Consider the following 55,340-nt stretch of genomic DNA (forward strand, 5'->3'; position numbering starts at 1 on the left):
GCGCGGTCGCGGCGCTCTGCTACGCCGAGATGGCGGCGATGGTGCCGGTCTCCGGCTCCGCCTATACCTACAGCTATGCCGTGATGGGCGAGCTGGTCGCCTGGATGGTCGGCTGGGCGCTGATCCTCGAATATGCGATCGCCGCCGGCGCGGTGTCGGTCGGCTGGTCGGGCTATTTCATCGGCTGGCTCAACTCGAGCTTCCATATCACCATACCGCTCGACCTGGTCCGCGGTCCGTTCGACGGCGGCATCATCAACCTGCCCGCGATGCTTATCGCGGCGCTGGTGACCGCGCTGCTCGTCAAGGGCACCAAGGAAAGCGCGACCGTCAACGCCGTGCTCGTCGGCGTCAAGATCATCGCGCTGACGATGTTCGTCGCGCTCACCATTCCGGTGATCCGCACGGGGCAGTTCACTCCGTTCGCGCCGCTCGGCTTCGCCGGCATCTCGGGCGCAGCCGCGTCGATCTTCTTCGCCTATGTCGGCTTCGACGCGGTCTCGACGGCCGCCGAAGAGACCAAGAACCCCCAGCGCAACATGCCGATCGGCCTGATCGGCTCGCTCGCGATCTGCACGATCTTCTACCTGCTCGTCGCGTCGGGCGTGATCGGCACCGTCGGCGGCCAGCCGATGTTCGGCCCGGGCGGCGAACATCTCTCGCCGGGCACGCCGGGCCTGTCGCAGGCCTGCCAGGCGATCCACGACAACGCCGTGGTCTGCTCGAAGGAGGCGCTGGCCTGGACGCTCAAGCAGATCGGCCATCCCTTCGTCGGCTGGCTGGTCGGCGCCGCGGCGATCATCGCGCTGCCTTCGGTCATCCTGATGATGATGTTCGGGCAGACCCGCATCTTCTTCGTGATGAGCCGTGACGGCCTGCTGCCCGAGTTCTTCTCGCGCGTGCATCCGCGCTTCCACACCCCGCACGTCATCACCATCCTGACCGGCATCTTCGTGACGCTGTTCGCGGCGTTCTTCCCGGTCGGGCTGCTCGCCGACGTCTCGAACGCGGGCACGCTGTTCGCCTTCGCGGCGGTGTCGATCGCGGTGCTAGTGCTGCGCTACACCGACAAGAACCGCCACCGCCCGTTCCGCACGCCGCTGATCTGGGTCACGGCGCTGCTGTCGATCGTCGGCTGCATCTACCTGTTCTACAGCCTCGACATGAAGACCAAGTCGATCTTCCTGATCTGGGCGGGGATCGGCCTGGTGGTCTATTTCGGCTACAGCCGCGCGCGCAGCCATGTCGGCCTCGGCCGGGACGAAGTGCACGAGCCGGAAGCCTATGAGGAGCTGAAGCCGGAGGTCCCCGGCACCCATTGAGGGCGCCGGTTTCCGAACAAGAGAAAAGGGCCGGAGGAGCGATCCTCCGGCCCTTTTCTATTTAGATTCCTACCCCAGAAAGCTGGGGGAGGAATTAATGGCTTAGCCCAGCTTCGCCTCGGCCAGTGCCTTGAGGTCGACCTCGGCACGGGCGCCATAGTGCTGGATGATCTCGGCGGCGGCGATCGCGCCCAGGCGCAGCGAGTCCGCTACCGAGCGGCCCTGGGCCTGGCCGTGGAGGAAGCCCGCCGCGAACATGTCGCCCGCGCCGGTGGTGTCGACCAGCTTCGCGATCGGCTCGGCCGGAACCTCGACGCGGTCGCTGCCGACCAGCGCCATCGCACCCTTCTCGCTGCGGGTGACGACCAGCACCGGCACCTTGCCGTGGATGTGCTGCACCGCCGCCTCGAACTCCTCATGCTCGCACAGCGCGAGCAGCTCGTTCTCGTTGGCGAACAGGATATCGATCAGCCCGTCCTCGATCAGCTTGCGGAAATCGTCGCCGTGGCGCGAGATGCAGAAGACGTCGGACAAAGTGAAGGCGACCTTGCGGCCGTTGCTGCGGGCGATCTCGATCGCCTTGCGCATCGCGGCGCGCGGCTCCTCGGGATCCCACAGATAGCCCTCGAGATAGAGGATCGCGCCATTGGCGATCACGCTCTCGTCGAGCGCCGCCTCGGGCAGGAACTGCGAGGCGCCGAGGAAGGTGTTCATCGTGCGCTGGCCGTCCGGCGTCACGAAGATCAGGCAGCGCGCGGTGGTCGGCTGGCCGGGGCGGACCGCGGTGTCGAAATCGACGCCGGCGGCGCGGATGTCGTGCGCGAAGACCTGGCCGAGCTGGTCGTCGGCGACCTGGCCGATGAACGCGGTCTTGCCGCCCAATGCGGCGATGCCGGCCACGGTGTTCGCCGCCGAACCGCCCGAGATCTCACGGCCCGGGCCCATCTTGGCATAGAGCGCGTCCGCCTCTTCGGGCGAGAACATCAGCTGCATCGAGCCCTTGGCGACGCCGATCTCCTCGATGAAGCTGTCCTCGGCCTGGGCAAGGATATCGACGATCGCATTGCCGATGGCGACGACGTCATAGGTCGGGCTGGTCAAACTGGTGCTCCAAAAAGATTGCGCGGCTGCCCTAGTCGCGGGCAAAGGATAGCGCAATGATCCAGGCCTTCTTCCTCTCGCTCGGCCAGTTGTTCGACCGCCCGATCCTTGCGGTCTTCGTCAAATCGATCCTGCTCACCCTGATGCTGTTCGTCGCGGTGAGCGTGGGACTGTGGTTCGGCATGCACGCACTGGCTGACGGGATCGCAGCCTGGCTCGGCGGCTGGAGCGGATCGGATACCTTTGCCGACATCACCACGATCGTGCTCGTCATCTTCGCGCACTGGCTGATGTTCCGCGCGATCGCGGTCGCGGTGATCGGCATCTTCGCCGACGAGGTGGTCGCCGCGGTCGAGCGCAGATATTATCCCGACGCGCATGCCCAGGCGCGCGACGTGCCGTTCGCCCGGTCGCTGGCGATGGGCCTGGGCTCGGCCGTGCGGCTGATCGCGATCAACCTGCTGTTCTCGCCGCTTTATCTTATCCTGCTGGTCACCGGCGTGGGCACCGCGGTGGCGTTCTTCCTGGTCAATTCGTGGCTACTGGGACGCGACCTGGGCGACATGGTCGCGGCGCGGCACATGGGCAGCAACGCGCTGCCCAAATGGCGCCGGCGCACCAGCATCAGCCGCTTCGCGCTGGGCGCGGTGGGCACCGGGCTTCTGCTCGTCCCGATCCTGAACCTGATCGCCCCGGTGCTGGGAGCCGCGATGGCCACGCACGCATTTCACCGCGGGAGGCGGACTTCTTGAAGAAACTGATCCTGATCGGCGCGCTGGCGCTCGGCGCGTGTGGCGAAGGCGCGATCCCGCCGCCGCGCGCCGGCTATGTGCCGCTGCCCAGTGCCGCGGCGACCGCGCAGATGCCCGCCAACCTTGCGGCGATCCACGGTGCCACCGCCCCGCGGCTGATCGCCCGGCTCGGCAAGCCGCAGCTCGACATGACCGAGGGCAGCGCGCGCAAGCTTCAGTTCGCCGGGCCGATCTGCGTGCTCGACACCTATCTCTATCCGCAGGGCCGCGGCGAGGCAGTGGTGACGCATGTCGATGCCCGCCAGCGCGACGGCAGGCCGATCGACGAGGCGAGTTGCGTCGCCGCGCTCAGCGCCCGGCCGGCGCGCTAACGTCTTAAGCCCCTCCCCCTCGGGGGAGGGGTTTTGGGGTGGGGCAGAGTCTCACCGAGACCTTCCCCTGCGGATAGGCCCCACCCCAACCCCTCCCCTGAAGGGGAGGGGCTTAGTTTCTCCAGCGCCCAGCCCGCCGCCTCGCGGATCGTCTCGTCCGGATCGTCGAGCAGGGCCCGCACCGGCGCGACTAGGGCGGCGCTGCCGCTGTTCCCCGCCGCGATCAGGCAGTTGCGCACCATCCGGTCGCGCCCGATCCGCTTGATCGGCGAGCCCGAGAACACTTCGCGGAACGCCGCATCGTCCAGCGCGAGCAGGTCCGCCAGCGCCGGCGCGGTCAGCTCGGCGCGCGGGGCGAAGGCGAGGTTTGCCTGCGCCGCATGCGCGAACTTGTTCCACGGGCACACCGCCAGGCAGTCGTCGCAGCCATAGATGCGGTTGCCGATGCCTTCGCGGAATTCGTGCGGGATCGGCCCCTTGTGCTCGATCGTCAGATACGAGATGCAGCGCCGCGCATCGAGCCGATAGGGCGCGGGAAAGGCGTCGGTCGGGCAGGCGGTCTGGCAGGCGTCGCAGCTGCCGCAGGTCGAGCGCTGCCGCGCGTCGGGTTCCAACTCTAGCGTCGTGTAGATCGCGCCGAGGAACAGCCAGCTGCCATGCGTGCGGCTCACCAGATTGGTGTGCTTGCCCTGCCAGCCCAGCCCTGCCGCCTCGGCGAGCGGCTTTTCCATGACCGGCGCGGTATCGACGAAGACCTTGAGTTCGCCCGGCGCGACCGAGACCAGCCAGCGCCCGAGCTCCTTCAGCCGGCGCTTGATCACGTCGTGATAGTCGGCGCCCTGCGCATAGGTGGAGATGCGCCCGATCTCGCCCTGCCCGGCCAGCGCCAGCGGATCGGTGCGCGGCGCATAGCTCATGCCGAGCGAGATCACCGAGCGCACCTCCGGCCAGAGCCCGGCGGGGCTCTCGCGGTGGTGGGCGCGCTCCTCCATCCAGATCATCGAGCCGTGGCGCCCTTCCTCGAGCCATTGCCGCAGCCGCTCGGCGGACTTGGGCGCGGCATCGGCGCGCGCGATCCCGCAATCGGCGAACCCGATTTCGGTCGCTTTGGCCCTTATTAGGGCTTCCAATGCCTTGTGCTGCGTCACGCGGACCCGCTACCACGGTTGCGACAACGGAGGGATTCCATTTTGACGAGCGAATTGGCCGTAAGCGCCCGGGGGCTGGTCAAATATTTCGGGGACCGGCGCGTGGTCGACGGCGTCGACATCGCGGTGCCCAAGGGGCTGATCTACGGCGTGCTCGGCCCCAACGGCGCCGGCAAGACCACGACGCTGCGCATGCTGCTCGGCATCATCGAGCCCGACGAAGGCACGCGCACGATGCTCGGCCGCGCCCATCCGCGCGAAGCGAGCGACGTCACCGGCTATCTGCCCGAGGAGCGCGGCCTCTATCCCAACATGAAGTGCCGCGAGGCGATCGCGTTCATGGGCGCGCTGCGCGGCCTGCCCTGGGCGGTCGGCCGCAAGCGCGCCGATACGCTGCTGGAGAATGCCGGCCTCGGCCATGCCAAGGACGAGAAGATCCGCAAGCTCTCCAAGGGCATGGCGCAGCTCGTCCAGCTGCTCGGCTCGGTGGTGCACGAGCCCGAGTTGCTGGTGCTCGACGAGCCCTTCTCCGGCCTCGACCCGGTCAACCAGGAGAAGCTGGAGAAGCTGATCCTCGGCGAGCGCGACCGCGGCGCGACGATCCTGTTCTCGACCCATGTCATGGCGCATGCCGAGCGGCTGTGCGAGCGGCTGTCTATCATCGCCGGCGGCAAGGTGCGCTTCGAAGGCACCGTCGCCGATGCCCGCGCGTTGCTGCCGATGAAGGCGCACTATACGCCGCACCACAATGTCGACGGCGCCGGCGCGCTGCTTCCGCGCGATGCCGAGCGCGAGAATGGCAGCTGGCGCTTCACCGTGCCGCCCGACGGGATCGAATCGCTGATGGTCAGGCTGATCGATGGTGGCTTCGGCGTCTCCGGCCTGTCGATCGAGCGGCCCGGGCTGCACGACGCGTTCGTGAAGATCGTCGGTGCCGATGCACTCAAGGATCAGGAGGAAGCGGCATGAGCAATTTCTCGCGCACGCTCCGCCAGGCGCTCACCGTCGCGCGCCGCGACTTCACCGCCACGGTGTTCACCCCGACCTTCCTGCTCTTCCTGCTCGCCCCGGTGCTGATGATCGCGTTCGGCACGGTCGGCGGGATCGGTGCGCAGTCGATCGTCGGCGACGACTCAGGCATGAAGATGGTGGTGATCGCGCCGCCCGAGCAGGCCCCCGTGCTGCTCGCCACCGACAAGCAGCTGCGCACGCTCTTCCCCAAGAAGGGCGACCTGACGCCGCCGCCGCTCACCATCGAAGCGCCGCAGGGCGACCCCGCCGCGCAGGCGCGCGCCTTCTTCGACAATGACAAGTTCGATGCCGCCGCCGTGCTCTACGGTCCGCTCGACAAGCCCGACGTGCTCTATGCCCGGCGCGGGTGGAGCGAGGCGCAGTTCCTCTCCCAGCTCGCCGAGCAGAGTCTGCGCGCGCAGAAGCTGGGCAGCGCCGAGCCGGTGAGCACCGTCACTCAGACCGTGGTCCAGCGCGGCCACGCCTCGCCGGGCGGGCGCGGGCAGGCCGCCTCGATCGGCGTGTTCGCGATGTTCTTCATCACGCTGTTCCTCTCGGGCCAGGCGGTCGGCACCATGGCCGAGGAGCGATCGAACAAGGTGATCGAGATCCTCGCCGCCGCCGTCCCGCTCGAAAGCGTGTTCTTCGGCAAGCTCATCGGCATGTTCGGCGCCGCGGTGCTGTTCGTGCTGTTCTGGGCGACGATCATCATCAATGCGACCAAGCTGCTGCCGCCCGAGATCGCCGGCAGCTTTCCCAGCCTGGTCGCGGCGATCGGCGCGCCGGTCTATGCGCTGCTCTTCATCGGCTATTTCACCATGGCCTATATGCTGCTCGGCGCGATGTTCCTCAGCATCGGCGCGCAGACTTCCACCCAGCGCGAGCTGCAGATGCTCTCGCTGCCGATCACCATCTTCCAGATGATGATGTTCGGCCTGGCGCTGGGCGCGGCGACGCGGCCGGACAGCTGGATCGCGATCGCAGCGCGCGTCTTCCCGTTCAGCTCGCCTTTCGCGATGATCGGCATGGCAGGCAGTTCGCCGGCGATCTGGCCGCACCTGCTGGCGCTCGCCTGGCAGATATTGTGGGTGGCGATCATCATCACGCTCGGCGCCCGCTGGTTCCGCCGCGGCGTGCTCAAGTCGGGCAGCCCGAAGCGCAAGGCGAAGATCGGGGCGTTGGCGGCCTGAGCCTTCTAAATTCCTCCCCGAGCAAGCTCGGGGAGGAATGAGCTCCACTATTGACACCACTGTCAACTAAGCGTTTCCTGCACCGAAAGGCAGGAGAGGCAGCATGGCGACGCTTGCGACCGAGACCGAGACGAGCGCGGATCCGCTCGACGTCAGCCGACCCGAGCTCTACCGCGACGACACTTGGCATGCGCCCTTCCGCGAGCTGCGCGCCAGGGGCGGCGTCCATTACACCGCAAACAGCGCCTTCGGGCCGTTCTGGTCGATCTCCACCTACAAGCCGATCGTCCAGGTGGAATCGCTGCCCGAGATCTTCTCCTCGCAGGCCGGCGGCATCACCATCGCCGACCTGCAGGAAGGCGACATCAAGATGCCGATGTTCATCGCGATGGACCGGCCCAAGCACACCGGCCAGCGCCGCACCGTCGCCCCCGCCTTCACGCCGAGCGAGATGGTGCGGATGACCGAGAATATCCGCGCGCGCACGATCGAGATCCTCGATTCGCTGCCCGTCGGCCAGGAATTCGACTGGGTCGACCAGGTCTCGATCGAGCTGACCACGCAGATGCTCGCGATCCTGTTCGACTTCCCCTGGGAGGATCGCCGCAAGCTCACCTACTGGTCCGACTGGGCCGGCGACATCGAGATCGCCAAGGATCCGGTGCGCAAGCAGCAGCGCCGCGAGATCCTGTTCGAATGCGCCGCCTATTTCGGCGAGCTTTGGAAGGGCAAGCTCGGCAAAGAAGCGACGCCCGACCTGATCTCGATGATGATCCATTCGGACGCGATGGCCGAGATGGACCAGATGGAGTTTCTGGGGAACCTGATCCTGCTGATCGTCGGCGGCAACGATACCACGCGCAACTCGATGAGCGCCTTTGCCTGGGGGCTCGAGCAGTTCCCCGACGAGCGCGCCAGGCTCGAGGCCGATCCCGGGCTGATCCACAATGCCTGCCAGGAGATCGTCCGCTGGCAAACCCCGCTCTCCCATATGCGCCGCACCGCGACGCAGGATACCGAGCTGGAAGGCCACAGGATCCGCGAGGGCGACAAGCTGGCGCTCTGGTATCTCTCAGCCAATCGCGACGAGAGCGTGTTCGAGAATGCCGACAAGATCATCGTCGACCGCGAGAATGCCCGGCGGCACCTGGCGTTCGGCCACGGCATCCACCGCTGCGTCGGGGCGCGGCTGGCCGAGCTGCAGATCGGCGTGCTGATGGAGGAAATGGCCAAGCGCCGGCTGCGGGTGAACGTGGTCCGCGAGCCCGAGCGCGTCGCGGCGTGCTTCGTCCATGGCTACAAGAAGATGCCGGCGGAGCTGAGTCACTATTGAGCCGGCCGCGCGTTATACCCACATGGGCCCCATGAACAGCAATCGCCGCACCTTCCTCACCGTCGCCGGCATTGGCGCACTCACCGCCGCATGCGGTGGCGCGCCGGCCGAGGCCGCGCAGAAATTCCCCTTCACGCTCAGCGATGCCGAGTGGCGGAAGCGGCTGAGCCCGCAGGCCTATCGCGTGCTCCGCCAGGGCGAGACCGAATATGCCTTCTCCAGCCCGCTCAACAAGGAGCACCGCGCCGGCACCTTCACCTGCGCCGGCTGCGCGCTGCCGCTGTTCAGCTCGACCACCAAGTTCGACAGCGGCACCGGCTGGCCGAGCTTCTGGCAGCCGCTGCCCAACGCCGTGGCCTCCCGGGGCGACGATTCGCTCGGCATGAGCCGCACCGAAGTGCTGTGCCGGCGCTGCGGCGGGCATCTCGGCCATGTCTTCGACGACGGGCCGCGGCCTACCGGCAAGCGCTACTGCATGAACGGCGTGGCGCTGGCGTTCGTGGCGAAGGGCTGAGGCCTCAATTCCCCTCCCTGCAAGGAAGGGGAGCTAAAATGAAAAAGCCCGGACAAAGCCGGGCCCTTCCAAACATCGCTATCGCCGGAGCGATCAACCCGCGTCGGGGGTCTCGTTCTTGGCCGCGGCGATCAGGTCGCTCATGTCGAGGTCGAGCGACGGCTTGATGTCGTCGTCATTGTCGAAGTCGCGCGGTGCGCTGCCCGAATAGATGAAGCCGTTGACCGGATAGACCGAGGTGCCGAGGCCGCCGGTCGGCGCGAACCACACCTTCACTTCGCTCCAGTCGCCAGCGGCCGACACGTCGACGGCGCGGACATTGCGCTCGATGCCACCGGCACGCGACCAGTTGGCATGGGTGAGGAGCACTTCGCGATCGCTGATCACCTGGCTGACCATGGCGACATGGCCGAGCGGCATCTTGGCGGTGCGCTGGAACGACATCACTGCGCCGATCTTGGGGGCTTCGCCGCGCTGGTAGCGACCGGCGGCCTGGTTCCACCAGGTCCAGGCATTGCCATGGATGTCCACGCCCGAGACTTCGCGGGCGAACGGGGCACACTGCCAGAAGGTACGGCCCTTGGCCGACGCCGCCTGCGGCGCGGCCGTCATCAGGATGCAAGCAGCCATCAGCGCGAAACGCGCTGCGAGAACACGAAAATTCATGGACCCCCCGGTCAGGAAGCAATCAGGTGTTGAGTGCGAATGACCAAACTATAGGACCGAAGTACACCCCTGCGGCCGGTCGATGGGACGAACCGTTGCGACGAGCCGATGACCTGCAAAAATCCCCCCGAACCAGGGAACCTTTGCCCGAGACGCTCGTGCATGCGGCCCGGAATGCGCCTCCGCGGCATCCGTGCGAACCCGGATACGCCCCCGTTACGATCTGCAATTTCCTTGCGTATTCCTTCTATTTACCTGTGGTTTTCCACAAGCGGCACCTCAATTCGTCGCATCCATGTTGCGCCGCGGAATCACATGCGTTCCTATAATGAACGGGGAACGACGAACGGTTCAGCGGCTCGTTAACCATATTGCCGCAGTATCGCTCTCGGAGGGTCATTGTCTGGGGTGGGAGTATTGAGCATGGGAGCAAGGGCAAAGCCGGCCGAAGGTGCGATGACGCTGGCGGAAATGAAGGAATTCGCAGGCTTCAGCGCAGCGACGCAGCGCTATATCCGACGCGCGCTCGATATCGGCCTGGAACGCGAGGACGCGATGATCCGCTGGTCGCGCGACGTCGTCGAAGCCGCCAGCATCCGCGCCCAGTCGCGCATCTATGACCGCCTCCACGAAGTGCGCGCGCTGATGCCCGACGACAGCGACCTCGATTCGATCGAGCCGTTCCTGGCGCCGCTCGTCGCCATAGCCGCCTTCGATCTCGGCCAGGGCCGCCTCACCAGCTTCTCCGCCTTCCGCTTCCTCTACGAGCGGCTGGTCGGCGCCGAAGTGCGCCCCTGGCTCCCCTCGGCCTTCTGCGCCGCGGCGGCGCTGCCGCACCTCCACCCGGACCTGCGCCGCAAGCTGCTCCAGTCGATCAGCGAAGCCGCGGCGACCGCCTCGGGCTGGTCGAACCGCCAGCCGAGCTTCTACCCGGCCTGGGTGGAAAAGGTCGACACGGCGTCGTTGTCGCACTGAGTTCCTGCGCGGGCTTGCCTAGTGGCAGGCCCGCCACCCCATCTCCCCCCGCTCCGCCTCGTCGAGGTGCAGGTGATCGCGGTGCGCCGCGTTGTAGTCGGGGGACAATACAGTCGAGAACAGCTTGCACGCGCCGGTGCGCACCTCGCGCAGGAACGCGGCCTTCTCCCCGCCTTCGCTCCAATCCCCGATCACGCTGATCCGGGTTCCGTCCGCGAGGCGGAACGCCGCGATGTCGACCGCGTCGGCGGTGGCGTGCTCGCTCCAATCGCCGGCGCTGCGGCCGTACATGCGGCGGCAGGAATAGCTGCCGAGATGCTCGATCTGGACGATATCCTGCCCGAAATGCTTCTGTGCGGCGGGCTGGAGGATCTCCCACTCCCACAAGGACAGCGCCGCCGCCACCGGGCAGGACGTGCCGAGATTGGCCGGACGATAGGCGATCCCGCGCGATCCGCCGGGGGCGAAGCGGATGCCGTCCGCATAGCCGCATTGCGGCTCGCTCCCCGCCACCTTGGGCAGCACGGTGTAGCGCACTCCGGCCGAACGCAGCAGCACCCGGCACTCGGCGAAATCGTCGGTCAGCCCGGCGAGCTTGCGGCCGGTGAACACCCCGATCGGCTGGCTGAGGTCGAGCCGCGTCCAGGGCAGGTCCTGCGGGCGGTTGCGCAGCGCCGCATAGCCGAGGAACAACCCGCCCAGCAGCACCATGACGAGGATCAGCACCGATATCGCCCGGCGCAGGCGCCTCATGCGCGGATCGCCTCGTCGAGCCGCTGTGAAGTGACGGGGTAGCCGAGATCGTCGGGGATGCAGAGATGCTGCTCGCCGCCGCGCGCCTCGACCCAGGGGGTGATCGCTCGCACCGGATGCGCGCGGGCATCGGCCACCGCATCGTCGAAGCGGGCGAACAGCGCCAGCCGCTCGAGGTTGCGCCGCGTCGGGAAGATCAGGTGCGCCTCGCCACGCTCGGCCATCGCCAGCACCGCGCGGGCGCTCGCCCAGAAGACGCGGACATTCTCGTTGCCGTCGACAAGCGGCTCGGCATTGTCCGGCGCGCGGGCGAGGTAGAAGCGCGTGTCGAAGATCCGGTGCTTCATGCCGAGCGGCAGCCAGCGCGCAAAGGGCACCAGCGCGTCGAGAGCCAGCGCGGCGCCGGCTTCCTTGAGCAATTCGCCCAGCGGCTCGCCGGCATAGAGCCGCTCGCGCAGCGCCAGCATCCGGCCCGCCGGTGCCAGGCCGATCACGACCCCCGCTTCCTCCAGCGTCTCGCGGATCGCGGCAATGCGGGCAGCGTTCTCCTGCGGATCACCGGGCTGAAGCCCGGCCAGCGCGACATCGCCCGGATCGACCCGGCCGCCCGGAAACACCAGCGCCCCGCCCGCGAACGCCATCGCCGCCACACGCTCGACCATCAGCAATTCGGGCACGCCGCCGCGCTCGCGCATCACGATCACGGTCGCCGCGGGAATCGCTTCTTCGTCTGCCATGTGTCCGGTGTAGGGCCGCCGGGTGTCGCTTACCAGCCGGATGCCTTCAGCCGCACCCTCATCACGCTGTCCGACGAGGTGATGAACAGCGTCTTCCCGTCCTCGCCGAAGCAGCAGTTCGCCGCCGCCTTGCCGGTGGAGATCAGGCCCAGCTTCCTGCCGTCCGGCGCGATGACGTAGATCCCGCCCGGGCCGCTGGCGAACAGATGCCCGCTCTTCGCCACCTTCATCCCGTCGGGCAGGCCGGGCAGTTGCTTCGCCACTTCCGCCGAGAAATCGACGAACGGCACCAGCTCGGTGCTCGCCGAGCCGTCCAGGGCCAGTTCGCAAGTGAAGATCTTCGCAGCGTCGGGATCGGACTGGCTGACATAGAGCCGGTCGAGCGCCGGCGAGACGCCGATGCCGTTGGGGCGCTTGAGCTTGCCGTCGATCAGCGCGACGTCGCTGCCGTCCGCATTCACCCGGTAGACGCCGTTGAAGGCGAGCTGCTTGAGCGGCGAGGTGTCGCCTTCGGCCAGGCCATAGGGCGGATCGGTGAAGTAGATGATCCCGTCGCGACCGATCGCCACGTCGTTGCAGCTGTTGAACTTCTTGCCCTCGAAGCTGCCGACGACGATGGCTTTCCGCTTCGTCGCCAGGTCCACCCGAGCGATCGCGCGCGTGCCCGAATCGGCCATCAGCAGCGCGCCGCTCGCATCGACCGTCATGCCGTTCGATCCCGCCTCGCGGATGCCCGCGGGGATCGGCCCGGCCAGGCCCGAAGGCGAGAGGAACGGCTTCGCCCCCTCCCCCGCCTTCCAGCGCCAGGCGACATTCGCCGGCACGTCGGAGAAGAGCAGATAGCCGCCCTTCCTCACCCAGGTCGGTCCCTCCGCCCATTTGAAGCCGGTCGCGATCACGTCGATCGGGCTCTTGGTGTCGATCAGCGCATCGAGCGCCGGGTCGAAGCGGGTGATCCCGCCCACCGTCTCGCCCAGCGCGACGCCGGGGAAGAAGGGCAAGGCCGCCATGCCGGCCAGCAGGCCGCGGCGCGTCGTCTCCATCATGTGTCTCTCCGTCATGCGAGCGTGATCGCCCGCCCTTCGCGCGCCGATCGGTATATCGCCTCGATCAGCCGCATGTCGCGCAATCCTTCCTCGCCCGATGCGCGCAGCGGCATGCCGGTCAGCACGCTTTCCGCCAGATGGTCGAGCTGGCCGACGAACTGGTTCTTGGCCGGCGGCAGCAGCTCGACCGCGCTGGTCTGCCCATTCGCCCGCGTCCACATCTTGTGCCCCTCATAAGGCGTGGCCGGCTCCATCCCCACCCAGCCCTTGGTCCCGGTCACCCGGTACGCGTTGTGGCCGGAGGAGTAACTCGACACGCAATTGGCGATCAACCCGGAGGGGAAGCGCATTTGCCAGTCGATCCGGTCCTCGACCGTCTCGAAGCGCGGATCGCGCTTGTCGGTCGATTCCATCGCGCTGATCTGGACCGGCTCCTCGCCCGCCAGATAGCGCGCGGCGTTGAGGCTGTAGATGCCGATGTCCATCAGCGAGCCGCCGCCCGAAAAGGGCCGGCTGAGCCGCCACTGGCCGGCCTGGGCGTAGAAGCCATGCTCGGCAGTGATCAGCGTCGGACGGCCGACAAAGCCGGACTTCACCAGATCGACCGCGTGGAGATTGTACGGCTCGAAATGGCAGCGATAGCCGATCATCAGCTTGCGGTTCGCCTTCCGGGCGGCGGCGATCATCGCCTCGCATTCGGCCGCGGAGACCGCCATCGGCTTCTCGCACAGCACATGCTTGCCCGCCTGGCTGGCGCGGATCGAATATTCGGCATGCATGCTGTTGGGCAGCACGACATAGACCAGGTCGATATCCGGGTTGTCGCGGATCCGGTCATAATCCTGGTAGCTGTAGCGGTGCGTTTTCGGGATGCCATATTGCCCGCCGAACTGCTCGAGCTTGGCAGGGGTGCCGCTCACCAGCGCGCGCAACTCGGCGAATTCGCAGTCCTTGATGCGCGGCATGATCTGGTTGGTCGCATAATTGCCCAGCCCGACGATCGCGTAACCGAGCTTGCGCCTGCCCTGCGCCCAGGCCGGCAAGGCACTCGCCGCCAGCCCTGCGCCAATGCCGCCCAGCACCGCGCGCCGCGTTCCCATGATCTCCATCGGCCCCTCTCCGCCTAGCGAAACCCCAAGCCCGTCGCCGGCAGGTGCCCACCGGTCGACCTAGGTTAGCGCTATCATGGATGGCTGGGGGCGACTAGACTTCTACGACCTTAGTCGAACTGGCTCGCTGATTCCCCTCCCCGAAAGGGAGGGGCTAGGGTTGGGTTAGAAAAGATCGGGCTCGATGCCCGAGCTTTTCTGTTTCGGCTGCCGACTGGCTGGGCGCCCCCGGCCTTCGCCAGGGTCGCAACCACCCCCCTCCCTTTCAGGGAGGAGAGTTATGCGATTTACCCGAACTGCCCCCGGAACCGCGCCTGGAGCCGGGCATGGGTCTCGCCGGCGCGCGCGAGCAGCGCCGGGTCGGCATCGGCCTGGCGGGGTGCGGCCGCGCGCAGTGCCGCCGGGTCGATCGGCGCCTCGACCGTGACGGCCAGGCGCGGCGCATAGGCGCCCGGCTCGGCGCACAGCGCGTCGTAGTCGACGAAGAACTGGCGATCGCGCACGCGCGGCGGCTGGGCGAGCAGCGCGCGGTGGACGCTGTCCCACAGCTTCAGCCAGTAGTCGACATGGCCCGCATCCTCGCCGCGTGTCGGCGCGCCATCGAACAGGAAGGGCCGGTGGTCGGCGCCGAACTCGTGATGGCCGAGCCAGCGCATGTAGCGGCCGCGGAACGGGTCCTCCGCGGCGAGCGCGAGCGCGCGGCGATGCTGGGCGAGCAGCGACAGCGCCTGCTGGAGCGGATCGCGGAACGGATGGAGCATGATCGCGTCCGGGAAGGTGCCGCACAGCCCGGCGAGGCGCAGGACATTGTTGTTGTTCTTGGACAAATAGCGCCCGCCGCCGTGGCGCAGCAGCACCAGCCGCACATAGTCGCGAAAGGCCGCGAGCGTATCGGGTTCGGGCGCGACCGGCTCGAGGCCCTCGCGGCCGAGATACCAATGGCCTTCGCGCACCCGCCAGAAGACTTCCTCGATTGCCTCCGGGCTGTCGAGATCGTGCGTCAGCCCGTCGCCATGGCCGCGCTCCTGCGCCTCGACATGGCGCCGCCCGCCCAGCTTCGCCCAGCCATTGGGCGCGAGCGGAAACGGCATGTCGCGATAGGAGGGCGCGGCGAAGCCACCGCCGGCATGCAGCAATCGCGTGAGGATCGACGTGCCGGCCCGGGCGAGCCCGGCGATGAACACCGGCCGCTCGATCGCGATGCCGGCCATCTTCGCGCGAAACGCAGCCCGCTCGATATCGAACGTGGCTTCGAGCAGCGCGGGGGTTCCGAGGGCGATGCGGTGGAGGAGCTTGTCAGCGGCGCTGTACACGCCGCACCTGCCAGCGGAGCGCGGCGTACCCGAGCGTGAAGGGCACCAGCCACAGCCGGCTGGTCCAGTCGTCGGCATGCATGCCGATCAGCTCGGGCCAGCGCGCGGCGAAGGTGAGCACGATCAGCAGCGGCGCGGCAGTGGCGAGCAGCAGGCTGCCAGCGCGGACCGAGCGCGCGAACATCCGGGCCGAGAGGATCCGCATCGCGCGCTCCTTGCCCCATTCGGACACGCCGCGTCGCGCCATCAGCCGCATTGCGTGTTGGCCGCAGGCGGAAAGCTCGCGAAAGGCCGGGATCAGCGGCAGGGCGCGGGCCAGCTCGAGCACCGCGATGATGGCGAGGAAAAAGGGGATCACCGGGCGCGTCCGCGCAGGCGGCGGACCAGCCGCTTCACCGGGTACCAGACGACCGAGAGGATCGCGAGCAGGATCGATCCGACCAGCCCGAGCGCGACGCCGATCGCGCCGAGCCCGAGCCCGGGGCCGGTATAGGCCTGGGCGGCGAGCGGCGCGCCCAGGGCGAGCGCGACCGAGAGGGTGCGGAGAAGGATCACGAGCATTTTGCGTTCACCGTAGCTTGAATGGCCGGGCCATCGGTGGCGGGATCGAGATAGCGCGCCCAGGAAAGGGCCATGCGCCGCTCGGCGGAATCGGCGGAGATGTAGCGCCAGCGCAGCGCCCCGTCGGGCGCCATGCGGACGAGGCGGCCCTGTTCGGTCTCCTCGATCATCGCATCGCCGTTCGGCAGCGGCGTGCCGCGGCCCTGGGCGCGGGTGGCGATCTTGTTGAGCGCGAGTCCCTGCTCCCAGGGCGAGCTGGCGGCGCCGGTGGCGAGATCATAGACGAGCAGCCGGTTGTGGCCGTTCACCCGCTCGTTCGGATAGCCCATCAGCGTGTTGTTATCGAACACCGAGATGCGGTGATCGTCGAGGATGTTCACATCGTGCTGGAAGCGCCAGGGGCCGCTCTTCCACCACAGGATCTTGCCGGTGGACGGCCGATAGAGCGCGATCAGCGAGAGGTTGCGCAGGCTGAGGAACAGATCGCCCTTCTGCCAGAACTTGCCGTCCGCCATCGCCGGCTGAATGTCGTTCAGGTGGAAGGGATCCTGGAGATAGGGCCGCCCGCGCCACAGCCGGGCGAGGCCGTTGCGCTCGAGGATCTCGGCGACCCGGTCGAGCTTGATCAGCTGCCCCGCGGGCGAGACCTGGGCGACGGCGTCATCCCAGAAATCGGCCTTCACGCCGGGCTCGCGCGGCACCGGATAGCGATACGGCACCCACAGGCTGCCGTCCGGCCCCTGCTCGGTCGAGTGGCTGAAAATGCCGTCGATACTCCACAGCAGCTTGCCGCACGCGTCATAGCGGGCAAGCGGCGAGCTGTCGTGCAGCACCAGGCTGCCGTCGGCGAGCAGCAGCGGGTGCATCAGCCGGTTGAGCGCCGCGCTCTTGTCGCGCCGGATGTCGGTGAGCGCCGAGCGGAAGCGCGAGGCGGCGTTGGACGCCGCGATATCGGGCACCGTCTCGTGCAGCGTCGCGCCGTCGGAGAGCCGCATCAGCCGCACCACCGATCGTCCACGCTTGGGATCGAAGGGCGAGATCAGCGCGTAGCCGGGGTCGGTGAAGCTCGCCTCGAGGGTAAAGCCGCCGGGCAGCTTCTCGGCCTTGCCACCATAATAGGGCGCCGGGCCCTTGAACATGTGGGTGATCGTGTCCGGCACGCGGGCCAGCGCGATCGCGGCGCGGCCGACCGCGCCGGACTTCTCCCAGCCATCGACGATCGCGCCGGTGCCGATAGCGGCGACGGGGACGAGCAGCAGCGAAAGGACGAGGCTCCACAGCGGCACGGGGCGCGAGAGCAGGCGATCGAACCCGGCGCGCGGCGCCGGTGCGGACGGCACCGAACTGCCCCCGCCTTCCTGCTTCTCCTGAAACCCCTGATCCTGCCGCATCGCACCTCACTGCTTGTGCAGCGTTCGGCGGGAGGGGTGTCTGGGCGATTTCGATTCGTCGCTGGGACGTTTCTGTATTGTGGCTGTTTACTTTGCTGAGGACGCCAGCAACTTGCCGGCAGGCACTAGACCGGCAGCGTGACCAGCGCCGAGATGCCGCCGCCGTCGCGGTTGCGGATCGTCACGTCGCCGCCATGCGCACGGGCAACGGCGCGGGCGCTGGCGAGACCGAGGCCAATGCCGCCGGTATCGCGGTTGCGCGAGCGCTCGCCGCGGAAGAAGGGCTCGAACACGCGGTCGATGTCCTCGGGGGCGATGCCGGGGCCGTCGTCGCGCACTTCGATCATCGCCTGCCCCTCGGCTTCGACCAACGAGACATCGGCGCTGCCGGCATATTTGAGCGCGTTGAGGATCAGATTGTTGAGCATCGCCTTGAGCGCCGGCGAATTGCCCTCGATCACCACGGGCTCGCCGGGCGCGAGCGTCACCGGCTCGCCGCGGTCACCGAGATCGTCGGTCACCGTCTCGGCAAGCGAGCGCAGGTCGAGCGGCTTGCGCGCTCCCTGCTTGCTGGTGTCGCGCAGATAGGAAAGCGTCGCGGAGATCATCGCCTCCATGTCGCGGATATCGCCCTCGCAGGCCTGGCGCAGCGCGTCCGGCGCCGCCTCAAGCCGCAGGCCCAGCCGCATCAGCGGGGTGCGCAGGTCATGCGCGACCGCGCCGACCACCGTGGCGCGGTCGTCGACATAGCGATTGAGGCGCGCCTGCATCCGGTTGAACGCGGCCGCGGCCTCGGCGATCTCGGGCGGCCCGCCGATCGCGATCGGCGCGGCGCGCGGGTCGCGGCCCAGCCGCTCGGCCGCTTCGGCGAAGGTGCCGATCGGCTTGGCGAGCCGGTGCGCCAAAGCCCAGGCGAAGGGCGCGACTGCGGCTGCCGAGAGGATCAGCCACCACAGCACGAACCAGCGCCACGGCTCGAAGATACTGCTGGTGGTGACGGTCTCCCACTGCCCGTCCGCGGTGCGGAACGACGCGGTGAAATCGCCGGTGATGATCACGTCGCGCGCGGCCTGTATGCTGGGCGGCGCCACCGGGCGGGGCACGCTGGCGCGATCATAGATCTTCTCGCGCGTCAGCATCGGCGTGGGGAAGCTGATCAGCACGCGCTCGACCGGCACGCCCAGCGCCTTGGCCATCGCGACTTCGGTACGCTCGCCGCGCGGCGTCCAGTGCGGCTCGTCGACATGCGCGGCCTTGGAGACCGAGAAGTCGTCGTCGCTCGGCTTGCCCTGCAGCGCATCGATCGCCTGGCCGACGGTGTAGAGCTTGGCGGTGGGCGTCTGCACCGCGATCAGCAGGCCGAAGTTCATCAGCTGCGTCACTGCGACGCAGACGACCATCAGCGCGAACACGCGCAGGAACAACGGGGAGCCCGCGCCCCTGCGCCGGAATGTCACGCGCGCACCACCTTGGGGACGAAGAGATAGCCTTCGTTGCGCACGGTGCGGATGATCTCGTCCCCGCCCGAGCGCAGCTTGCGGCGCAGTCGGCTGACCTGGACGTCGATCGCGCGGTCATAGGCGTCCGAATCCGGCCCGCGCGCCGCGGCGAGCAGCGCCTCGCGGCTGAGCACGCGGCGCGGACGCTCGATGAACACACGGAGCACCGCGAACTCGCCATCGGTGAGGCCGACGAGCACGCCGCTCGGATCGAACAGCTCGTGGCTGCCCAGATCGATGCGCCAGCCCTCGAAGGTGTAGACGTCGCCGCTCTCGGCAGTGGCGACCGCGCCGCGCTTGCGCAGCGCCGCGCGCACCGTGGCGAGGATCTCGCGCGGGCTGCACGGCTTGGGGAGGTAGTGGCCGGCGCCGACCTCGAGGCCGAGGATCCGGTCCTGCTCCTCGCCGAGCGCGCTTAGGAAGATGACCTCGGGCCCGTCGGTGCGGGCGATGCGGCGGCAGGCGGAAAGCCCGTCCTCGCCCGGCATCATGATATCCATGATGACGAGATCGACAGGAGTCCGCGCCAGGATCTGGTCCATGTCGCGCGTCGAGGACGCGGTTTCGACGCGGTAGCCGCGCGAGCCAAGGCTGTTCGCCAGCAGCATGCGGATGTCGCGATCGTCATCCACGACCAGAAGGGTCGCGGAATCGTCCTGTTGAGTCGTGGTAGCTAGCATGTTTCAGCTTTTACTGGAAAATGCGTCTGCCGTGTTGCTTTAAGTTGTAACAAAACTCACCCGAGGCGAGTCTCGATCGGAACCCCGCGTTTCAGGGTGAGCGTCACCGGCGTCTTCTCGGCGATTTCGGCGAGGCGGGCATTCTGCTCGGGGCTGGTGCCGGCGATCTTGAGCACCCGCTCGATCGACAGCGTCTCGCCCTGGCCGTGGAGGAACAGCGACACTTCGATATGCTCGACCTGCCACTGCTTGTGCTCGGCATACATGCGCAGCGTGATCGCGGTGCACGCGCCGAGCGAGGCGAGCAGCAGCTCATAGGGCGCCGGCCCGGCATCGCCGCCGCCGCGCTCGGCGGGCTCGTCGGCGACGAGCCCGCGGGTGCCGAAGTCGATCCTGGTGGCGAAGGGCGCGTCGCGCCCGATCGTGGCGATGGCATGAGTCATGCGAGCGAGCCTAGCGTGCCCGCCGGGCGTCGCACAGTGCCCATCTGGGTGATGCCCTTGCTCCCCTCCCCGAAGGGAGGGGAAGCGGGATCACCCCTTCTGCCAGCCGCCGCCCAGCGCGCGGAACAGGTCCACCTGGGTATCGGCGATGAACGCGTCCGCCTGGGCCAGGTCGGCCTCGGCATCGGCGAAGGTGCGCTCGGCATCGAGCAGCGCCAGCGAGTCGATATCGCCTTCGCGCTGGCGGGCGCGGGCGATGTTGACCGCCGCTTCCGCCTCGTTGCGCGCCGCCTGGAGCGCGGTGCGCCGATCGAGCGCATGCCCATAGGCGGAGAGCGCGGTCTCGGTTTCCTGCAGCGCGCCGAGCACGGTGCCGTCGAAGCTGGCGAGCGCTTCCTTGGTATCCGCCTGCGCCGCGGCGACGCGGGCGCGCGCCGGGCCCGGGTTGATCGCCCAGTTGAGCAGCCCGCCGGCGAGCCAGCGCAGCGGCCCTGCCCCGAACACGTCGCCGAAATCGGTGCCGGTCGAGCCCGCCGACGCGCCGAAGGTGATGCGCGGATAGAGGTCCGCGGTCGCCACGCCGATCCGCGCGGTCGAGGCCGCGAGGCGGCGCTCGGCGGCGCGGATGTCCGGCCGGCGGGCGAGCAGCGCGGCGCCGTCGCCGACCGGGATCGGGTCGCTCAGCCGCAGCGTCGTGCTGCGTGCGCCCGCCACCGAAGGCAGGTCCGCGGGGGTGCGGCCGGTCAGCGTGGCGAGGCGGAACAGCGCCGCATCGCGCTCGGCCTTGAGCGCCGGCACCTGCGCCTGGCGCTGGTTGCGCAGCGCGCCGATCCGGGCCGTGTCGAGGCGGGTGGCAAGGCCGACGCCGCGGCGGCGCTCGGTCAGCGTGATCGACTGGTCGAGCAGCTGGACGATATGCTCGGCGACCCCCAGCCGTTCGGCGGCGGAGGAGGCGTCGGCATAGGCGCGCGCGGTCTCGGCGGCGACGATCACGCGGACGGCATCGGCATCCGCCTCCGCAGCCCCGACATCGCCACGCGCGGCTGCGGTGCCGCGGCTGAGCCGGCCGAACAGGTCGGCCTCATAGCTGACGCTCAGCCCGGCATCGACCTGCCAGTCCTCGCGCGGCGCGCCGGGGGCACGCTGGCTCTCGGGCAGGCGGCCGTAATTGGCGCCGGCGCCCAGGCTCGCCTGGGGCAGCTGGTCGGCCCTGGCGCCGCGCAGCGCCGCGCGCGCCTTCTCGATCCGCGCCACGGCGACGCGGATATCAGTGTTGGCAGCCAGCGCGTCGGTGACGAGCTGGTCGAGCACCGGATCCTTGTAGAGCCGCCACCAGTCGCCCTGGACCGGGTCGGTGGTCACCGCGGGATTGGCGGCGACGAAGTTGCCGGCCGCGGTCTGGGGCGGCGTCGGCGCGACATAGTTGGGACCGGCGGCGCAGGCGGCAAGCGCCAGGGCCGAAGCGGTTGCGAGGAAGATACGCATCTTGTGCATTCCTTTCTGACGACCCTCACCCTTCCCACCGCCTGTGGCGGCGGGCCCCTTCCCTCTCGCGTCGGGAGAGGGAGGGAGGCGCCGAAGGCGCCGGAAGGGTGAGGGCGACGTCATTGGTTATTCCGCCGGCTGCAGCGCGCCCGCATGACCCTCGTCGGTCGCCTTCCGCGAACGGAGGCGCGCGATGCGGTCTCCCAACCCGCGGCAGACGACGTAGAAGGTCGGCGTGAACAGCAGGCCGAAGGCAGTCACGCCCATCATCCCGAAGAACACCGCGGTGCCGAGCGCCTGGCGGAGCTCCGCACCCGCGCCGCTCGCGATCAGCAGCGGCACGGCGCCGAGGATGAAGGCGAACGAGGTCATCAGGATCGGCCGCAGGCGGTCGCGCGCGGCACGTACCGCGGCTTCCACCGGCGACAGGCCGTCACGGTCTTCCGCCTGCTTGGCGAACTCGACCACGAGGATCGCGTTCTTCGCAGCGAGCGCGATCAGCACGACCAGGCCGATCTGGGTGAGGACGTTGTTGTCCATGCCCCGCAAATTCACCCCGGCCATGGCCGCGAGCAGACACATCGGCACGATCAGGATGATCGCCAGCGGCATGGTCAGGCTCTCATATTGCGCCGCCAGCACTAGGAAGACGAACACCACCGCCAGCGCGAAGACCAGCCCGGCCGTGCTGCCGGCCGCCTTTTGCTGATAGGCGATGCCGGTCCACTCGCCGGCGTACCCGGCAGGCAGCTTGCTCGCGAGCGCTTCCATCGTGTCGAGCGAGGCACCCGAGCTGTAGCCGGGGGCAGTGTCGCCATCGACTTCCACCGCCGGGAACAGATTGTAGCGCGTCACGCGGTACGGGCCGGTCTTGTTCTCGAAGGTCGAGACCGAGCCGATCGGCACCATTGCGCCGCTGTTCGAGCGGGTCTTGAGGTTGGCGATGTCCGCCTCCGTGGCGCGGAACGGCGCGTCAGCCTGCGCGGTCACCCGGTAGGTGCGGCCGAGCATGTTGAAGTCGTTCACGAAGGCCGAGCCGAGATAGACGTTGAGCGCCTCGAAAACCCGCTCCGGCGGCACGCCGAGCATGTCAGCCTTGCGGCGGTCGATATCGGCGAAGACGCGCGGCGTGGCGGTGTTGAAGAAGGTGTAGATCTGCTTCAGCCCCGGGGTCTGGTTGGCTTGGCCGATCAGCCCGAACGCGGTCTTGCCGAGCTCGTCATAGCCATGTTCGCCGCGGTCCTCGACCATCATCCGGTAGCCACCGGCCGAGCCGATACCCTGGATGACGGGCGGCGGCACCACGAGCAGCATAGCCTCGTTGATGTCGGCGGTGCGCTTGCGGGCCTCGTTCATGATATCGCCAATGCTGACGCCGAGCTTGGCACGCTCCTCGAACGAGAGCAGCGGCACATAGGCGGCGGCCGAGTTCGGGGCGAGCGTCTGCGACGGGCCGTCGAAGCCAGCGAGCATCACCGAGCCCTTCACGCCCGGGATCGGCAGGATACGGGCAACGACCTTGCGCATCACCTCGTCCGTCCGCTCGAGCGACGAGCCCGGCGGCAGCTGGATGACGGTGAGGAAATAGCCCTGGTCCTGCTGCGGGATGAAGCCGACCGGCGTGACCCAGAACATGCCCACCGTCGCGGCGATCAGGCCGACATAGGTGACCATCATCCGCTTCGGCCGGGTGACCAGCACGCGGGTGAGCTTGGCATAACCGACGCTCAGCCGCTCGAAGCCGTTGTTGAACGCATCGGCGCCGCGGCGGACGAGCCGGCCGACAGGCCCCTTGGGCTCGCCCTCATGATGCTGGAGCAGCAGCGCGGCCATGGCGGGCGACAGCGTCAGCGAGACGAGCAGCGAGATCGCCGTCGCCGCCGAGATCGTCACGGCGAACTGCTTGTAGAAGGCGCCCGACAGGCCGTTGAGGAACAAGGTCGGCAGGAACACCGCGAGCAGCACCAGCACGATCGCCATCAGCGCGCCCGACACTTCGTCCATCGAGGTCTTGGCCGCCTCCAGCGGGGTCATCCCCCGCGCGAGGTTGCGCTCGACATTCTCGACCACGACGATCGCGTCGTCGACGACGATGCCGATCGCCAGCACCAGGCCGAACAGCGAGAGGTTGTTGAGCGAATAGCCGAGCGGCAGCAGCACCGCCATCGTGCCGATCAGCGAGACGGGGATGGCGAGCACCGGGATGATCGCCGCGCGCCACTTCTGGAGGAAGACGATGACGACGAGCACGACGAGCAGGATCGCCTCGCCCAGCGTGTGATAGACCGCGTCGATCGACTGGGCGATGAACTCGGTCGGGTTATAGATGACGCGATATTCCAGGCCCTTGGGGAAGTTCTTGGACATCGCCTTGAGCTGGTCCTGCACCGCATTGGCAGCGGCGAGCGCGTTCGAGCCCGGGCGCTGGAAGACGGCGAGGATCACGGTCGGCTGGTTGGAGAGATAGGTGTTGGACGAATAGTCCGCCGCACCCAGCTCGACGCGCGCCACGTCGCTCACGCGCACCTGATGGCCATCGGCGTCGGTGCGGATCACGACCTGGCCGAACTCGGCCGGGCTCTTCAGGCGGCCCTGCGTCTCGATGTTGAGCTGGAAGGCATTGCCGGTCGGCGTCGCGCCCGCCTGGCCGAGCGTGCCGGCAGCGACCTGGACGTTCTGGGCGCGTAGCGCGGAGACGATATCGCCCGCGGTCAGGTTGAGCGCAGCGGCGCGGCCCGGATCGATCCACACGCGCATCGCATAGTCGCGCGCGCCGAACATGCGGACATCGCCGACGCCGTCGACACGGGCGAGGCGGTCCTTCACCTGGGTCAGCGCGTAGTTGGAGATGTACTCGCGATCGACCGAGTTGTCGGGCGAGATCAGGTTCACCACCAGCAGGAAGTCCGGCGTGGTCTTGCGCGTGACGACGCCGAGGCGCTGCACCGTCTCGGGCAGGCGCGGGATGGCGACGGCGACGCGGTTCTGCACCAGCACCTGCGCGGCATCGAGATTGGTGCCGGACTTGAAGGTGACGGTGATCGTGACGTTGCCGTCACCGGTCGATTGCGACGACTGGTAGAGCATGTCGTCGACGCCGTTGATCTCCTGCTCGATCGGCGCGGCGACGGTCTCGGCGACGGTCTCGGCCGAGGCGCCGGGATAGGAGGCGGTGACCGTCACCGTCGGCGGGACGATGTCGGGATATTGCGAAACCGGCAGCGCCAGATAGGCGATCGCGCCGATGATCGTGATGATCACCGCGATGACCGCCGCGAAGATCGGGCGCGTGATGAAGAAGCGTGAGAGGCGCATCGGGCCACTCCTCGTCAAATGAGTTCGAAAAGGGGTGTCAGCCGCCGGCCCCTGGGGAGAGCCGGCGGCTGACGGTCAACGAGCGAAGGTTGCTTCGCCCGTTACCGGCGCCGTGAGGGCCGGCGCCTGATTGGTTGCGGCGGGCGCGATCTTGCCCGGCTTCGGATCGACCTTGCCGCCCGGCTGGGCGAACTGGGTGCCCGAGATCACCACGCGGTCCTGCGCGGTGAGGCCGGAGCGGACGACGCGCAGGCCGTCGACGACGGGGCCGAGCACCACCGGCTTGGACGCGACGGTGCCGTCCTTGCCGACGGTGAGCACGAGCTTGCGCGCCTGGTCGGTCTGGATCGCGCTGTCGGGAACCATCAGTGCCGTGGCGGTGCCGCCGGCCGAGAGCCGCATGTTGCCGAACATGCCGGGTGTAAGGAACAGCCCCGGATTGCTCAGCACCGCGCGGCCACGGATCGTCCCCGACTTGGGATCGAGGCCGTTGTCGGTGAAGTCGAGCTTGCCCTGCCACTTATACTCGGTCTCGTCCTGCAGGCGGATCTCCACCGGCGAGGACTGGGCGCCCGCTTCCTTCGCGCGCTTGGTCTTGAGGAACAGCGCCTCCGACCCGTCAAAGGTGAAGTAGATCGGGTCGAGCGCGTTGATCGTGGTCAGCAGCGAGCCGCCCTGCCCTTCGCCGGCGGCGACCAGGTTGCCCGGATCGACGCGGCGGTCCGAGATCCGGCCCGAGATCGGCGCGCGGACCTGGGTGAACTCGACGTCGAGCGCGCGGCTGCGCACCCGGGCCTGGGCGGCCGAGACCGCGGCGCCGGCAGCGCGGACGCGGGCCTGGAGCCGCTCGACATCGCTCTTCGACACCGCCTCGACCGCGACGAGCCGCTGGGCACGGTCGAGATCGGAGCGGGCGAGCGCGAGGTCGCTCTCGGCGCTGGCCAGGCCGGCACGGGCCTCGGCGAGCGCCGCGGTGAACGGGCGCGCGTCGATCGAGAAGAGCAGCTGGCCCTGCTTAACGATCGCGCCGTCGGTGAAGTGGACGCCGGTGATCGCGCCCGAGACGCGCGGACGCACCTCGACCGCGCGGCTCGGCTCGAAGCGGCCGACATAATCGTCCCACTCGTTGATGTCGCGGACCAGCGGGGTGGCGACGGTGACCACCGGCGGCGGCGGCGCGGCCATTGCGGCGGGGGCATCCTTGCTGGCGATGCCGAGGCCGGCGGCGACGAGCACCACCGGCAGCGCGACCAGGCTGCCGCGCTGCCACAAGGGCATGCGGCGGATGCGGGCGGAGACGTCGTTCGTCTCGGTTTCGATGCGCGAGATCATGTTCATTGGAATCGCTTTCCCTGGTTGAGGGCTGCCCGGCCGCGGCTGATGCTGGCGAGCAGGGTTTCATATTGGTCGGGCGTGAAGCCCGCTTCGTGGAAGGCGCGGATCTCGTGGCGCGGCAGGGCATAGCCCTTGTGCCAGGCGAGCACGGCGACGCGACGCAGCGCCTCCAGCTTGTTGTCCGCGAGCTTGGGGTTGGGAGATTCACCGCCGAAGACCATGCCCAGCGCCACCGAAAGGCGGCTGGGTTTCTCCAACGAGGCAAGACGATCGTGCTGCGCGATCGCGACGACCTGCCATTCGAGTGCGGAGAAGCCGGTGACCGGCATCACATCCGCGGGCGTCGCGACCGGGCTGCCCTGGAGCTCGGAAAAGTTGAGATAGGCCATGATCGTCTCCTCCTGCGTATCGCCCGGCGGAAGGCAAAGCCTCCCCGTGCCGCGCGGAAGCTGTTTCCGCCGACATTTCCGGTCATCCCCAACCGGCACGAGACGAGGCTGCCGCGCAGACGAGGTCGTCTGCGGCGCTCCGGCTCGGTCCTGTTCTAATTCAGCGCTGCTGGAGTTTCGGGCGAAGCCCCCAGGCTCCGTATCCTCGCTTCGGCAGCTTCCCTCATTTCTATACTGACTGGTATAGAAACCGTGCTGCGCTGCGTCAAGGGCTTTTTATACTGGTCGGTATTTTTTGTCGAGATGGCGGTGAAAAAAGTTCGAAACCCCACCCATCGTTTCGGCGAAAGCCGCGATCTCAGGCGAAGGCCCGGGACAAGCGCCGCACGAGATCCCGGCGAAAGCCGGGATGACGATAATGTCGCTTACTTGCTCGGCCAGCAGGAAAGGCTGGTATCGATCAGCGCGCGCAGATCGGTGCACGAGGTGCCGCCGCCGGCCTGGAGCGCGATGCCCTGGAGCAAGGCGGTCAGATAGGCGGTGAGGCCGATCACATCGGTGTCGGCGGGCAGGTCGCCCTCTTCCCTGGCGCGCTCGAACCGGTCGATCAGCCCCTGCTTCACGACCGCGCCGCGCTTGAGCACTTCCGCGCGGATCGACTCGGCTTCGGACCCGCAGGCCACCGAGTTGATCACACCCATGCAGCCCTTGGGATCGCACGAGCTCATCTGCATCTCGAGCGCGCCGACCAGCAGCCGCTCGGCCACGCCGCGCGCCGTTGGCGCCTCGAGCGCCCGGCTCATATAGTCGAGCTTCTCGCGCTGGTAGAGGTCGAGCGTCTTCTTGAAGAGCGCTTCCTTGTTGCCGAACGCTGCGTACAGGCTCGGCCGGGTGATCCCCATCGCCTCGGTGAGATCGGTCAGCGAGGCGCCTTCATAGCCCTTGCTCCAGAAGACGCGCAGCGCCGCGGTCAACGCCGAGTCGGTGTCGAATTCGCGGGGGCGCCCTTTGGCAGTGGGACAGGCGGTGATTTCCATAATGACCGGTACATAATGACGAATGTTGAAAAAGTCCAATGCACTTCGTCGCTTCCGCGTTCCACCCCGTTAACCACTGTATTTTCACGGGTGTGAAAGTCCCAAACCGCGGGACTAGTCCGCTGCAATGATCTGCCGTGCGATTCGCGCGCCGGCGACCAATCGAACAGGGCAGTGCGCATGAACGACCGACGTCTGGTGCATATCGTCGACGATGAGGAAAGCGTCCGCAACTCGATCGGGTTCATGCTCCAGACCACGGGTTATTCGGTGCGCACATGGCCCTCGGGCGCCGCGTTCCTGCGCGATCTGCGCACGGCCGAGCCCGGTTGCATCCTGCTCGACATTCGCATGCCCGAAATGGACGGGCTGGCGGTGCAGCAGCAGCTCAACGCACGCGGCGCCAAGATGCCGGTGATCGTGCTGACCGGGCATGGCGACGTCTCGATCGCGGTGAAGGCGATGCGCGCCGGCGCGGTCGACTTCCTCGAAAAGCCGTTCGAGGCCGATCACCTGCTGTGCGCGATCGGCAAGGCGTTCGAGCGCATGGCCGAGACCAGCAGCGAATCGCGCACCGACGATGCGCGCGCGCTGCTCGCCAGCCTGTCGATGCGCGAGCGCGAAGTGCTGGAAGGCCTCGCCACCGGCTATCCGAACAAGACCATCGCCTATGACCTGGGCATCAGCCCGCGCACCGTGGAAGTGCACCGCGCCAATCTGATGCAGAAGCTGGGCGCGCGCAGCCTCTCCGAAGCGCTGCGCATCACCTTCACCGCCGAGATGGGCGAGATCTGAGGCACCGGCCTGGCCCCTCCCCCGAAGGGGAAGGGCTTGGCACAGCTCAGAACCAGCCCGCAGTCTCCGCGAGCACCATGACGCCCGCGACGATGAACAGCACGGCCGCGATCCCGTGCACCAGCTTGAGCGGCACCCGCTTCAGCAGCGCGTTGCCCAGGAACACCGCCGGCACATTGGCGAGCATCATGCCGATGGTCGTGCCCGCGGTCACCGCCCAGACATTGTGGAAGCGCGCGCCCAGCGCCACCGTGGCGATCTGGGTCTTGTCGCCCATCTCGACCAGGAAGAAGGCGATCGCCGTGGTCAGGAACGCGCCGAAGCGCGCGGGCTTGTCCTGCAGGTCGTCGATCTTGTCGGGGATCAGCGTCCACAGGCCCATGGCGATGAACGACGCAGCGATCAGGTAGCGGAACCAGGCGCCCGAGAGCAACGTCGCCGCTTCCGAGCCGACCAGCGCGGCGAGGAAATGGTTGGCGAGCGTCGCCACCAGGATGCCGAGGACAATCGGCACCGGCTTCTTGAAGCGGGTGGCGAGCAGGATGGCGAGCAGCTGGGTCTTGTCGCCCATCTCGGCGAGCGCGACCAGCGCGGTGGAACTGAAGATGGCTTCGAGCAAGGGACAACTCCGGGCCGGACGGAAACGAAATCAACGACATCGCACCTCCCCGCCCGGCAAGGACGGAGATGCGACGCCATTGGTCTCGCCCGAACGGTGTTCCCGTCCCTTCCGCGCCATGGCCTCTCGGCCAAGTATGTTGACGCGGGAGCCCGCGCGAACGCGGCTGGCTACTCCCCAAATAGCGAAGTGCTGCCCGGGGGCAGCGCAGCGCCGCCCCTAGACGCGAACCGGGCCGAACGCGAGTCCTTTGTGCGTCAGCCGGCGATCCCGAGCCGCACCAGCTCGGCCGCGGGCGCTTCCTCGGGCTCGCTGCGCAGCGAGGCGATCAGGTCGCTGATCGAGCGCAGTCGCGTCGAATCGAGGAAGCGGCTGCCCCAGTCGCGCGCCAGCGCCGCCGCGTCCGCGCCGGTATCGGCCAGGATCGAGGGGAAGGCGATGCGCAGTCGCGGCCCCGCGAAGAGCTGCTCGGGCGAGGCCGCCACCGCCGAACCCAGCGGCCGGACGAACACGGCGCCGGCCACCTTCTCGACATAGGAAGCGGGCGACAGCCGCGCCCACCAGGTGACGGCGAAGCAGCCGATGCCGTGGGCAACCAGCACCACCGGCCGCTCGGTGAGGCGCACTGCCTCGTCGAGCCGCGCGGCCCACAGGTTGCGCCCGCCACCGCCGGCGCCCAGCTCGATGATCTGCCCGGCATGGGCAAGCAGGCTGCGCGCGGGGCGATCGGCACGATCATAGATGGTGAGGGTCGGAATCGACGAGTCGAAGAGGCCATTCTCGGGCATTCGTTTGTCTCCCTGCGGGGCGGGGGAAGCACGCTCAACGAGTCGCCAGCTTATTCCTACCCAGAGGCTATGCAATCGGGACTCCCGCCGAGTTGCGCCGGAGCGAAGTCGTGGCGCGCCGAAATACGCATGCGGTCGTTTTTGCTAATGCGATTGACTCGCAATACTATGCTCCCTATCCGGCCCCGAACCGTCCGCGTCAAAGGGATCCGTAATGACAGCCTTGTCCCGCAGCGCGCTGCTCGGCAGTGCCATGCTCGCCCCGAGCCCCGCCTCGGTCGATGTCCGCAATGTGGGTAATGCCCAGTATTTCGGTGGCCTGATATGGGGCCAGGCCTACTATGCCGCCCCGCGCAATGTCAGCGGCGCGCTGAGCTTCAACTACTAAGATCAGGATCGTGGCAGGGGCGGCAGAACAGAGGCAGGGCTGGCGGTATCGCGCCAATGTCGGCGCGCGCGTGGTGGCGGGAACGCTCGGGGCCTATGCAGTCGCCGCGCTGTTCGCCGCCGCGCTCGCCCGCACCTTGCCGATGCCGAGGGCCGATGCGACGATCCCGGCGACGTTGCTCGCCTTCGCGCTCGGGCCGTGCGTGACGGTGTGGGCGTTCCTTGCCCGCGGGCCGTGGCGCGCTTGGGCCGGGGTGATCCTGTGCGGCGCCCTGTTCGCCGCGATCGCCTGGCTCGCGGGTATGCCGGCATGAGCGCCGCGATACGCGAGGGCGTTCGCCAGGTCATGGCCTGGCTGCACGGCTGGGTGGGGCTGCTGCTCGGCTGGGTGCTGTTCGTCATGTGCCTGGCCGGCACGCTCAGCGTGTTCAAGCCCGAGATCGGCCAGTGGATGCGCCCGGAGAACAGCGCCAAGGCCGATCCCGCCGATGCGATCCAGGCGGCGACCGACTGGCTGGGCAGGAACGCCAAGGACACCACCGGCTGGTATCTCAACGTCCCCAATGCGCGGATGAACACCACCGAGGCGGCCTATGACAGCGGCGGCACCTTCCTGTTCCGCGCGCTCGATCCGGTGAGCGGCGCGCCCGCCGCGCGCGAGACGCTGGGCGGCGAGTTCTTCTACCGGCTGCATTTCGAGCTTGAGCTGCCCTATCCCTGGGGCCGGCTGCTCGCCTCGATCGCGGCGATGGTGATGCTGGTCGCGCTGATCACCGGGATCATCGCGCACCGGCGCATCTTCAAGGATTATTTCACCTTCCGCCCGGCAAAGGGCCAGCGCTCCTGGCTCGACGGGCACAATGCGCTGGGCGTGCTCGCCACCCCCTTCCATCTGATGATCACCTTTACCGGGCTGGTCACCCTCGCCTCGCTGAGCATGCCCTGGGCGCTCACCGCCAATTACGGCAGCGATCTTGCCGCACTGTATCACGACCTCACCCCGGGCCTTGCCGAGCGCGCCCGCGCCAATGTCCCCGCCCCGCTCGCGCCGGTTGCGCCGATGATGCGCGCGGCGCAGCGCGAGCTCGGCGGCACGATCGGCCGCGTCTATGTGATCAATCCGGGCGACAAGGCCGCGGTGGTGAGCGTGTTCCGTTCCGACGCCGATCAGCTCGGCTTCAACATGGCCGAGATGAGCTTCGATGGCGTGACCGGCGAGCCGCTCAGCAAATGGGTAGAGAAGCGCGGCGCGGTGCAGACCTACAACGTCGTCTACGGGCTGCACATGGCGCGCTTCGCGCCCGTAGCGACGCGCTGGCTCTATTTCCTCGGCGGGCTGATGCTCACGCTGGCGATCGCCACCGGCATGGTGCTGTGGATCGTCAAGCGCCGCGAACGCGCGCCGCTGTCGCTCGGCAACCGGATCGTCGAGCGGCTGAATGCCGGGGTGATCGGCGGGGTGCCGCTCGGCTGCGCGCTCTATCTGCTCGCCAATCGGCTGCTGCCGCTCGGGATCGAGGATCGCGCCGGGCTTGAGACCGCGGTGGCGCTGTGGACCGCCGCCGCAGCGCTTGTCGCCGGCGCCGCGCTGCCGCCGCGCTGGTCCTGGCCGATCCTGACCGGGGCAACCGCTATCGCCTGCGCTATCGCCGCGCTGCTCCCCTTCCTGCCGAGCGTGATGTCGCTGGTGCTGCTCGTCACTGCCGCGGCGCTCGGCTGGCTGGCGGCTCAGCAGCGCCGCGGCCCGAAGAAGCGCCCCGAGCGCAGGCGGCGGGCGGCATGACGCTGGCGATCACCGGGCTGCTCTATCTCGGCATGTTCGCGCTCGCCGCCGGCATGTCGCGTCACGAAGCGCCACTGCTTGCCGGCCAGGCGCGGCTGGCGGCGCTCAGGCAGCCCGCATATTGGGGCTGGGGTCTCGTCGCACTCTCCGCACTACTGGCTGTCTTCGCACGCGATGGCGGGCAGGCGCTGGTGCTGTGGTTCGGGCTGGTCCCGTTCGTCAGCGCGATCCTCCTGCTCGGGCTGACCTACCGCCCCGCGGTGCCGCGCGCGGTGGTGCCGGTCGCGGCGCTGATGGTGCTCGCCGCGCCCTTCCTCTAGGCGGCGACGCGGCCGCGCACCAGCGCGCCGGCGATCGCGACGATCTCGGCAGGGTCGAACGGTTTGCCGATCGCTGGAACAGTCTCGAACCCGTCGGGCAGATGATCCCGGCCATAGCCGCTGACAAAGGCGAAGGGCACGCCGTGCGCCTCGAGCGCCCGTGCGATCGCCTCGACGCTGGCGCCCTGGAGATTGCCGTCGAGCAGCGCGCCGTCGATCTGCCCGCTCTCGACGAGCGCCTGGGCATGCTCGGCGGTCGCCGCGGGCCCGACGATCTCGACCCCGGCATCGGCCAGGATCGCGATCAGCTCGAGCGCGACCAGCGGCTCGTCCTCGATGATCGCGAAGCGCTTTCCCGCGATCGCAGCGGGTGCCGGAGTCGCCGCCGGTGCCCAGTCGCCGCCCGCATCCGCATCGGGGTCGGCATCGCCGGCGCGCCCTGCCCCGCCGGCATGCGGCAAGGTGAGCAGCCAGTGCAGGCCGCCCGCATCGAAGCGCGCGGTCGCCGATCCCCCCTCGGCCTTGAGGCTGCGCTCGATCAGCGCGGTGCCGAAGCCCTTGCGCGTCGGCTCGCCCACCGCCGGGCCGCCGGTCTCGGTCCATTCGAGCTCGAGCTTGCCGCCCTTCAACCGCCACACCAGCCGCACCCGCCCGGCCTCGTTCGAGAGCGCGCCATATTTGTTGGCGTTGGTGGAAAGCTCGTGGAGCACGAGCGCGAGGTGCAGCGCCGGCTCGGGCGACAGCTCGATCTCCGGGCCGCTGAAGCTCAGCCGCGCCGGGTCGATCGTGCCGAGCTGGAGCTGGCCCTCGATCAGCTCGCGCAGCCGCGCGCCCTGCCAGGTCGTCGCGCTGAGCAGCGAGTGGGCGCGGGCAAGCGCATGGATCCGCCCGATGAAGGTCGGCGCGAATTCGGCCGGTTCGGCGGCGTGGCGCAGCGTCTGCGTCGCGATCGCCTGGACCGAGGCGAGCGTGTTCTTCACCCGGTGGTTGAGCTCGCCGATCAGCAGCCGCTGGGTGGCCTCGGCGCGCTTGCGCTCGGTGACGTCGAGGATCTGGACGCTCACCGAGACGAGCCGCTCGCCCTCGAACAGCGCCGAGCAATAACATTCGCAGTCGAGCGCCGCGCCGCCTTTGGCCGTGGCCCGGATCGTCTCGACCCGGCGCAGCTCATGCCCCTCGACCATGTCGCGCAGCACCGTCTCCAGCGCCGCGCCGGTCACCCCGTCGCACCAGCCGAGATCGGCGGCGCGCCGGCCGGTCATCTCGATCGCCGACCAGCCGAACAGCCGGTCCGCGCCGGCGGTCCAGCCGATCACCCGCAACGCCGCATCGAACTCGACGATGGCGAGCGGGCTGTTGTCGCTATGCGCCTGGATGCGGCCGAGCGCCGCGGCGAGCTGGTCGCGCTGGCGCGCGATCTCGAGCCGCTGGCGCGCGAGCTCGACGAAGATATCGACCTTGTTGCTGACGATCTGCGGGTCGACCGGCTTGAACAGATAGTCGACCGCGCCGGTCTCATAGCCCCGGAAGCGCCGCCGCTCGTCGGTCGCCACCGCGGTGAGGAAGATGATCGGCACGCGCCGCGTCCGCTCGGTGCCGCGCATCAGCTCGGCGAGCTCGAAGCCGTCCATGCCCGGCATCTGCACGTCGAGCAGCGCAAGCGCGATATCGTGCTGAAGCAGCAATTCGAGCGCGGCGGTGCCCGACGACGCCTTGAGGATCTCGATCCCCTTGCGGCGCAGCAACGCGTCCATCGCGATCAGGTTCTTCTCGACATCGTCGACGACGAGGATCTTGACGGCTTCAGGCTGGGGCATGGCCAACCCGCATGCCTAGGGCCTAGTTGTTGCGGCGGTGTATCTTCACGGCAGGCACCGAACGGCGCCGCGCGCAGGATGGCAAGCGCACCGGACAGCAGCACCTCGACCTTCGCACCGGACCGTTGAACCATTCAATCCCGTCTTCTAAGGCAAACCCCTGAATTCGCCGCCTTATTCCAACAGCATCCGGGTGTCGCAACAGTGATCGGCGCCGAAGACGCCGCCCGGCGCAACGCCGGGACGCGGGATATGGTTCCGGAAATTGCGCAATTTGCGGACAAGGACGCGAATCGGCACGGCTAGCGCCGGGGGCCCCGGCTCGGGCTGGGATCAGCCTGGTTCGACCAAAAAGACCTCGCCAGCCAGGTAACTGCCGCTCGTCATGAAGTCGATGATGAAGAAGTGGCCGCTGTCGTCCATGCCGAAGGACGAAATCTGCTCGATATCGCCATTACCCAGCAGGGGGGTGAAGGCGGCGGTACGATTTTGAGCGCTTGCGAACGTGGAAATCTGTCCCTGGACCAAGGCAGAGGCCGGGATCGTGTAGATGTTGCCGAACAGATAGTCGCCGAAGATGTACTGCCCCTGGAGCGCGGCGATCGGCCCGTGATACACATATCCGCCGAGCATCGATCCAACGGTCGAGTTGGGCACCCGCGGCCCGGCGCTGTGCGGATACAGGAATACCGGCGCGGTCAGGCCGGCCGGCGCGCTGCCGCGATAGGGCGTCGTGCCCTCGAGATAAGGCCAGCCGAAGTTCAGACCTGGCTGATCGAGCGGCATCAGGTCAATTTCGTCCGTATTGCTCTGGCCGACGTCGACGATGATCAGCCGGTTGCCGTCGAAACTCGCCCGGCGCGGATTCTGCAGCCCCATGGCAAAGACCAGCGGATTGCCGCCACCGCCGATATACGGGTTGCCCGGCGCCGGCGCGAAGACGGTGGTTCCCGATGTCCGATCGACCTTGATGCGAAGTATCTTGCCCAGCAAGCTGCTGGGGTTCTGCGCATTATTGTCCGGATCGCCCGTTCCGCCGCCGTCTCCGGTTGCCAGGTACAAATACCCATCCGGGCCGAACGCCATCCACCCGCCGAAATTCATGGTGCTGTTCGTCCGATGCGGCAGCAGCAGGAGGCGCCGGTGCACGCGGGTATCGATATTGAACTCGATGACTTCGGACGTGTAATCGTCGAGCGTATGGTGAACCAGGAGCAGCCGCGAGCCGGGCAGCGCGGCAACCGCCAGCAGGCCCGTCTCTTCGTTGCCCCCTCCCGAGCCCCAGGGCACGCCATCAAATTCGCCACCGCCACCGGCTACAGATTGCAGGAAGACCTGCCCGCGGCGCGTTCCCACCAGGAACCGGCTATTGTCGGCGGGCGGATAGGGCGCATAAAAATGCGGCGTGTAGATTCCGCTGGCGATGCGCCGCAAGCGAATATCTCTCGGCGGCGTGGCTACCGTCACGCGAAGGTCGAGAAGGCTCGCCAGATTTCCGTCGCTCGCGCGCAGCTGGACCTCGTAGACGTGGTCGCCATTGGCATCGTTGGTCAAGGTATAGGGAGGGGCGGTAAAGTTTAGCGTGCCTGTCGGGGAAATCGTGAAAGAGCGGGCATCCGCCCCTCCCCAGACATAGAAAGTGATCGGGTCCCCGTTCGCATCTACCGCCGTGGCTTGATAGGCGAGTTTTGTGCCTTCCATCACGGTTGCAGTCGCCGGCGAGGTAAAGGCTGGCGCGACGTTCGCGGTGGGTGTGGGCGTTGTGGTTGGAGCTGGGGTGGGCGCCGGCGAAACAGCCCCGTTTCCGCCGCTGCCGCAGCCCGCCAGAAGAAGAGGCAACGCCCAGATCAGATATTTTGGCATATCGCGTCGCCCTCGTGCCGAGCCGCGAATCTCTGCCTGGAATTACCCAATGTCAAACACATCGGCACATCGATCAGAGTGCCTGGCTCGGGACAAGCCGCTATTTCCTGATGCATTTTGAAGGGGCGGTGGTGGAGCTGAGGGGAATCGAACCCCTGACCTCTGCAGTGCGATTGCAGCGCTCTCCCATCTGAGCTACAGCCCCGCCGCCGGTCTCCGGGAGCCCCGGAGAGGCGCTCCATTAGCGGCGCGCGATCCCCAATGCAACCGGCTTGAAACCTGCGCGGCAAAACGCGTCGTCTGCGCGGCGAACGGTGCTGAAAAGCCCCGCTTTTTCCGGAACCAATCCTGCCCGTTATCCGCTGAATCGCCATCAATTCAGCCCCTCGAAAACTCGGCATTGGAGAAGGATTCCATGAACGACCGCTACGGTGACCCCCGCTATTTCGGCCCCGAGGACCAGTATCAGGTCAGCGGCGTGCGCCGGGCCGGCGGCGAACATTATTCGAGCGCCCGCGAATATGCCGCTGCCGGCGAGATCGGCCAGGGCCGTGGCTATCGCGGCGACTATGGCGGCACTTCTGGCTACGGCACGTCCGGCTATGGCCGCGGCAGCTACGGCCAGGGCGGCTATGGCACTGACTGGGATCGCGGCAGCCGCGATTATCGCCCCGATCGCAATAGTTGGGAAAGCCCGCGCGGCGAATATAACCGCAGCTATGGCGGTGGAAATCGCGGCGGCTATGACCGTGGTCCTGACGCGGACCGCGGCTTCCTCGATCGCGCCGGCGACGAGGTTCGCTCCTGGTTCGGCGACCGCGAGGCCGAGCGCCGTCGCGAGGAGGACATGCGCTACGATGCCCGCCAGGCGCGCGAGGACCGCTTCGCCCAGGGGCCGGACGAGCATTATGGCAGCTGGCGCCGCGAGCGGATCGCCGAGCTGGACAACGACTATGACGAATATCGCCGCGAGAACCGCCAGCGCTTCGAGAGCGAGTTCAACAACTGGCGCACCGATCGCCAGGGCCAGCGCGAGGGCCTGCGCCGGGTGGGCGAGCATATGGAAGTGGTCGGGTCGGACGGCAGCCATGTCGGCACGGTCGACAAGATCCGCGGCGACCGCATCCTCCTGACCAAGGGCGACAGCGATGCCGGCGGCCATCACCATTCGATCCCGTCGCGCTGGATCCAGTCGGTCGACGACAAGGTGACGCTGCGCAAGACCGCCGACGAAGCAAAGGCGGCGTGGAAGGACGAGGAGCGCTCGGGCGCGCTGTTCGGCGGGCGCGAAGACCAGGACTGGAATCGCGACCGGAACCTGAACCGGAGCTTCTCCGGGACCTACTGATCCCCAGATAACAGATGTGAGCAGAACTGGGCCCGGGAGCAGTTCCCGGGCCCTTCTTTTTGAGGACTCAGCCGGCGAGGAACGCGGTCAGCGCGGCCTGGAATGCCGCCGGCTGGTCGAGCATGATGAAGTGCCCGCTATCGCCCACCCCGATCACCGTCACATGCGGCGCACCGGCATATTCACCCTTGTAGAGCGGCAGCACCGCCGCCTCGCCGCCGCGCATCGCGGTCCAGGGCACGAGCACCGTGATCGGCGTGGCGATATCCTTGAGCTGCGGGCGCAGATCGGTCTGCAGATCCTCATAGATCGCCTGGCCCGAGACGCGCATGTCCGCCTGCGCCGACCAGGCCGCCACCTTGGCCTGCGACTCCGGCTTGAGCGCGTTCTGGCGGGCGATCGCCTGGCCGACTGCCGCGGGGAAGGGCTGGCCGTAGAGCCCGGCCATCTGGGCCCGCATCGCCTCGGCCTGGGGCTTCACCGACTCCACCGTCGATCCCGGGAAGAAGGCCGAGCCGACAAAGGGCAGCGCATCGACGATCAGCGCCTTGCCGACATCGCCGGGATGCACCCTGGCGAGCATCAGCGTCACCAGCCCGCCGAGCGAATGGCCGACCACCGCCGGGCGGCCGAGCTTTCGGTCCGCGATCAGCTTGTGGAGATCGGCGACCATGCCGTCGAGGATGCCGGGCTGGAGGTTGGCGCCGGGCGCGTCGCCGCCAAAGCCGTTGACCTGGACGAGATAGACGCTGTGCCCCTTGGCAAGCTCGGGCGCGACGCCGTCCCACACCGCGCGCGGGCTGGAAAGGCCGGGGATCAGGATCACCGGGCTGCCCTTGCCGATCACCTGCACCGAGATGTGGTCCATCTGGATGAGGGTCGTCTGGGCGGATGCGGCGGCGGCATGCGCGGCGGGGAAATCGACGATCATCGGGATGCTGGCGGTGGCGAGCAGCGCGAAGGCGAGGCGACGGATCATTGCTTGGGCTCCTTGGCGGGATTGGTGAAGATGTCTTCGATGGCCAGGCCGAACAGGTCGGCGATCTTGAAGGCGAGCGGCAGCGACGGATCGTAGCGGCCAGTCTCGATGGCGTTGACGCTCTGGCGCGAGACCTCGAGCCGTTCGGCCAGGTCCTGCTGGCTCCAGGCGCGCTCGGCGCGCAGCACGCGGAGGCGGTTGATCATGCCCCGTCCCCGGCCGCCGCGAACTTGTTGACGCAGGCGCCGAGGCCCAGCCCGGCGAACCACAGGATCGCGGCGTAATAGGCATAGACATGCGGCACGAGGTCGAAATTCTCGAGGAAGCCCCATGCCGTCGCGATGCTCATCGCGAAGCCGGTGGCAATCAGCGCCTGCCGCGTGACCTGCATGCGCAGATATTCGTCGCGCTCCTCGATCAGGTAACGGCCAAGGACGAAGAACACCCCGATGACCGGGAAGGCCGGCAGCAGCCCGGCGACATAGCCGAGCGGCCCGTGCAGCGGGTGATGGTTGTGATAGGCGACGACGCCGACCAGGATCAGGGCATAGCCGATCATCAGCAGGGTCACCGACACCGTATAGCGTTTCTGGGCGCGGTTCATTGCCATGAGTAGCATCCTTTGCAGTTTGTAAAGCGAGCTTTACGCCACAAAACATGCAGTGTCAATTGTGCTTTCCATATCGGAAAGCAAACCAGACCAAATGCTAATCGAGCTTTGCCTCGGGATCGGCCTCAAGATCGGAATCGAGGTGCCAGCCATGCAGGTCGCGGAACATCGGCTTGCCGCATCCCTCGCACCAGGATCGATAGGTCATGCCGTCGTCCCAGGCACGGCCGCGGCTGCGGCGGTGACGGCCGAACAGGCAATAGAGTGGCTGCAGCAAGCGCATGGGCATGGCGTGCTCTCCGGAATCCCGGTGGGATGCTGGCATCTTCACGCGCAATGTCTACGGTTTTCCGCAGACATCCTGAAATATTGCCAATTTTTAATGCGCTAGCCGCGCGAGCATCTCCGCCGCGAGCTGGCTGAGCGTATCGTCGCGCGCGCCCATCAGCACGATCCGGTCGCCCGGCCGGGCGGTGGCGACCAGGTGCGCCGCCGCTGCCTCGCGCTCGGGAATGTGCAGCGCGTTGCGTCCGGCAGCGGCGATATCGGCAACGATGTCCGCGCTGGTCACTTCGCGGCTGGTGGTGCCGCCCTGATAGACCGGATCGGGAAGCACGAGCAGGTCGTCTGGGCCCATCTTCTCGGCGAACATCGCGACCAGCTCGCTGCGCATCACCTTGAGCGGGCCATAGCCATGCGGCTGGAACATCAGCAGCAGCCGCCCCTCGAACGCGTGGAGCGTATCGAGCGTCGCGGCGATCTTGTCCGGGTTGTGCCCGAAATCGTCGATCACGGCGATGCCGTTCACTTCGCCGATCAGCTCGAAGCGGCGCTTGAGGCCCCGGAAACCCTGGATTGCCTGCGCCGCATCCTCGATCGCGATCCCCGCCGCCACCGCCGCGCCGATCGCCGCCAGGGCATTCGAGACATTGTGCCGGCCCGGCACCTGCAGCGTCACCGGGATCGAGGCCTCGCCTTCGCGCGCCAGCTCGAAGGAGATGCCGTAGCGCTGCTCGCGCAGGTTGATCGCGGTCAGGTCGGCGGGGCTGCCGATCGCGAAGGTCACCAGCCGGTCGCGCGGCATCGTCGCCGCGAGCAGCGCGCCCTCGCCATTGTCGAGGTTGATCACGGCCCGGGCCGATCGCGCGATGAAGGCGCCGAACAGCTCGATCAGCCTGTCCATCGGCAAATGGTCGAGGCTGACATTGTTGAGCACCGCCACTTGCGGACGATAGAGCGCGATCGAGCCGTCGCTCTCGTCGACTTCGCTGACATAGGCGCTGCCCTTCCCGACCAGCGCGGTGGCGAAGGGTGCGTCCGGGGTGACGAAGTTCTTCATCACCGCGCCGTTCATCACCGTGGGGTCGCCGCCGAGCGCGTGGAGGATCCAGCCGATCATGCCCGTCACGGTCGACTTGCCGCTCGTCCCCGCCACGCCGATCGAGGCCGGGGAGGCGTTGAACAGCGCGGCATTCAGCTCCGCTCGCGTCATCCGCACATTGCCGAGCTCGGTCGCGCGGCGCGCATCGGGCACGGTCTCCTCGATCGCGGCGGAGGCGACGACGATCTGCTCGCTCGAGGTGATTCCGCTGCCGTCCTGCGGGAACAGGCCGATGCCGCTCGACTTGAGGAAATCGAACTTGGCCGGCAGCCGGCCCGAATCGAGGCTGCGATCCGATCCCGCCACGGTGGCGCCCTGCCCCGCCAGGATCATCGCCAGCGGCATCATCCCCGAGCCGCCGATGCCGACGAAGAAGTAAGGTTTGCGATGCTCCATATGCTCGCGCTATCGGAAATTCGAAGCGAAGGGGCAAGGCATGCGCATTGGAGTGGTGGCACCGGCACGGACCGTCAGCAGGGAATCCTCGCTGCGGCTCTCGGCGTTCATGGCACTGACCTATCCCGAGCACGAGATCGTGTTCCACCCGCAATGCTATCTCGAATGGGGCCATTTCGCCGGCACCGACGAGCAGCGCGCCGCAGCCTTCCTCGAATATGCCAATGATCCGAGCTTCGACGCGATCTGGTTCGCGCGCGGCGGCTATGGCTCGAACCGCATCCTCGACATGGTGATGCCGCAGCTCGGCCCCTCGGCCCGCCACAAGACCTATATCGGCTTCTCGGACATGGGCTTCATGCTCGGCGCGCTCTACGCCGCGCGAGTCGGCCGCCAGGCGCACGGCTCGATGTCGTCGGGGCTCGGCCTCAAGGACGAGGGCATTTCCGAAGGCTGGGTGCTCGGCTGGCTGATCGACGGCGACAAGCGCGGGCTCGAGCCGGCGCTGGCCGACGGCCGCCCTGCCGCGGCGTTCAACCTGTCGATCCTCAACGCGCTGATCGGCACCAAATACCTGCCCGACCTGACCGACCATGTCCTCTATGTCGAGGAAGTCGACGAGCCGCTCTACCGGATCGACCGGATGCTGTTCCAGATGGCGCACGCCACCCAGCTCAAGGGCGTGGCGGGGGTGCGGCTGGGCGCGGTCAGCGCGGTCAAGGACAATGGCGAGGCCGGCGGCAATTACAGCTTCGGCGAGACGATCGACGAGATGATCGTGCGCTGGTGCCGCGACATGGGCGTGCCCTATCTCGGCCGCGCCGAGATCGGCCATGTCCGCCTCAACCGGGTGGTACCGTTCGGGCTGATCTGAGCCTACCCGTCCGGGTCTTCCGCCCGCCGGCGCGCCTTCCTATCTGCCGGCAAGGCTGAACACGGAGCGAGCGACATGGCGATCAAGGACATCCTTCCCGGCAAGCTGGGCTTCGGCACCGCGCCGCTCGGCAACATGTTCCGCGACATCCCCGAGGAAGAGGCCCGCGCCACCGTCGATGCCGCCTGGGACCAGGGCATCCGCTATTTCGACACCGCCCCGCTCTACGGCGCCGGCCTGGCCGAGATCCGCCTGGGCGAGGTGCTGGCCGGGCGCCCGCGCGAAGACTATGTGATCAGCACCAAGGTCGGCCGCGTCATCCTCGACGAGCTGGAGGATATCAGCGCACGCGACCAGGGCGAGAAAGCCGGAGTCTTCGCGCACGGCCGCGCCAACAAGGTGGTCAACGACTATTCGTCCGACGGCACGATGCGCGCGATCGAGGGCAGCCTGAAGCGGCTCAGGACCGATCATGTCGAGATCGTCTTCGTCCACGACCTGGCGCAGGATTTCTACCGCGACGAATGGGTCGATCGCTTCGCCGAGGCGCGCAAGGGCGCCTTCCGCACGCTCGACAAGCTGCGCGACGAAGGCGTGATCAAGGCCTGGGGCCTGGGCGTGAACAAGGTCGAGGCATGCGAGCTGCTGCTCGATCTCGACGAGCCGCGGCCCGACGGCTTCCTGCTCGCCGGGCGCTATACGCTGCTCGATCACGACCGCGCGCTGCAGCGGCTGATGCCCAAGGTCGCCGAGCGCGGCCTCGGCATCGTCGTCGGCGGGCCCTACAGCTCGGGCGTGCTCGTCGGCGGCGCGCATTTCGAATATGCGCCGGCCCCGCAGGCGATGCTCGACAAGGTCGCGCGGATCAAGGCGATCGCGGACCGCCACGGCGTGAGCATGAAGGCGGCGGGGCTGCAATTCTCGCTCGCCAATCCTGCCGTCGCCGCGGTGATCCCGGGGGCGAGCAAGCCGAGCCGGCTGGCCGAGGACCATGCCGCGCTGAGCGAAGCCATCCCGGCCGACTTCTGGCGCGAGCTGCGCACGGACGGCCTGGTCTCGCCCGACGCCCCGCTGCCGATCGACGGGTGAACCTCCTTCTCCCTCTCCCGGAGGGAAGAGGGCTATTAGGCCTTGCGCGCCCACAGGTGGAACATTCCCGCAAACAGATGCGGATGCGCTGCCTCGACCGCATCCCATAGCGCGAGGTCATGCCGGTCCGCATCGCCATGCATCGCGGCGAAACGCGCCTCCGCCTCGGGCGGCGCATCGAGCATCAGCAAGTCCAGCCCCGCCACCGCCAGCATCTCCCCGATCGCCGGCAGGCGATACCAATGCTCGCGAACGTGGAAGCACAGGTCGCGGCAGCCGCTCGTCGTATAGAAATCGTCGCTTTCGCGGAGGCGCGCGAGCGGCGCGTCTGCGGGCAGCGACAGCACGTGCGCACGGAAGGTGCGGATGTCCCAGCCCTGGGCGGCGATCGCGCGATGCGCCTCGGCCACCCAGGCGCGCGCCCGCTCGCTGTAGAGCGCGATGCGCAGCACCCCGCCGGGCGCCAGCGCGCCGGTAAGCGCCGCGAGCCCCTCGTCGGGCCGCTCCATATGGTGGAGCACGCCGGTGCTGCTGATCAGGTTGAAGCGCTGGCCGAGCTGCGCGACGTCGAGGATATCGCCCTGGACGAAGCGGACATTGTCCACGCCGAGCCGGCTCGCCATGCGCTGGCCATAGGCGAGGCTGGCTGCGCTGAGATCAAGCGCGGTGATCGCGAGCAACGGATCCATCCGCGCCATGTCGATCGGCTCGAACCCGGTGCCGCAGCCGGCGACGAGGATTTCGAGCGGCTCGGCCTGCGGCGCACCGAGCGCCGCGAGATGCTGCGCTATCGATACCGGATGCGGCACCGGCGGCGCGCGCCAGCGGGGATAGGGATTGGTTTCGTACTGGGCGCGCACGGCTTCGGAAACGACGCGATCTTTCCCCTCCTCTTTTCCCGGCGAAGGCCGGGGTAAAAGAGAGGGTATATTCTCAGCGAGCTTCCGCTCCGCTTCGATCTCGGCCGCCCCCGCAAGCGGAACCCCCAGCCCCTCTCCGCCCCACACATACTCACTCGCGAACGCCTGCACCGCCAGCGCCTCGCGCAGCCCGGCGGGCAGTGCCTGCCCCGCCAGCCAGACCAGCCGCGCCTCCATCGCCGGATCGACATTGATGCAGCGGGTGAGGAATGCCGCCCACAGCGCATCCTCCGCCACCACCAGCGTGGGGTATTTCACCAGCAGCATGCGTGCCGCCGTCCGCGCGAGCGTCTGCGGGTCGACCGATCCGGCGTGCAGGCAGGTAACCAGGTCCGCTTCGAGCTGCTCGGGCCAGCCGGTGAGCGCCATCCCCGCCAGCAGCCGCGCATAGGCCGGCGCGACGCCCTCGACATCGAGCGCCAGCGCGCGGCTCAGCATCGGCAGCGCCTGGCCGTACTGGCGCTGGCGCACCGCCGTGTCCGCCATCGCCAGCAATTGCGCGATCTCAGCCCGCAATGCGGCCGATCCGCACCAGGGTCCCGTCGGGATCGCTCAGCGCAAACTCGTAGCAGCCCCAGGGCTTGAGACTCGGCCCTTCCGGCTCGAGGATCAGCTCGCGCACGCCTGCGGCCACCCCGTCGACATCGTCGGTGTAGAGATAGATGCCGAACGGATTGTGCCCCGGCACCAGCCAGCCGAGCACTGCCTTGTTCAGGTGCAGGTGCCAGCCCTTGCCGTCTTCCAGGATCTTGTAGTCGCCGTGATCGCTGGTCAGCCGGAAGCCCAGCCGCTCGTAAAAGGCCAGGCTCGCCGCCAGGTCGTTGCACGGCAGGATCGTGGTCGCGCGGTGGTTTTCCATGTCGAGCCTCTCTTGTTTCGCCTGCGGCTCCAGATTGAGAGCCAAACGAATATCTGTTTTCCTCGTCACCCCGGCCTTGCGCCGGAGTCCCGCTATTTCTGTTGCGGGAAGAAGTGGGATCCCGGCGCAAGGCCGGGATGACGAAGATGTTCCCCAATCTACGCCATCTCGAAACAGGCTTCCAATGTAGGATTTTGTCTGTCACGCCCTTGTGCATGGGCACGGCGCGATTTTTTCGAGCGCATCGGAAAACCGCCCCTCCGCCCACGTCCCAAAGTGAAATGATTTGCCCCGACTCCCTTCACTTTGAGCGCGGCTCGACAAGCAATTGCACGGGCGCTTGCCTATATCGCACCCGCGAAGGCATAAGCCGCGCTCCAAACAACCTTCACGAAAGTCGAATCCGTGTCCGAGATGTTCCGCATAACGCTGCCCGACGGTTCCGTCCGCGAGGTAGCCCCGGGGACTACCCCGGCGGACATCGCCGCCGCGATCGGTCCGGGCTTGGCCAAGGCAGCGCTCGCCGCGCGTGTCGATGGCGAGCTGCGCGACATCGGCCGCCCGTTCGAGGGCGACGCCCAGCTGGCGCTGGTGACGGCGAAGGACGAGAAGGACGCGCTCGAGCTGGCGCGCCACGACTTCGCGCATATCCTCGCCGAGGCGGTGCAGAACCTGTTCCCCGGCACGCAGATCACCTTCGGCCCGTCGACCGATGACGGCTTCTATTACGACTTCGCCCCCAAGGATCGCCCCTTCACCGAGGAGGACCTGCCGGCGATCGAAGCCGAGATGCGCAAGATCATCGCCGCGGACGAGCCCCTCGTCCGCGAGGTCTGGTCGCGTCAGCAGCTGATCGATCGCTGGACGAAGCAGGGCGAGAGCTTCAAGGCCGAATGGGCGCAGGAGCTGCCCGAGGGCGAGGAGCTGACCGTCTACCGCGCCGGCAAGGGCGAGGATGCCTGGCTCGACATGTGCCGCGGCCCGCACCTCGCCTCCACCGGCAAGGTCGATCCCAATGCCTTCAAGCTGACGCGCGTCTCGGGTGCCTATTGGCGCGGCGACCAGAAGAACGCGATGCTCTCGCGCATCTACGGCACGGGCTGGCTCAACAAGAAGCAGCTCGACGAGCATCTCGTGCGCCTCGAGGAGGCCGCCAAGCGCGACCACCGCAAGCTCGGTCAGGAGATGGACCTGTTCCACCTCCAGGCCGAAGCGCATGGCAGCGTGTTCTGGCACCCGCACGGCTTCACGATCTGGCGCGCGCTCGAGGCCTATATGCGCCGGGCGATCGATGCGGCGGGCTATCAGGAAGTGAAGACGCCGCAGGTGATGGACGCGCGCCAATGGGAGCAGTCCGGCCACTGGGGCAAGTATCGCGAGAACATGTTCGTCATCCCCGATGAGGTGCCGAACGTCGAGGATGATGGCCCGATCATCTCGAACGACGCGCAGTGGATGGCGCTGAAGCCGATGAACTGCCCGGCGCACATCCTGATCTTCAAGCAGGGCATCAAGTCGTACCGCGACCTGCCGCTGCGCCTCTACGAGAATGGCTGCTGCCACCGCAACGAGCCGCACGGCGCGCTGCACGGGCTGATGCGCGTCCGCCAGTTCACCCAGGACGATGCGCACATCTTCTGCCGCGAGGACCAGATCGTCGACGAGGTCCAGGCTTTCTGCCGCCTCGCCGACCGGATCTACAAGGACTTCGGCTTCAAATATTCGATTAAGCTGGCACTGCGCCCCGACAATCGCTTCGGCACCGAGGAGATGTGGGACCAGGCCGAGGCCGAGCTGCGCGACGCCGTGGTCCGTGCCGGCATGGCGACCGAGGAATATGGCTGGGAAGAGCTGCCCGGCGAGGGTGCCTTCTATGCGCCGAAGCTCGAATGGCATTTGACCGATGCGATCGGCCGCACCTGGCAGGTCGGCACGATCCAGTCGGACCGCGTGCTGCCCGAGCGCCTCGATGCGTCGTACGTCGGCGAGGATGGCGAGCGCCACCGTCCGGTGATGCTCCACCGCGCGATCTTCGGCTCGTACGAGCGCTTCATCGGCATCCTGATCGAGCATTTCGCCGGCAAGCTGCCGGTGTGGCTGGCGCCCACCCAGGCCGTGGTTGCGACGATCGTCTCGGACGCGGACGACTATGCGAAGGAAGTCGCGAAGAAGCTGATCGCCGCGGGCATCCGCGTCGACACCGATCTGCGCAACGAGAAGATCAACTACAAGGTGCGCGAGCACTCGGTCGCCAAGGTCCCCAACCTGCTGGTCGTCGGCAAGCGCGAGGCCGAGGAAGGCACCGTGGCGCTGCGCGTGCTGGGCAGCCAGGGCCAGCAGATGCTGAGCCTCGACGAGGCCGTCACCAAGCTGGTTGGCGAGGCGACTCCGCCCGATCTGGGCTGATCTTTAGCGGCGCGGGGGTTGCTTCCGGGGCACCCCGCGCCGATATTGCAGTAACGCGCAGGCCACACTGCGCGGAATTTCGGCGGAAATGCCGGCAGCGGGCTACCGAAGTGCCCCGTCGTGCGTTATTGAGCCGCCCAAACCCCGAGTCTGCAACAACAGGAGCAAGTCGTATACGTCCGCCCATGAATCGCCGCTCGATGGTGGCACCGCCGATGAACGGTCCGCGGTTTAACGAATTCATTCAGTCGCCCAAGGTCCGCGTGATCGATCATGAGGGCGAGAATCTCGGCGTGATGTACACGCGCGAGGCGATGGAGCAGGCGCAGGAGCTTGGTCTCGACCTCGTCGAAGTGTCGCCCAATGCAGACCCGCCCGTCGCCAAGTTCCTCGACGTGGGCAAGTTCAAGTACGAGGCGCAGAAGAAGGCCAACCTCGCCCGCAAGAGCCAGAAGACGCAGGAGATCAAGGAGATCAAGATGCGTCCGAACATCGACGATCATGATTATGATACGAAGATGAAGGCCGTGCACAAGTTCATCGGCGAAGGCGACAAGGTGAAGATCACCCTGCGCTTCCGCGGCCGCGAGCTCAGCCACGGCCAGCTCGGCATGAACCTGCTCAAGCGCGTCCAGGAGGATTGCGCCGAGGATGCCAAGGTCGAGAGCTATCCGCGCATGGAAGGCCGGCAGATGCTGATGGTGCTGTCGCCCAAGTGAAGTTGAGCGGCGCCCTGGCGGCAGCTATCCTGCTGCCGGGCGCCGTTTCTGCCCAGACGATCCAGGCCCCGCTGGCCACCGCCCATACCGACGAGCCGATCGCGGTCTCGCCGGGCTATCGGCAGGTCTGGGCCGACGAGTTCGACGGCAAGCGCCTCGATCCCCGCAAATGGGCCTATGACACCAGCCGCAACAAGCTCGGCTGGTACAACAACGAGCTCCAATATTACGCCGCCGACCGGCGCGAGAATGTCCGAGTCGAGAACGGCCACCTGGTCATCGAGGCCCGCAGGGAGCGCCTCGCCGATCGCCCCGATTTCGGCGGGCAGGACTATAGCTCGGGGAAGATCGTCACCCGCGGCATCGCCGACTGGACCTACGGCTTCGTCGAGGTGCGGGCCAAGCTCGCTTGCGGCAAGGGGCTGTGGCCGGCGATCTGGATGCTCGGCACCGACGAGCGTGCCGGCTGGCCCGGCCTCGGCGAGATCGACGTCATGGAGCATGTCGGCTGGGATCCCGGCCGGGTCCACGGCTCGATCCACACCAAGGCCTATAACCACGTCATCAAGACCCAGAAGACCGCGCAGGCGATGATCCCCGATGCCTGCACTGCCTTCCATACCTACCAGCTCGACTGGACCGCCGACCGGATGCTGATCGGTGTCGATGGCCGCGCCTTTCTGCGCTTCGACAACGACCACAAGGGCAACCCCGACACCTGGCCTTTCGCCAGGCCGCAATACCTCATCCTCAACCTCGCCGTCGGCGGCTGGGGCGGCGACCGGGGCATCGACGCGGGCGCGTTCCCGGCGCGGATGGAAGTCGACTATGCCCGCGTCTGGCAGAAGCGCTAGACGAAGCTGAAGCTCACCGGCGCCGGCTTCATCTGGCCGTCAAAGGCATAGTCGGCATAGGGGCCATGCCGGTCCACCCAGTGCAGGAAGAGATGCGCCGACCAGCCATTGGGGTTGGGCGTCACCCGGCCGTGGCGGTGATCGACGCCGCGGTAGAGCACCGCATCGCCCGCCTCCATCGCAATCGAGGCATAGCGATCGCTGTCGAACCCCTCCTCGACCCGCGAGCTCGGCGCCTGGGCCTCCTTCGCGACGTCGAGCGGCCAGGGCACCCCGTCGCTATAGTCGAGCGTCAGCGACATGCTGTGCTCGCAGGAATAGCGGTCGCAGTGCACGCGGCAGACATCCCCCTCGCGGTAGATGCGCAGATAGGAATAGGTCGGCAGCAGGTCCTTGCCGAGCATCACGCTGACCTGCGGCGTCAGCCCCCACAGGAAATGCAGGATCGGCCGATAATGATGGCCGTAGATCTCGAAGGCGGCGCGCTTGAGCAGGTTGGGGTGATCCTTCACTGCGCTCAACGCGATCTCGCGCGGGCCGATCGCCTCGCGCAGCGCCTGGAGCATCGCCTGCGCAACTTCCTGGCCGATCAACCCCTTCACATGCGCATAGCCGTCGCGCCCATAATCCCCGACAATTTCCATGCGTTCAGGCCTGATCCGCCACCGGCGGCTCCCATAGTTCGATCGGATTGCCCTCGGGATCGTGGATGCGGGCGAAGCGGCCCGTCTCCGGCGTGTCCCATTCTTCCTTGGTGATGATCTCGATGCCAAGCGCATTGAGCTGGTCGAGCATGCTGTCGAGATCGCGGACGCGCAGGTTGAGCATGAAGCTCTTGTCGGTGGCGAAATAGTCGGTGGTCGCCTTGAACGGCTGGAACACGATTCCGCCGGGCTCGGGATGCCAGAACCAGGGGCTGGACTGGCCGCTCTCGTCCTTGCCGAAGCCGCCGCCAACGCCGAGCACCTCGCCGTACCAGGCCTTGAGCCCGTCGGGATCCTGCGCCCGGAAGAAGAAGCCACCCAATCCGATCACCGGCATCGCAGTCTCCCTTTCGTCAGGCGGCCTCGGCCACCGTGCCATCACCCGTCGCAGCTTCGAGCAGCCGGCGCTCGATCGTCTTCAACCGGCCGCCATTCTCGATCTTATCGCCGATCAGATCGGTCAGATAGAAGGTATCGACGGCGCGCTCGCCATAGGTGGCGACATGCGCCGAATGGATCGTCACCTTCGACTGGAACAGCGCATAGGCCAGATGGCAGAGCAAGGCCGGCCGGTCGCGCGCGTTGATCTCGATCACGGTGAAGCGGTTCGAGGCATTGTTGTCGATCAGCACATTGGCCTCGATCGCAAAGGCCTCCGCCCGCGGGCGGACCAGCGGCTTGGCCTTGAGGCGATCCTGCAGCTTGGCACGGTTCGCCAGCGCATCGGCGATCGTGGCCTTGATCCGGTTGAGCCGTGCCTCCTCGTCGAAAGGCCGCCCCAGGGGATCCTGGATCAGGAAATTGTCGAGCGCCAGCCCGTCGCGCGTCGTGTGGATGCGCGCATCGATGATGTTGCCGCCAGCGACATGGATCGCCCCGGCGATGCGATAGAACAGGCCGGGATGATCGGCGGCATAGACCGTCACCAGCGTCGCGCCGCGCTCGGGATAGACCTGCGCCTCGACCGAGAGCTGGGCGTCGCCCGCGGCATCGATCTGGCGGGCATTGCGCTCGAGCACGTCCGCCGGCTCGGCGATCCAGTAGCTCTCGGTCATCCGCTTCTTGAACGCGGCCATGCGCGGCTCGTCCCAGCCGAGCAGCTGGGTGAGCTCCTCCTGCTTGGCGGCGATCCGCTCGGTGCGGCCCTTCTGCTTGTGGCCGAGGCGGAGCACTTCCTCGGCGGAATCATAGAGGTCGGCGAGCAGCTGGCGCTTCCAGCCATTCCACACGCCCGGCCCCACCGCGCGGATATCGACGATGGTGAGGAGGAGGAGCATGCGCAGCCGCTCGGGGCTCTGCACATGGCCGGCGAAATCGAGGATCGTCTTGAAGTCTGACAGGTCGCGCTTGAATGCCGTGGCGGACATGATCAGGTGCCAGCGGACCAGCCAGGCCACCGTCTCGGTCTCGGCGGCGCTGAGCCCCAGCCGCGGACAGAGCCGCTCGGCGACTTCGGCGCCGAGAACCGAATGGTCGCCGCCGCGCCCCTTGGCGATGTCGTGCAGCAGCACCGCGACATAGAGCGCGCGGCGCTGAGCGATCTGCTTGAAGATGCTGGTGCCGAGCGGATGATCGTCGCGCAGCTCGCCCTTCTCGATCTGGCTCAGCAGCCCGATCGCCCGGATCGAATGCTCGTCCACCGTATAGTGGTGGTACATGTCGAACTGCATCTGCGCGACGACGCGGCCGAAGTCCGGCACGAAGCGGCCGAACACCCCGGCCTCGTTCATCCAGCGCAGCACCGTCTCGGGCGTGCGCGGGCTGGTCAGCACCTCGAGGAACAGCGCATTGGCGCGGGGATCGTCGCGGACGTCGTCGACGAGCTTGGCGTCGCGGCCCGCGGCGCGCATCGCCAGCGGGTGGACCTCGAGATTGTAGAGGTCGGCGAGCTGGAACAGCTCGATCAGCCGCACCGGATCCTCGCGGAAGAAATCGTCGCGGGGCAGCGCGAGGCGGCCGCGATCGAGCGTGAACCCCTTCAACTTGCGCGGCCGGCGCCAGAGCTGCGGGAAGCCGAAACGGCTGCCCCGCGCTGCGAACTGCTCGTCGAGATGCGCCAGGAATACGCCGGTCAGGTCGCCGACGCCCTTCGCCTGGAGGAAATAGAAGCGCATGAAGCGCTCGACCTTCGACATGCCGGGACGATCGGCATAGCGCATGCGCTCGGCAATCTCGCGCTGGACGTCGAAGGTCAGCCGATCCTCGGCGCGGCCGGTGATCAGATGGAGATGACAGCGCACCGCCCAGAGGAAATTCTCGGCACGGCGGAACTGGCGATATTCGAGCTTTGTCAGCAGCCCCTTCTCGACCAGCTCGGCAGTCTCGCGGACATTGTACGCATATTTGCCGATCCAGAAGAGCGTGTGCAGGTCGCGCAAGCCCCCCTTGCCTTCCTTGACATTGGGCTCGACGACATAGCGGCTGTCGCCCATCCGCTTGTGCCGCGCCTCGCGCTCGGCGAGCTTCTCGGCGATGAACGTCCGGGCGGTATCGGCCTGGACCTCGACCTTGAAGCGCTGCGCCGCCTCGTCATAGAGATCGGTATCGCCCCAGACATAGCGTGCCTCGAGCAAGGCCGTGCGCACCGTGACGTCCGCCTTGGACTGCCGGACCATCTCGTCGAGCGAGCGCGACGAATGGCCGACCTTCAGCTGCATGTCCCACAGCGAATAGAGCATCGATTCGATGACCTGCTCGCTCCAGGCGGTGACCTTCCACGGCGTCAGGAAGCCGATATCGATATCCGAATGCGGCGCCATCTCGCCGCGGCCATAGCCGCCGACCGCGAGCAGGACCATCCGCTCGGCAGTGCTCGGATTGGGGTTCGGGTGGAGCCGCTCGACAGTGAAATCCCAGAGCAGGCGGAGCAGCTGGTCGATCAGGAAGGCGCCGGACGCCGCGATCTCGTGCCCGCGCGAAGGATGCTCGGCAAGGCGGCGGGCGATTTCGGCGCGGCCGGCATCGAGCGCGGCCTTGAGCTCCTTCGTACCGGCGGCGCGCAGCTTCGCGCCATCCTTGGCCTCGAGCGCGGCCAGCCGCTCGGCAACGCCGCGCCGATCGATCAGCGCGCGGCGATGGGGGACATGATCGAAGCGGCCGGACATGCGGTGGAGATAGGGCGCGCACGGCCCGCGTGCAAAGCCGGAAATCTTGACAGGGGCCGCTAAAGTGAAGGGAGTCGGGGCAAATCGTTTCACTTTGCCCGAGTGGCGGGCGCCGCGATCCGAATCAGGCCAGGATCGGGCTGCTTGCCGCGCCATCGGGCGAGCACAGCAGGCGAAATCCTACATTGCAAGGGGGGTTCAATCCTCCCCGAGCTTGCCTCGGGGAGGGGGACCGCGCCCGCAGGGCGTGGTGGAGGGGCGGCGGACGAAGTCCGCCGGCTATGCCGGCGGCCCCTCCACCATCGCTGTGCGATGGTCCCCCTCCCCCAGCAAGCTGGGGGAGGAATTTAGAGATCAGCCGACGAAGGCGCGTTCCAGGACGAAGCTGCCCGGGTTGGCGTTCGAGCCTTCCTCGAAGCCATGGCCTTCGAGCATCTGCGCGAAGTCCTTGATCATCGCGTTCGAGCCGCAGAGCATGATCCGGTCGGTCTCCGGGTTGAGCTCGGGATGGCCCTGGACCGGCGCCTTGAACAGCCAGCCATTCTCGATCAGCTGGCCGATGCGCCCCGACGTGCGGAACGGCTCGCGCGTCACGGTGGGGATATAGTGGAACTGGAGCAGCGCCTGGTCCGCCACCAGCGGATCGTTGGCGAGCTGCGCGGTCAGCTCGTCATGATAGGCGAGGTCGCTCACCCGGCGAGTCGAGTGGACGATCACCACCTGGTCGAACCGGTCATAGGTATCGGGATCGCGGGCGATGCTGAGGAACGGCGCCAGGCCGGTGCCGGTCGACAGCATGAACAGCCGCTTGCCCGGCAGCAGCGCATCGGCGACGAGCGTGCCGGTGGGCTTCTTGCCGAGATAGACCTGGTCGCCCGGCTGGATCAGCTGCAGGCGCGAAGTGAGCGGGCCGTCCTCGACCTTGATCGACAGGAACTCGATCTCGTCCGACCAGGTCGGGCTGGCGATCGAATAGGCGCGCATCAGCGGCTTGCCCTCGCCCTCGAGCCCGATCATCACGAACTCGCCGGCGCGGAAGCGGAAGCTCGCCGGGCGCTCGATCGCGAAGCTGAACAGATGCTCGTTCCAATGCTTCACCCACCGGACCGCGCACGTCTGGAACGCGGGGTGGTCGGGAAGGACGATCGGGGTTCGGGCATGCATATTCACGAGGTCGGCTCTTTCCAAATCCAAGCTGCACTGCAACGTAATTTTACTTCAACGCACGAAAGCAACGGCGATACGCACCACCGCGACGGAGAGCGGCAGGCGCGCTTCTGGCTTCACGATCTGCTCGATAACGGCGTCGACGCGCGGCTGCGCGCCGGCGCGTGCTAGCGCATGCAGCGAAAGGAGCAAGGCCTCGTCATCGCCAATTTCCGCCGCGAAGGGCGGTTTGAAGCGAAGTTGGGACAATCCCTCCCGCTCGAGCAGCAGCATCGCCATGTTGAGATCGGGGAGCATTTCCGCAAGCCCCCGCCCCTGGAGCACCGGGCCGAGCACGCTGCACGGGCACCGCCCGGCGCGCATCGCGGCGACCCATTGCCGCATCGAGGTGAGCAGCAGCTGATCGGTGAAACCCAGCTCGGCGGCGGAACGATCGAGATACTCGTACACGGCGAATCCCCTGCCCGGCACGGCCGCCGGGCGGAGATGGCCTTAAACCTTATTGCGAATGACTAGCAATAGCTTAGTTCATTCGACGCGCGAGAGCCGGGCGATCTCGAGCATCAGCGCGTCGATCTTCTCGTGCAGGCTCTCGATCTGGGCCTCGGCGCGGATATTGGTCTCATAGTCGAGCCGCGCCTCGAACCGGTCCTTCGCTGCCTGGCGGTTCTGGCTCATCATGATGATCGGTGCTTGCAGCGCGGCGAGCATCGACAGCATCAGGTTGAGGAAGATGAAGGGAAACGGATCGAAGGCGTGCTTCGCCAGCACGACGGTGTTGAGCACCGCCCAGGCGGCTAGGAACAGGCCGAAGCCCATGATGAAGCCCCAGGAGCCGCCCACCGCGGCAACCCGGTCGGCAAGCTTCTCGCCAAAGGTCTGCCGCGCGTCGAACAGCGCATGGGGATCGCGACCTACGCCCAGGCGGCGGAGATCCGAGAGGAAACGGATTGCTGCGTTCATTCTACACCTCATTGCGACCGGCCGCCCGGGCCAGTGCGCGAGGTGAGCGGGTCAGCTCAGCGCAGGGCCTCGGACGGCACGGTCGATCGACTATGATCGTTGCTGGACATGACCCCATTCTCGGAGTTGTGGCGGGTAAGGACGCACGGCCGTGCGTCCGCGGGCGACATGGCGTCGCGGAGCGTGGAATTCAAATGAAAATCCGGTCATGTTGACGCGGACCAGCAGAGCCCTTTTCCCCGGCGAAGTCTGGGGAAAAAAGATGGAGCCACAATAGAAAAAGGCCGGAGCATCGCCCCGGCCTTTCGCACTTCGTCAGGCGCCGAAGCTCAATCCGGCTTCTTCGCCACGCCGACCAGCGCCGGGCGCAGCAGGCGGTCGCGGATCATGTAGCCGGCCTGGATCTCCTGAACGATCGTGCCCGGCTCGGCATCGGCGCTCGGCATTTCCATCATCGCCTGGTGGCGATTGGGATCGAGCGCCTCGCCGAGCGCGACGATCTTCGAGATGCCGTGGCGGGCGAAGACCGAATCGAGCTCGCGGCCGGTGGCCTCGAGGCCGGTGACCAGGCCCTTGAACTTGTCGTCGTCCCTGAGCTCGGCCGGAATCGCGGCGAGCGCGCGGGTGAGATTGTCGGCGACCGAGAGCACGTCGCGCGCGAACGCGGTCGCGGCATAGGTCTTGGCGTCCTGCGCTTCCTTCTCGGCGCGGCGGCGGACATTCTGCGTCTCCGCCTGGGCATACATCACCGCGGCCTTGGCCTCGGCGAGCTGCGCCTCGAGCTCGGCTGCGCGGTCATGCTCGGCCACTTCGGGCGCGCCTTCCGCGGTTTCCTCGCGCAGAGTCGTTTCGTCCTGCATGTCCGTCACCTTCGATTCTTCGGTCATATTTCCCTGTTCAGGCCAGTAATCGGGCCAAAGTGGCCGCCGTGAAATCTACCATGGGCACGACGCGCGCATAGTTCAACCGGGTCGGGCCGATCACGCCGACCACGCCGACCACGCGGCCATCGAGCGCGCGCACCGGCTTCGCGATCACCGATGAGCCGGACAACGCGAATAGCTTGTTCTCCGATCCGATGAAAATGCGCGTCGCCTCGCCGTCGCGCGCCGAATCGAG

At 67.5% G+C, this 55,340-nt stretch carries 57 protein-coding genes, 1 tRNA gene and 1 riboswitch (2 of these 59 only partly in view); of the genes, 19 read left to right on the forward strand and 39 right to left on the reverse strand.

Annotation, left to right across the window (positions count from 1 at the left end):
- On the forward strand, positions 1-1,322 hold the 3' portion of the coding sequence (locus ABLE38_RS04240) for an amino acid permease (RefSeq protein ID WP_348972911.1). Its footprint begins 205 nt before the window's first position; only the last 1,322 of its 1,527 coding nucleotides appear in the window; its start codon lies beyond the left edge, outside the window; the stop codon is at positions 1,320-1,322.
- A gap of 102 nt (positions 1,323-1,424) precedes the next feature.
- Here ABLE38_RS04240 and ABLE38_RS04245 read toward each other — a convergent pair whose 3' ends face one another.
- Complete coding sequence (locus ABLE38_RS04245; RefSeq protein ID WP_348972912.1) at positions 1,425-2,423, reverse strand: adenosine kinase; 999 nt, start codon at positions 2,421-2,423, stop codon at positions 1,425-1,427.
- Positions 2,424-2,479: 56 nt separating this feature from the next.
- On the opposite strand from ABLE38_RS04245, the gene ABLE38_RS04250 reads away from it, so the two are divergent.
- Positions 2,480-3,175, forward strand: coding sequence for an EI24 domain-containing protein (locus tag ABLE38_RS04250; RefSeq protein ID WP_348972913.1), 696 nt, complete (start codon positions 2,480-2,482; stop codon positions 3,173-3,175).
- On the forward strand, positions 3,172-3,546 hold the full coding sequence (locus tag ABLE38_RS04255) for a hypothetical protein (protein ID WP_348972914.1): 375 nt from the start codon (positions 3,172-3,174) through the stop codon (positions 3,544-3,546). Before ABLE38_RS04250 ends, ABLE38_RS04255 begins: the two co-directional genes overlap by 4 nt.
- Here the strand turns inward: ABLE38_RS04255 and queG are convergent.
- Positions 3,543-4,676, reverse strand: a complete 1,134-nt coding sequence (gene queG, locus ABLE38_RS04260; RefSeq protein ID WP_348974446.1) for a tRNA epoxyqueuosine(34) reductase QueG — start codon at positions 4,674-4,676, stop codon at positions 3,543-3,545. The two genes, ABLE38_RS04255 and queG, sit on opposite strands and share 4 nt — an antisense overlap.
- A 60-nt stretch (positions 4,677-4,736) precedes the next feature.
- Between queG and ABLE38_RS04265 the strand changes: the two genes are divergently transcribed.
- From ABLE38_RS04265 to msrB, 4 genes are all read left to right on the forward strand, one after another.
- Positions 4,737-5,663 carry an ATP-binding cassette domain-containing protein gene (locus tag ABLE38_RS04265; protein ID WP_348972915.1) on the forward strand — a complete coding sequence of 309 codons (927 nt, stop codon included), beginning with the start codon at positions 4,737-4,739 and terminating at the stop codon, positions 5,661-5,663.
- Positions 5,660-6,895, forward strand: coding sequence for an ABC transporter permease (locus ABLE38_RS04270; RefSeq protein WP_348972916.1), 1,236 nt, complete (start codon positions 5,660-5,662; stop codon positions 6,893-6,895). Before ABLE38_RS04265 ends, ABLE38_RS04270 begins: the two co-directional genes overlap by 4 nt.
- 103 nt (positions 6,896-6,998) lie before the next feature.
- A complete protein-coding gene (locus ABLE38_RS04275; protein ID WP_348972917.1) occupies positions 6,999-8,228 on the forward strand; it encodes a cytochrome P450 in 1,230 nt (409 codons plus the stop codon).
- 31 nt (positions 8,229-8,259) lie between these two features.
- Positions 8,260-8,742 (forward strand): peptide-methionine (R)-S-oxide reductase MsrB, encoded by a 483-nt coding sequence (msrB, locus tag ABLE38_RS04280; protein ID WP_348972918.1) that lies wholly within the window; start codon positions 8,260-8,262, stop codon positions 8,740-8,742.
- 93 nt (positions 8,743-8,835) lie between these two features.
- On the opposite strand, the gene ABLE38_RS04285 is transcribed toward msrB, so the two are convergent.
- Positions 8,836-9,408 carry a CHAP domain-containing protein gene (locus ABLE38_RS04285; RefSeq protein ID WP_348972919.1) on the reverse strand — a complete coding sequence of 191 codons (573 nt, stop codon included), beginning with the start codon at positions 9,406-9,408 and terminating at the stop codon, positions 8,836-8,838.
- A gap of 423 nt (positions 9,409-9,831) precedes the next feature.
- Between ABLE38_RS04285 and ABLE38_RS04290 the strand changes: the two genes are divergently transcribed.
- Positions 9,832-10,383: a hypothetical protein gene (locus ABLE38_RS04290; RefSeq protein WP_348972920.1), complete on the forward strand. Its 552-nt coding sequence runs from the start codon at positions 9,832-9,834 to the stop codon at positions 10,381-10,383.
- Positions 10,384-10,401: 18 nt separating this feature from the next.
- Here the strand turns inward: ABLE38_RS04290 and ABLE38_RS04295 are convergent, their stop codons facing one another.
- From ABLE38_RS04295 to ABLE38_RS04370, 16 genes are all read right to left on the reverse strand, one after another.
- Complete coding sequence (locus ABLE38_RS04295; protein ID WP_348972921.1) at positions 10,402-11,136, reverse strand: extensin family protein; 735 nt, start codon at positions 11,134-11,136, stop codon at positions 10,402-10,404.
- The gene (locus ABLE38_RS04300; RefSeq protein WP_348972922.1) at positions 11,133-11,873 is read right to left on the reverse strand and encodes an NUDIX domain-containing protein; all 741 of its coding nucleotides are present in this window, start codon (positions 11,871-11,873) and stop codon (positions 11,133-11,135) included. Before ABLE38_RS04300 ends, ABLE38_RS04295 begins: the two co-directional genes overlap by 4 nt.
- 29 nt (positions 11,874-11,902) lie before the next feature.
- Positions 11,903-12,934, reverse strand: coding sequence for an SMP-30/gluconolactonase/LRE family protein (locus ABLE38_RS04305; RefSeq protein WP_348972923.1), 1,032 nt, complete (start codon positions 12,932-12,934; stop codon positions 11,903-11,905).
- A complete protein-coding gene (locus ABLE38_RS04310; RefSeq protein WP_348974447.1) occupies positions 12,931-14,019 on the reverse strand; it encodes a Gfo/Idh/MocA family oxidoreductase in 1,089 nt (362 codons plus the stop codon). Before ABLE38_RS04310 ends, ABLE38_RS04305 begins: the two co-directional genes overlap by 4 nt.
- 296 nt (positions 14,020-14,315) lie before the next feature.
- Entirely contained in the window at positions 14,316-15,341 is a 1,026-nt protein-coding gene (locus ABLE38_RS04315) for a sulfotransferase (RefSeq protein ID WP_348972924.1), read from the reverse strand.
- Complete coding sequence (locus ABLE38_RS04320; RefSeq protein WP_348972925.1) at positions 15,325-15,699, reverse strand: hypothetical protein; 375 nt, start codon at positions 15,697-15,699, stop codon at positions 15,325-15,327. The genes ABLE38_RS04315 and ABLE38_RS04320 overlap by 17 nt, the downstream gene beginning before the upstream one ends.
- Positions 15,696-15,902 (reverse strand): hypothetical protein, encoded by a 207-nt coding sequence (locus ABLE38_RS04325; protein ID WP_348972926.1) that lies wholly within the window; start codon positions 15,900-15,902, stop codon positions 15,696-15,698. The genes ABLE38_RS04320 and ABLE38_RS04325 overlap by 4 nt, the downstream gene beginning before the upstream one ends.
- The gene (locus ABLE38_RS04330) at positions 15,893-17,293 is read right to left on the reverse strand and encodes an arylsulfotransferase family protein (RefSeq protein WP_348972927.1); all 1,401 of its coding nucleotides are present in this window, start codon (positions 17,291-17,293) and stop codon (positions 15,893-15,895) included. The genes ABLE38_RS04325 and ABLE38_RS04330 overlap by 10 nt, the downstream gene beginning before the upstream one ends.
- A gap of 125 nt (positions 17,294-17,418) precedes the next feature.
- Positions 17,419-18,717 carry a HAMP domain-containing sensor histidine kinase gene (locus ABLE38_RS04335; RefSeq protein ID WP_348972928.1) on the reverse strand — a complete coding sequence of 433 codons (1,299 nt, stop codon included), beginning with the start codon at positions 18,715-18,717 and terminating at the stop codon, positions 17,419-17,421.
- A gap of 29 nt (positions 18,718-18,746) precedes the next feature.
- Positions 18,747-19,472, reverse strand: a complete 726-nt coding sequence (locus ABLE38_RS04340) for a response regulator (RefSeq protein ID WP_348972929.1) — start codon at positions 19,470-19,472, stop codon at positions 18,747-18,749.
- A gap of 56 nt (positions 19,473-19,528) precedes the next feature.
- Positions 19,529-19,915, reverse strand: a complete 387-nt coding sequence (locus tag ABLE38_RS04345) for an OsmC family protein (RefSeq protein WP_348972930.1) — start codon at positions 19,913-19,915, stop codon at positions 19,529-19,531.
- 90 nt (positions 19,916-20,005) lie between these two features.
- The gene (locus ABLE38_RS04350; protein WP_348972931.1) at positions 20,006-21,400 is read right to left on the reverse strand and encodes a TolC family protein; all 1,395 of its coding nucleotides are present in this window, start codon (positions 21,398-21,400) and stop codon (positions 20,006-20,008) included.
- Positions 21,401-21,526: 126 nt separating this feature from the next.
- Positions 21,527-24,715: a multidrug efflux RND transporter permease subunit gene (locus tag ABLE38_RS04355; protein ID WP_348972932.1), complete on the reverse strand. Its 3,189-nt coding sequence runs from the start codon at positions 24,713-24,715 to the stop codon at positions 21,527-21,529.
- 75 nt (positions 24,716-24,790) lie between these two features.
- Entirely contained in the window at positions 24,791-26,053 is a 1,263-nt protein-coding gene (locus ABLE38_RS04360) for an efflux RND transporter periplasmic adaptor subunit (RefSeq protein ID WP_348972933.1), read from the reverse strand.
- Positions 26,050-26,439 (reverse strand): hypothetical protein, encoded by a 390-nt coding sequence (locus ABLE38_RS04365; protein WP_348972934.1) that lies wholly within the window; start codon positions 26,437-26,439, stop codon positions 26,050-26,052. The genes ABLE38_RS04360 and ABLE38_RS04365 overlap by 4 nt, the downstream gene beginning before the upstream one ends.
- A gap of 425 nt (positions 26,440-26,864) precedes the next feature.
- Positions 26,865-27,476: a TetR/AcrR family transcriptional regulator gene (locus tag ABLE38_RS04370; RefSeq protein ID WP_348972935.1), complete on the reverse strand. Its 612-nt coding sequence runs from the start codon at positions 27,474-27,476 to the stop codon at positions 26,865-26,867.
- 180 nt (positions 27,477-27,656) lie between these two features.
- Here ABLE38_RS04370 and ABLE38_RS04375 point away from each other — a divergent pair, with 180 nt between their 5' ends.
- On the forward strand, positions 27,657-28,271 hold the full coding sequence (locus ABLE38_RS04375; RefSeq protein WP_348972936.1) for a response regulator: 615 nt from the start codon (positions 27,657-27,659) through the stop codon (positions 28,269-28,271).
- Positions 28,272-28,317: 46 nt separating this feature from the next.
- On the opposite strand, the gene ABLE38_RS04380 is transcribed toward ABLE38_RS04375, so the two are convergent.
- Together ABLE38_RS04380 and ABLE38_RS04385 are read right to left on the reverse strand one after the other, a co-directional pair.
- Positions 28,318-28,890 (reverse strand): TMEM165/GDT1 family protein, encoded by a 573-nt coding sequence (locus tag ABLE38_RS04380; RefSeq protein WP_348972937.1) that lies wholly within the window; start codon positions 28,888-28,890, stop codon positions 28,318-28,320.
- A 16-nt stretch (positions 28,891-28,906) separates the two neighbouring features.
- Positions 28,907-29,081: riboswitch (yybP-ykoY riboswitch) on the reverse strand.
- A 66-nt stretch (positions 29,082-29,147) separates the two neighbouring features.
- Positions 29,148-29,678 (reverse strand): alpha/beta hydrolase, encoded by a 531-nt coding sequence (locus tag ABLE38_RS04385; RefSeq protein WP_348972938.1) that lies wholly within the window; start codon positions 29,676-29,678, stop codon positions 29,148-29,150.
- A gap of 214 nt (positions 29,679-29,892) precedes the next feature.
- Between ABLE38_RS04385 and ABLE38_RS04390 the strand changes: the two genes are divergently transcribed.
- Genes ABLE38_RS04390 through ABLE38_RS04405 form a run of 4 tightly spaced genes read left to right on the forward strand, consistent with a single transcriptional unit; the run spans position 29,893 to position 32,168 of the window.
- Positions 29,893-30,066, forward strand: a complete 174-nt coding sequence (locus tag ABLE38_RS04390) for a hypothetical protein (RefSeq protein WP_348972939.1) — start codon at positions 29,893-29,895, stop codon at positions 30,064-30,066.
- Positions 30,067-30,076: 10 nt separating this feature from the next.
- Complete coding sequence (locus ABLE38_RS04395) at positions 30,077-30,379, forward strand: DUF3649 domain-containing protein (RefSeq protein ID WP_348972940.1); 303 nt, start codon at positions 30,077-30,079, stop codon at positions 30,377-30,379.
- Positions 30,376-31,848, forward strand: coding sequence for a PepSY-associated TM helix domain-containing protein (locus ABLE38_RS04400; RefSeq protein ID WP_348972941.1), 1,473 nt, complete (start codon positions 30,376-30,378; stop codon positions 31,846-31,848). The genes ABLE38_RS04395 and ABLE38_RS04400 overlap by 4 nt, the downstream gene beginning before the upstream one ends.
- Entirely contained in the window at positions 31,845-32,168 is a 324-nt protein-coding gene (locus ABLE38_RS04405; RefSeq protein ID WP_348972942.1) for a DUF3325 domain-containing protein, read from the forward strand. Before ABLE38_RS04400 ends, ABLE38_RS04405 begins: the two co-directional genes overlap by 4 nt.
- Here ABLE38_RS04405 and ABLE38_RS04410 read toward each other — a convergent pair.
- The 3 genes from ABLE38_RS04410 to ABLE38_RS04420 form a co-directional block, all read right to left on the reverse strand.
- On the reverse strand, positions 32,165-33,985 hold the full coding sequence (locus ABLE38_RS04410) for a response regulator (protein WP_348972943.1): 1,821 nt from the start codon (positions 33,983-33,985) through the stop codon (positions 32,165-32,167). The two genes, ABLE38_RS04405 and ABLE38_RS04410, sit on opposite strands and share 4 nt — an antisense overlap.
- A gap of 333 nt (positions 33,986-34,318) precedes the next feature.
- Entirely contained in the window at positions 34,319-35,848 is a 1,530-nt protein-coding gene (locus tag ABLE38_RS04415; protein WP_348972944.1) for a PQQ-dependent sugar dehydrogenase, read from the reverse strand.
- Between the two features lie 129 nt (positions 35,849-35,977).
- Positions 35,978-36,053: transfer RNA gene (locus ABLE38_RS04420), tRNA-Ala, on the reverse strand.
- A 210-nt stretch (positions 36,054-36,263) separates the two neighbouring features.
- On the opposite strand from ABLE38_RS04420, the gene ABLE38_RS04425 reads away from it, so the two are divergent.
- Positions 36,264-37,196: a DUF2171 domain-containing protein gene (locus tag ABLE38_RS04425; RefSeq protein WP_348972945.1), complete on the forward strand. Its 933-nt coding sequence runs from the start codon at positions 36,264-36,266 to the stop codon at positions 37,194-37,196.
- A gap of 67 nt (positions 37,197-37,263) precedes the next feature.
- Here ABLE38_RS04425 and ABLE38_RS04430 read toward each other — a convergent pair whose 3' ends face one another.
- From ABLE38_RS04430 to ABLE38_RS04450, 5 genes are all read right to left on the reverse strand, one after another.
- Positions 37,264-38,175 carry an alpha/beta hydrolase gene (locus ABLE38_RS04430; protein WP_348972946.1) on the reverse strand — a complete coding sequence of 304 codons (912 nt, stop codon included), beginning with the start codon at positions 38,173-38,175 and terminating at the stop codon, positions 37,264-37,266.
- Positions 38,172-38,381: a helix-turn-helix transcriptional regulator gene (locus ABLE38_RS04435; protein ID WP_348972947.1), complete on the reverse strand. Its 210-nt coding sequence runs from the start codon at positions 38,379-38,381 to the stop codon at positions 38,172-38,174. Before ABLE38_RS04435 ends, ABLE38_RS04430 begins: the two co-directional genes overlap by 4 nt.
- Positions 38,378-38,785: a hypothetical protein gene (locus tag ABLE38_RS04440; protein WP_348972948.1), complete on the reverse strand. Its 408-nt coding sequence runs from the start codon at positions 38,783-38,785 to the stop codon at positions 38,378-38,380. Before ABLE38_RS04440 ends, ABLE38_RS04435 begins: the two co-directional genes overlap by 4 nt.
- 97 nt (positions 38,786-38,882) lie before the next feature.
- Positions 38,883-39,074, reverse strand: coding sequence for a hypothetical protein (locus tag ABLE38_RS04445; RefSeq protein WP_348972949.1), 192 nt, complete (start codon positions 39,072-39,074; stop codon positions 38,883-38,885).
- Positions 39,075-39,164: 90 nt separating this feature from the next.
- Positions 39,165-40,562, reverse strand: coding sequence for a Mur ligase family protein (locus ABLE38_RS04450; protein ID WP_348972950.1), 1,398 nt, complete (start codon positions 40,560-40,562; stop codon positions 39,165-39,167).
- A 40-nt stretch (positions 40,563-40,602) separates the two neighbouring features.
- Here ABLE38_RS04450 and ABLE38_RS04455 point away from each other — a divergent pair, with 40 nt between their 5' ends.
- Entirely contained in the window at positions 40,603-41,436 is an 834-nt protein-coding gene (locus ABLE38_RS04455; RefSeq protein ID WP_348972951.1) for an LD-carboxypeptidase, read from the forward strand.
- A gap of 75 nt (positions 41,437-41,511) precedes the next feature.
- On the forward strand, positions 41,512-42,525 hold the full coding sequence (locus ABLE38_RS04460) for an aldo/keto reductase (RefSeq protein ID WP_348972952.1): 1,014 nt from the start codon (positions 41,512-41,514) through the stop codon (positions 42,523-42,525).
- A 35-nt stretch (positions 42,526-42,560) separates the two neighbouring features.
- Here the strand turns inward: ABLE38_RS04460 and ABLE38_RS04465 are convergent, their stop codons facing one another.
- Both ABLE38_RS04465 and ABLE38_RS04470 read right to left on the reverse strand, forming a co-directional pair.
- Positions 42,561-43,961 carry a class I SAM-dependent methyltransferase gene (locus ABLE38_RS04465; protein ID WP_348972953.1) on the reverse strand — a complete coding sequence of 467 codons (1,401 nt, stop codon included), beginning with the start codon at positions 43,959-43,961 and terminating at the stop codon, positions 42,561-42,563.
- The gene (locus ABLE38_RS04470; protein ID WP_348972954.1) at positions 43,951-44,304 is read right to left on the reverse strand and encodes a VOC family protein; all 354 of its coding nucleotides are present in this window, start codon (positions 44,302-44,304) and stop codon (positions 43,951-43,953) included. The genes ABLE38_RS04465 and ABLE38_RS04470 overlap by 11 nt, the downstream gene beginning before the upstream one ends.
- 414 nt (positions 44,305-44,718) lie before the next feature.
- Between ABLE38_RS04470 and thrS the strand changes: the two genes are divergently transcribed.
- The 3 genes from thrS to ABLE38_RS04485 all read left to right on the forward strand — a co-directional run bounded on the left by thrS (position 44,719) and on the right by ABLE38_RS04485 (position 48,283).
- The gene (thrS, locus tag ABLE38_RS04475; RefSeq protein WP_348974448.1) at positions 44,719-46,710 is read left to right on the forward strand and encodes a threonine--tRNA ligase; all 1,992 of its coding nucleotides are present in this window, start codon (positions 44,719-44,721) and stop codon (positions 46,708-46,710) included.
- A gap of 185 nt (positions 46,711-46,895) precedes the next feature.
- A complete protein-coding gene (gene infC, locus ABLE38_RS04480; protein ID WP_348972955.1) occupies positions 46,896-47,429 on the forward strand; it encodes a translation initiation factor IF-3 in 534 nt (177 codons plus the stop codon).
- The gene (locus ABLE38_RS04485) at positions 47,426-48,283 is read left to right on the forward strand and encodes a glycoside hydrolase family 16 protein (protein ID WP_348972956.1); all 858 of its coding nucleotides are present in this window, start codon (positions 47,426-47,428) and stop codon (positions 48,281-48,283) included. Before infC ends, ABLE38_RS04485 begins: the two co-directional genes overlap by 4 nt.
- On the opposite strand, the gene ABLE38_RS04490 is transcribed toward ABLE38_RS04485, so the two are convergent.
- The 8 genes from ABLE38_RS04490 to hrcA form a co-directional block, all read right to left on the reverse strand.
- Positions 48,280-48,927 (reverse strand): hypothetical protein, encoded by a 648-nt coding sequence (locus ABLE38_RS04490; RefSeq protein ID WP_348972957.1) that lies wholly within the window; start codon positions 48,925-48,927, stop codon positions 48,280-48,282. The two genes, ABLE38_RS04485 and ABLE38_RS04490, sit on opposite strands and share 4 nt — an antisense overlap.
- Positions 48,928-48,931: 4 nt before the next feature.
- Entirely contained in the window at positions 48,932-49,324 is a 393-nt protein-coding gene (locus ABLE38_RS04495; RefSeq protein ID WP_348972958.1) for a VOC family protein, read from the reverse strand.
- Between the two features lie 16 nt (positions 49,325-49,340).
- Complete coding sequence (locus tag ABLE38_RS04500; RefSeq protein WP_348972959.1) at positions 49,341-52,091, reverse strand: [protein-PII] uridylyltransferase; 2,751 nt, start codon at positions 52,089-52,091, stop codon at positions 49,341-49,343.
- 354 nt (positions 52,092-52,445) lie between these two features.
- On the reverse strand, positions 52,446-53,255 hold the full coding sequence (locus ABLE38_RS04505) for a ferredoxin--NADP reductase (RefSeq protein WP_348972960.1): 810 nt from the start codon (positions 53,253-53,255) through the stop codon (positions 52,446-52,448).
- 54 nt (positions 53,256-53,309) lie between these two features.
- The gene (locus tag ABLE38_RS04510; protein WP_348972961.1) at positions 53,310-53,708 is read right to left on the reverse strand and encodes a hypothetical protein; all 399 of its coding nucleotides are present in this window, start codon (positions 53,706-53,708) and stop codon (positions 53,310-53,312) included.
- 78 nt (positions 53,709-53,786) lie between these two features.
- Positions 53,787-54,221 (reverse strand): DUF1003 domain-containing protein, encoded by a 435-nt coding sequence (locus ABLE38_RS04515; RefSeq protein ID WP_348972962.1) that lies wholly within the window; start codon positions 54,219-54,221, stop codon positions 53,787-53,789.
- A gap of 329 nt (positions 54,222-54,550) precedes the next feature.
- Positions 54,551-55,108 carry a nucleotide exchange factor GrpE gene (gene grpE / locus ABLE38_RS04520; protein ID WP_348972963.1) on the reverse strand — a complete coding sequence of 186 codons (558 nt, stop codon included), beginning with the start codon at positions 55,106-55,108 and terminating at the stop codon, positions 54,551-54,553.
- Positions 55,109-55,118: 10 nt separating this feature from the next.
- On the reverse strand, positions 55,119-55,340 hold the final stretch of the coding sequence (gene hrcA, locus ABLE38_RS04525; RefSeq protein WP_348972964.1) for a heat-inducible transcriptional repressor HrcA. The gene runs 822 nt beyond the window's last position; the window shows 222 of its 1,044 coding nt (coding positions 823-1,044); its start codon lies beyond the right edge, outside the window; the stop codon is at positions 55,119-55,121.

The organism is Sphingomonas sp. KR3-1 (genome assembly GCF_040049295.1).
Taxonomy (GTDB): domain Bacteria; phylum Pseudomonadota; class Alphaproteobacteria; order Sphingomonadales; family Sphingomonadaceae; genus Sphingomonas.

Coding starts and splice junctions, on each gene's coding strand:
- ABLE38_RS04275 (WP_348972917.1), top strand. CDS start 6,999: ATGGCGACGCTTGCGACCGAGACCGAGACGAGCGCGGATCCGCTCGAC.
- ABLE38_RS04440 (WP_348972948.1), bottom strand. CDS start 38,785: ATGGCAATGAACCGCGCCCAGAAACGCTATACGGTGTCGGTGACCCTG.
- ABLE38_RS04405 (WP_348972942.1), top strand. CDS start 31,845: ATGACGCTGGCGATCACCGGGCTGCTCTATCTCGGCATGTTCGCGCTC.
- grpE (WP_348972963.1), bottom strand. CDS start 55,108: ATGACCGAAGAATCGAAGGTGACGGACATGCAGGACGAAACGACTCTG.
- ABLE38_RS04360 (WP_348972933.1), bottom strand. CDS start 26,053: ATGAACATGATCTCGCGCATCGAAACCGAGACGAACGACGTCTCCGCC.
- ABLE38_RS04490 (WP_348972957.1), bottom strand. CDS start 48,927: ATGGAAATTGTCGGGGATTATGGGCGCGACGGCTATGCGCATGTGAAG.
- ABLE38_RS04385 (WP_348972938.1), bottom strand. CDS start 29,678: ATGCCCGAGAATGGCCTCTTCGACTCGTCGATTCCGACCCTCACCATC.
- ABLE38_RS04295 (WP_348972921.1), bottom strand. CDS start 11,136: ATGAGGCGCCTGCGCCGGGCGATATCGGTGCTGATCCTCGTCATGGTG.
- ABLE38_RS04330 (WP_348972927.1), bottom strand. CDS start 17,293: ATGCGGCAGGATCAGGGGTTTCAGGAGAAGCAGGAAGGCGGGGGCAGT.
- ABLE38_RS04365 (WP_348972934.1), bottom strand. CDS start 26,439: ATGGCCTATCTCAACTTTTCCGAGCTCCAGGGCAGCCCGGTCGCGACG.
- ABLE38_RS04310 (WP_348974447.1), bottom strand. CDS start 14,019: ATGGGAACGCGGCGCGCGGTGCTGGGCGGCATTGGCGCAGGGCTGGCG.
- ABLE38_RS04340 (WP_348972929.1), bottom strand. CDS start 19,472: ATGCTAGCTACCACGACTCAACAGGACGATTCCGCGACCCTTCTGGTC.
- ABLE38_RS04290 (WP_348972920.1), top strand. CDS start 9,832: ATGGGAGCAAGGGCAAAGCCGGCCGAAGGTGCGATGACGCTGGCGGAA.
- ABLE38_RS04305 (WP_348972923.1), bottom strand. CDS start 12,934: ATGACGGAGAGACACATGATGGAGACGACGCGCCGCGGCCTGCTGGCC.
- ABLE38_RS04425 (WP_348972945.1), top strand. CDS start 36,264: ATGAACGACCGCTACGGTGACCCCCGCTATTTCGGCCCCGAGGACCAG.
- ABLE38_RS04460 (WP_348972952.1), top strand. CDS start 41,512: ATGGCGATCAAGGACATCCTTCCCGGCAAGCTGGGCTTCGGCACCGCG.
- ABLE38_RS04300 (WP_348972922.1), bottom strand. CDS start 11,873: ATGGCAGACGAAGAAGCGATTCCCGCGGCGACCGTGATCGTGATGCGC.
- ABLE38_RS04450 (WP_348972950.1), bottom strand. CDS start 40,562: ATGGAGCATCGCAAACCTTACTTCTTCGTCGGCATCGGCGGCTCGGGG.
- ABLE38_RS04415 (WP_348972944.1), bottom strand. CDS start 35,848: ATGCCAAAATATCTGATCTGGGCGTTGCCTCTTCTTCTGGCGGGCTGC.
- ABLE38_RS04375 (WP_348972936.1), top strand. CDS start 27,657: ATGAACGACCGACGTCTGGTGCATATCGTCGACGATGAGGAAAGCGTC.
- ABLE38_RS04410 (WP_348972943.1), bottom strand. CDS start 33,985: ATGCCCCAGCCTGAAGCCGTCAAGATCCTCGTCGTCGACGATGTCGAG.
- ABLE38_RS04250 (WP_348972913.1), top strand. CDS start 2,480: ATGATCCAGGCCTTCTTCCTCTCGCTCGGCCAGTTGTTCGACCGCCCG.
- ABLE38_RS04400 (WP_348972941.1), top strand. CDS start 30,376: ATGAGCGCCGCGATACGCGAGGGCGTTCGCCAGGTCATGGCCTGGCTG.
- ABLE38_RS04515 (WP_348972962.1), bottom strand. CDS start 54,221: ATGAACGCAGCAATCCGTTTCCTCTCGGATCTCCGCCGCCTGGGCGTA.
- ABLE38_RS04270 (WP_348972916.1), top strand. CDS start 5,660: ATGAGCAATTTCTCGCGCACGCTCCGCCAGGCGCTCACCGTCGCGCGC.
- ABLE38_RS04495 (WP_348972958.1), bottom strand. CDS start 49,324: ATGCCGGTGATCGGATTGGGTGGCTTCTTCTTCCGGGCGCAGGATCCC.
- thrS (WP_348974448.1), top strand. CDS start 44,719: ATGTTCCGCATAACGCTGCCCGACGGTTCCGTCCGCGAGGTAGCCCCG.
- ABLE38_RS04470 (WP_348972954.1), bottom strand. CDS start 44,304: ATGGAAAACCACCGCGCGACCACGATCCTGCCGTGCAACGACCTGGCG.
- ABLE38_RS04430 (WP_348972946.1), bottom strand. CDS start 38,175: ATGATCCGTCGCCTCGCCTTCGCGCTGCTCGCCACCGCCAGCATCCCG.
- ABLE38_RS04325 (WP_348972926.1), bottom strand. CDS start 15,902: ATGCTCGTGATCCTTCTCCGCACCCTCTCGGTCGCGCTCGCCCTGGGC.
- ABLE38_RS04285 (WP_348972919.1), bottom strand. CDS start 9,408: ATGAATTTTCGTGTTCTCGCAGCGCGTTTCGCGCTGATGGCTGCTTGC.
- ABLE38_RS04455 (WP_348972951.1), top strand. CDS start 40,603: ATGCGCATTGGAGTGGTGGCACCGGCACGGACCGTCAGCAGGGAATCC.
- ABLE38_RS04500 (WP_348972959.1), bottom strand. CDS start 52,091: ATGTCCGGCCGCTTCGATCATGTCCCCCATCGCCGCGCGCTGATCGAT.
- msrB (WP_348972918.1), top strand. CDS start 8,260: ATGAACAGCAATCGCCGCACCTTCCTCACCGTCGCCGGCATTGGCGCA.
- ABLE38_RS04345 (WP_348972930.1), bottom strand. CDS start 19,915: ATGACTCATGCCATCGCCACGATCGGGCGCGACGCGCCCTTCGCCACC.
- ABLE38_RS04390 (WP_348972939.1), top strand. CDS start 29,893: ATGACAGCCTTGTCCCGCAGCGCGCTGCTCGGCAGTGCCATGCTCGCC.
- ABLE38_RS04350 (WP_348972931.1), bottom strand. CDS start 21,400: ATGCGTATCTTCCTCGCAACCGCTTCGGCCCTGGCGCTTGCCGCCTGC.
- ABLE38_RS04505 (WP_348972960.1), bottom strand. CDS start 53,255: ATGCATGCCCGAACCCCGATCGTCCTTCCCGACCACCCCGCGTTCCAG.
- ABLE38_RS04355 (WP_348972932.1), bottom strand. CDS start 24,715: ATGCGCCTCTCACGCTTCTTCATCACGCGCCCGATCTTCGCGGCGGTC.
- infC (WP_348972955.1), top strand. CDS start 46,896: ATGAATCGCCGCTCGATGGTGGCACCGCCGATGAACGGTCCGCGGTTT.
- ABLE38_RS04370 (WP_348972935.1), bottom strand. CDS start 27,476: ATGGAAATCACCGCCTGTCCCACTGCCAAAGGGCGCCCCCGCGAATTC.
- ABLE38_RS04445 (WP_348972949.1), bottom strand. CDS start 39,074: ATGCCCATGCGCTTGCTGCAGCCACTCTATTGCCTGTTCGGCCGTCAC.
- ABLE38_RS04435 (WP_348972947.1), bottom strand. CDS start 38,381: ATGATCAACCGCCTCCGCGTGCTGCGCGCCGAGCGCGCCTGGAGCCAG.